The 57671-nt window shown below is 73.8% G+C and carries 47 protein-coding genes (1 of these 47 running past the window's edge); 29 read left to right on the forward strand and 18 right to left on the reverse strand.

The genetic code is table 11. The features are described from left to right. Positions 1-203: 203 nt before the first annotated feature. Positions 204-1571 carry an MFS transporter gene (locus AB0F11_RS03315; protein WP_362167801.1) on the reverse strand — a complete coding sequence of 456 codons (1368 nt, stop codon included), beginning with the start codon at positions 1569-1571 and terminating at the stop codon, positions 204-206. Between the two features lie 402 nt (positions 1572-1973). Between AB0F11_RS03315 and AB0F11_RS03320 the strand changes: the two genes are divergently transcribed. From AB0F11_RS03320 to thpR, 4 genes are all read left to right on the forward strand, one after another. Then, complete coding sequence (locus AB0F11_RS03320; RefSeq protein ID WP_362167803.1) at positions 1974-2882, forward strand: DUF3027 domain-containing protein; 909 nt, start codon at positions 1974-1976, stop codon at positions 2880-2882. Between the two features lie 59 nt (positions 2883-2941). Then, positions 2942-3166 (forward strand): hypothetical protein, encoded by a 225-nt coding sequence (locus AB0F11_RS03325; protein WP_362167805.1) that lies wholly within the window; start codon positions 2942-2944, stop codon positions 3164-3166. A 151-nt stretch (positions 3167-3317) separates the two neighbouring features. After that, positions 3318-4736 carry an SPFH domain-containing protein gene (locus tag AB0F11_RS03330; protein WP_362167807.1) on the forward strand — a complete coding sequence of 473 codons (1419 nt, stop codon included), beginning with the start codon at positions 3318-3320 and terminating at the stop codon, positions 4734-4736. A 265-nt stretch (positions 4737-5001) separates the two neighbouring features. Then, positions 5002-5562, forward strand: a complete 561-nt coding sequence (gene thpR, locus AB0F11_RS03335) for an RNA 2',3'-cyclic phosphodiesterase (protein WP_362167810.1) — start codon at positions 5002-5004, stop codon at positions 5560-5562. Between the two features lie 185 nt (positions 5563-5747). Here the strand turns inward: thpR and AB0F11_RS03340 are convergent, their stop codons facing one another. After that, entirely contained in the window at positions 5748-6737 is a 990-nt protein-coding gene (locus AB0F11_RS03340) for an aldo/keto reductase (RefSeq protein ID WP_362167813.1), read from the reverse strand. An 80-nt stretch (positions 6738-6817) separates the two neighbouring features. Continuing rightward, the gene (locus tag AB0F11_RS03345; RefSeq protein WP_362167816.1) at positions 6818-7513 is read right to left on the reverse strand and encodes a GDSL-type esterase/lipase family protein; all 696 of its coding nucleotides are present in this window, start codon (positions 7511-7513) and stop codon (positions 6818-6820) included. Between the two features lie 112 nt (positions 7514-7625). Here AB0F11_RS03345 and AB0F11_RS03350 point away from each other — a divergent pair, with 112 nt between their 5' ends. Continuing rightward, entirely contained in the window at positions 7626-8690 is a 1065-nt protein-coding gene (locus tag AB0F11_RS03350; RefSeq protein WP_362167818.1) for a WD40 repeat domain-containing protein, read from the forward strand. Positions 8691-9235: 545 nt separating this feature from the next. On the opposite strand, the gene AB0F11_RS03355 is transcribed toward AB0F11_RS03350, so the two are convergent. Both AB0F11_RS03355 and AB0F11_RS03360 read right to left on the reverse strand, forming a co-directional pair. Then, on the reverse strand, positions 9236-10591 hold the full coding sequence (locus tag AB0F11_RS03355) for an MFS transporter (RefSeq protein ID WP_362167821.1): 1356 nt from the start codon (positions 10589-10591) through the stop codon (positions 9236-9238). A 24-nt stretch (positions 10592-10615) separates the two neighbouring features. Beyond that, positions 10616-11053, reverse strand: a complete 438-nt coding sequence (locus tag AB0F11_RS03360) for a MarR family transcriptional regulator (RefSeq protein ID WP_361917628.1) — start codon at positions 11051-11053, stop codon at positions 10616-10618. Between the two features lie 117 nt (positions 11054-11170). Between AB0F11_RS03360 and AB0F11_RS03365 the strand changes: the two genes are divergently transcribed. Continuing rightward, positions 11171-11353 (forward strand): ribbon-helix-helix protein, CopG family, encoded by a 183-nt coding sequence (locus AB0F11_RS03365; protein ID WP_361917625.1) that lies wholly within the window; start codon positions 11171-11173, stop codon positions 11351-11353. Positions 11354-11376: 23 nt separating this feature from the next. Here the strand turns inward: AB0F11_RS03365 and AB0F11_RS03370 are convergent, their stop codons facing one another. Continuing rightward, positions 11377-12834: an NCS2 family permease gene (locus tag AB0F11_RS03370; protein ID WP_362167824.1), complete on the reverse strand. Its 1458-nt coding sequence runs from the start codon at positions 12832-12834 to the stop codon at positions 11377-11379. 140 nt (positions 12835-12974) lie between these two features. On the opposite strand from AB0F11_RS03370, the gene AB0F11_RS03375 reads away from it, so the two are divergent. From AB0F11_RS03375 to AB0F11_RS03390, 4 genes are all read left to right on the forward strand, one after another. Beyond that, positions 12975-13250, forward strand: coding sequence for a DUF2530 domain-containing protein (locus AB0F11_RS03375; protein ID WP_362167826.1), 276 nt, complete (start codon positions 12975-12977; stop codon positions 13248-13250). Between the two features lie 53 nt (positions 13251-13303). Next, positions 13304-15832: an HAD-IC family P-type ATPase gene (locus AB0F11_RS03380; RefSeq protein WP_362167828.1), complete on the forward strand. Its 2529-nt coding sequence runs from the start codon at positions 13304-13306 to the stop codon at positions 15830-15832. A gap of 83 nt (positions 15833-15915) precedes the next feature. Beyond that, positions 15916-16236: a hypothetical protein gene (locus AB0F11_RS03385; RefSeq protein WP_362167831.1), complete on the forward strand. Its 321-nt coding sequence runs from the start codon at positions 15916-15918 to the stop codon at positions 16234-16236. Next, a complete protein-coding gene (locus AB0F11_RS03390; protein WP_362167833.1) occupies positions 16233-16673 on the forward strand; it encodes a PIN domain-containing protein in 441 nt (146 codons plus the stop codon). Before AB0F11_RS03385 ends, AB0F11_RS03390 begins: the two co-directional genes overlap by 4 nt. A gap of 249 nt (positions 16674-16922) precedes the next feature. Here AB0F11_RS03390 and AB0F11_RS03395 read toward each other — a convergent pair whose 3' ends face one another. Beyond that, entirely contained in the window at positions 16923-20048 is a 3126-nt protein-coding gene (locus AB0F11_RS03395; RefSeq protein ID WP_362167834.1) for a molecular chaperone Hsp90, read from the reverse strand. A gap of 238 nt (positions 20049-20286) precedes the next feature. Beyond that, positions 20287-21405, reverse strand: coding sequence for a phosphoserine transaminase (gene serC / locus AB0F11_RS03400; protein WP_362167836.1), 1119 nt, complete (start codon positions 21403-21405; stop codon positions 20287-20289). Between the two features lie 211 nt (positions 21406-21616). Here serC and AB0F11_RS03405 point away from each other — a divergent pair, with 211 nt between their 5' ends. From AB0F11_RS03405 to AB0F11_RS03415, 3 genes are all read left to right on the forward strand, one after another. Next, positions 21617-24286, forward strand: coding sequence for an FAD-binding and (Fe-S)-binding domain-containing protein (locus AB0F11_RS03405; protein ID WP_362168186.1), 2670 nt, complete (start codon positions 21617-21619; stop codon positions 24284-24286). Between the two features lie 381 nt (positions 24287-24667). After that, positions 24668-25645 carry an EamA family transporter gene (locus AB0F11_RS03410; RefSeq protein ID WP_362167839.1) on the forward strand — a complete coding sequence of 326 codons (978 nt, stop codon included), beginning with the start codon at positions 24668-24670 and terminating at the stop codon, positions 25643-25645. A gap of 27 nt (positions 25646-25672) precedes the next feature. Continuing rightward, positions 25673-25975 carry a hypothetical protein gene (locus tag AB0F11_RS03415; protein ID WP_362167841.1) on the forward strand — a complete coding sequence of 101 codons (303 nt, stop codon included), beginning with the start codon at positions 25673-25675 and terminating at the stop codon, positions 25973-25975. A gap of 218 nt (positions 25976-26193) precedes the next feature. Here the strand turns inward: AB0F11_RS03415 and AB0F11_RS03420 are convergent, their stop codons facing one another. Continuing rightward, complete coding sequence (locus AB0F11_RS03420) at positions 26194-27870, reverse strand: alpha/beta fold hydrolase (protein ID WP_362167844.1); 1677 nt, start codon at positions 27868-27870, stop codon at positions 26194-26196. Positions 27871-28159: 289 nt separating this feature from the next. Here AB0F11_RS03420 and AB0F11_RS03425 point away from each other — a divergent pair, with 289 nt between their 5' ends. The 7 genes from AB0F11_RS03425 to AB0F11_RS03455 are packed head-to-tail and all read left to right on the forward strand — an operon-like array spanning position 28160 to position 37136. Beyond that, positions 28160-28963 carry a TIGR03084 family metal-binding protein gene (locus AB0F11_RS03425; protein ID WP_362167845.1) on the forward strand — a complete coding sequence of 268 codons (804 nt, stop codon included), beginning with the start codon at positions 28160-28162 and terminating at the stop codon, positions 28961-28963. Beyond that, the gene (locus tag AB0F11_RS03430; RefSeq protein WP_362167847.1) at positions 28960-30855 is read left to right on the forward strand and encodes an acyclic terpene utilization AtuA family protein; all 1896 of its coding nucleotides are present in this window, start codon (positions 28960-28962) and stop codon (positions 30853-30855) included. The genes AB0F11_RS03425 and AB0F11_RS03430 overlap by 4 nt, the downstream gene beginning before the upstream one ends. Continuing rightward, positions 30852-32450: a carboxyl transferase domain-containing protein gene (locus AB0F11_RS03435; protein WP_362167850.1), complete on the forward strand. Its 1599-nt coding sequence runs from the start codon at positions 30852-30854 to the stop codon at positions 32448-32450. The genes AB0F11_RS03430 and AB0F11_RS03435 overlap by 4 nt, the downstream gene beginning before the upstream one ends. Before the next feature lie 8 nt (positions 32451-32458). After that, positions 32459-34621, forward strand: coding sequence for a biotin carboxylase N-terminal domain-containing protein (locus AB0F11_RS03440; protein WP_362167852.1), 2163 nt, complete (start codon positions 32459-32461; stop codon positions 34619-34621). Continuing rightward, positions 34618-35799 carry an acyl-CoA dehydrogenase gene (locus tag AB0F11_RS03445; protein WP_362167855.1) on the forward strand — a complete coding sequence of 394 codons (1182 nt, stop codon included), beginning with the start codon at positions 34618-34620 and terminating at the stop codon, positions 35797-35799. The genes AB0F11_RS03440 and AB0F11_RS03445 overlap by 4 nt, the downstream gene beginning before the upstream one ends. Positions 35800-35817: 18 nt before the next feature. Further along, a complete protein-coding gene (locus AB0F11_RS03450) occupies positions 35818-36555 on the forward strand; it encodes an enoyl-CoA hydratase family protein (RefSeq protein WP_362167858.1) in 738 nt (245 codons plus the stop codon). Continuing rightward, positions 36543-37136 carry a TetR/AcrR family transcriptional regulator gene (locus AB0F11_RS03455; RefSeq protein ID WP_362167860.1) on the forward strand — a complete coding sequence of 198 codons (594 nt, stop codon included), beginning with the start codon at positions 36543-36545 and terminating at the stop codon, positions 37134-37136. Before AB0F11_RS03450 ends, AB0F11_RS03455 begins: the two co-directional genes overlap by 13 nt. 623 nt (positions 37137-37759) lie before the next feature. Here AB0F11_RS03455 and AB0F11_RS03460 read toward each other — a convergent pair. Further along, positions 37760-38866, reverse strand: coding sequence for a citrate synthase 2 (locus tag AB0F11_RS03460; RefSeq protein ID WP_362167863.1), 1107 nt, complete (start codon positions 38864-38866; stop codon positions 37760-37762). 200 nt (positions 38867-39066) lie between these two features. On the opposite strand from AB0F11_RS03460, the gene pdxH reads away from it, so the two are divergent. Then, on the forward strand, positions 39067-39729 hold the full coding sequence (gene pdxH, locus AB0F11_RS03465; protein WP_362167865.1) for a pyridoxamine 5'-phosphate oxidase: 663 nt from the start codon (positions 39067-39069) through the stop codon (positions 39727-39729). 405 nt (positions 39730-40134) lie between these two features. Then, on the forward strand, positions 40135-41448 hold the full coding sequence (locus AB0F11_RS03470) for a PAS domain-containing protein (RefSeq protein ID WP_362167867.1): 1314 nt from the start codon (positions 40135-40137) through the stop codon (positions 41446-41448). A gap of 16 nt (positions 41449-41464) precedes the next feature. Here AB0F11_RS03470 and AB0F11_RS03475 read toward each other — a convergent pair whose 3' ends face one another. Beyond that, positions 41465-41986, reverse strand: coding sequence for an RICIN domain-containing protein (locus AB0F11_RS03475; protein ID WP_362167870.1), 522 nt, complete (start codon positions 41984-41986; stop codon positions 41465-41467). Positions 41987-42112: 126 nt separating this feature from the next. Beyond that, on the reverse strand, positions 42113-42868 hold the full coding sequence (locus AB0F11_RS03480; protein ID WP_361919352.1) for an SIS domain-containing protein: 756 nt from the start codon (positions 42866-42868) through the stop codon (positions 42113-42115). Positions 42869-43075: 207 nt separating this feature from the next. Between AB0F11_RS03480 and AB0F11_RS03485 the strand changes: the two genes are divergently transcribed. Beyond that, the gene (locus AB0F11_RS03485) at positions 43076-43768 is read left to right on the forward strand and encodes a metal-dependent transcriptional regulator (RefSeq protein WP_362167873.1); all 693 of its coding nucleotides are present in this window, start codon (positions 43076-43078) and stop codon (positions 43766-43768) included. A 315-nt stretch (positions 43769-44083) separates the two neighbouring features. Next, positions 44084-44968, forward strand: coding sequence for an alpha/beta hydrolase (locus AB0F11_RS03490; RefSeq protein ID WP_362167875.1), 885 nt, complete (start codon positions 44084-44086; stop codon positions 44966-44968). Between the two features lie 518 nt (positions 44969-45486). Here AB0F11_RS03490 and AB0F11_RS03495 read toward each other — a convergent pair. The 3 genes from AB0F11_RS03495 to AB0F11_RS03505 all read right to left on the reverse strand — a co-directional run bounded on the left by AB0F11_RS03495 (position 45487) and on the right by AB0F11_RS03505 (position 48860). After that, positions 45487-47151: a transporter gene (locus AB0F11_RS03495; protein ID WP_362167877.1), complete on the reverse strand. Its 1665-nt coding sequence runs from the start codon at positions 47149-47151 to the stop codon at positions 45487-45489. Further along, positions 47148-47990, reverse strand: a complete 843-nt coding sequence (locus AB0F11_RS03500) for an ABC transporter ATP-binding protein (protein ID WP_362167880.1) — start codon at positions 47988-47990, stop codon at positions 47148-47150. Before AB0F11_RS03500 ends, AB0F11_RS03495 begins: the two co-directional genes overlap by 4 nt. 189 nt (positions 47991-48179) lie before the next feature. Continuing rightward, the gene (locus AB0F11_RS03505) at positions 48180-48860 is read right to left on the reverse strand and encodes a bifunctional DNA primase/polymerase (protein ID WP_362167883.1); all 681 of its coding nucleotides are present in this window, start codon (positions 48858-48860) and stop codon (positions 48180-48182) included. A 221-nt stretch (positions 48861-49081) separates the two neighbouring features. Between AB0F11_RS03505 and AB0F11_RS03510 the strand changes: the two genes are divergently transcribed. Beyond that, positions 49082-50461 (forward strand): transcriptional regulator, encoded by a 1380-nt coding sequence (locus tag AB0F11_RS03510; protein ID WP_362167886.1) that lies wholly within the window; start codon positions 49082-49084, stop codon positions 50459-50461. 121 nt (positions 50462-50582) lie between these two features. Continuing rightward, a complete protein-coding gene (locus tag AB0F11_RS03515; RefSeq protein ID WP_362167888.1) occupies positions 50583-52187 on the forward strand; it encodes a hypothetical protein in 1605 nt (534 codons plus the stop codon). Positions 52188-52202: 15 nt separating this feature from the next. On the opposite strand, the gene AB0F11_RS03520 is transcribed toward AB0F11_RS03515, so the two are convergent. Beyond that, entirely contained in the window at positions 52203-53477 is a 1275-nt protein-coding gene (locus AB0F11_RS03520) for an ABC transporter substrate-binding protein (RefSeq protein WP_362167891.1), read from the reverse strand. A gap of 196 nt (positions 53478-53673) precedes the next feature. Here AB0F11_RS03520 and AB0F11_RS03525 point away from each other — a divergent pair, with 196 nt between their 5' ends. Both AB0F11_RS03525 and purU read left to right on the forward strand, forming a co-directional pair. Continuing rightward, the gene (locus AB0F11_RS03525) at positions 53674-54120 is read left to right on the forward strand and encodes a hypothetical protein (RefSeq protein ID WP_362168189.1); all 447 of its coding nucleotides are present in this window, start codon (positions 53674-53676) and stop codon (positions 54118-54120) included. A 14-nt stretch (positions 54121-54134) separates the two neighbouring features. Then, positions 54135-55034: a formyltetrahydrofolate deformylase gene (gene purU / locus AB0F11_RS03530; RefSeq protein WP_362167894.1), complete on the forward strand. Its 900-nt coding sequence runs from the start codon at positions 54135-54137 to the stop codon at positions 55032-55034. Between the two features lie 186 nt (positions 55035-55220). On the opposite strand, the gene AB0F11_RS03535 is transcribed toward purU, so the two are convergent. Then, the gene (locus AB0F11_RS03535) at positions 55221-56480 is read right to left on the reverse strand and encodes a zf-HC2 domain-containing protein (RefSeq protein ID WP_362167897.1); all 1260 of its coding nucleotides are present in this window, start codon (positions 56478-56480) and stop codon (positions 55221-55223) included. Then, a complete protein-coding gene (locus tag AB0F11_RS03540; RefSeq protein ID WP_361910021.1) occupies positions 56477-57040 on the reverse strand; it encodes a sigma-70 family RNA polymerase sigma factor in 564 nt (187 codons plus the stop codon). Before AB0F11_RS03540 ends, AB0F11_RS03535 begins: the two co-directional genes overlap by 4 nt. Positions 57041-57351: 311 nt before the next feature. Here AB0F11_RS03540 and AB0F11_RS03545 point away from each other — a divergent pair, with 311 nt between their 5' ends. Then, positions 57352-57671 carry the 5' portion of an EF-hand domain-containing protein gene (locus tag AB0F11_RS03545; RefSeq protein WP_362167900.1) on the forward strand. Its footprint extends 199 nt past the window's final position, so only the first 320 of its 519 coding nucleotides appear in the window; it begins with the start codon at positions 57352-57354; its stop codon lies off the right edge, out of view.

Consider the following 57671-nt stretch of genomic DNA (forward strand, 5'->3'; position numbering starts at 1 on the left):
CTCGCCGCGGGGGCTGGATGGTGCCGCTGCGCGGCACCATCCAGCCTCGCCGGCGTTTGAGGCGCGGGGTCCGGGGCGGAGCCCCGATCTTTGAGCCCCGCCGGCGATTGAGGCGGGCGGGGCCGCAGGCCATGGTTCGGGAAGGGGCGGAGAGGGGAACGGCCTCGCGCAGCGGCGGTCCGGGCGGCTCCCGCCGGGCCGGGTTAGGCCACTCGGGCTCGGGTGGTGCCCCGGTGGTGCGGGGTGGAGAGGAGGCCGCGGAGGGCCATCGTGGTGCCCGCGGCCACGATCGCCGCGGCCACCGCCATCCCCAGCACGCCGTTCAGCGGCAGCGCGATGCCGATCGCACCCCCCAGCACCCACGCCACCTGCAGCAGCGTCTCCGACCGGGCGAACGCCGAGGTCCGCACCGCCTCCGGAACGTCCCGCTGGATCATCGCGTCCAGCGACAGCTTCGCCAGCGCCTGGCAGAACCCCGCGGTAGCGGTCAGCACGGCCATGAACAGCCCGCTGAAGAACGCGGCGGCGAGGATCGCCACCCCCAGCGTCACCGCGAGCACCGCCGCGATGATGCCCTCGGGGGCCCGGGCCCGCAGCCACGCGCCCACGGCCGTCCCGCCCGCGTTCCCGACGCCGGCCGCCACGCCCACGATGCCCAGCGACACCGCCGCGCTCTGCCCGGCCAGCGGGTGCTCGCGCAGCAGGAACGCCAGGAAGAAGATCAGGAACCCGGACAGCGCCCGCATCGCCGCATTGGCCAGCAGCCCGCACAGCACGGGCCGGCTGACGGTGCGCAGCCCCGGCTTCTTCGAGTGCGGCTCGTGCGTGGACAGCCGGGCCCGCCGCTCGCCCTTGGCCTCGTCCACCTTGTGCGGCAGCGTGAACGCCGCGACCGTACCCCCCAGGAAGATCGCGCAGGCTCCGTACAGCGGCCACCCGGGCCCGATGGCGTGCAGCCCGGCCGCGACCGGCGCCGCGGCCGCGGTCGCCAGCAGACCGGCCAGGGTCACCCGGGAGTTGGCCTTGACGAGGGAGAAGTTCGGCGGGAGCAGCCGCGGTACCACCGCGCTGCGCACCACCCCGTACGCCTTGGACGCCACCAGCACGCCCAGCGCCGCCGGGTACAGCTCGATCCCGCCGGTGGCCACCGCGCCCGACATCGCCACCGCGAGCAGCGCCCGGGCCAGCATCGAGCACGCCATCGCGGCCCGCCGCCCGTGCGGCAGCCGGTCCAGCAGCGGCCCGATCACGGGGGCCAGCACCGTGAAGGGAGCCATCGTGATGGCCAGGTACAGCGCGACCCGCCCGCGCGCCTCGTCCGTCGGCACCGAGAAGAACACCGTGGACGCCAGCGCCACGGTGATCATCACATCGCCGGCGCCGTTCACCGCGTGCAGCTCGATCAGCTTGCCGAGCCCGGACTCGCCGGCCCCGTGCGCGTGCGTGGCCCGCCGGATCCCGCGCGCCGCTCCCGTCACCGGGAGGCGCAGGGCACGCCCGACGGCCCGGCCGGCCCGCCTGGCCGGTCCCGAGCCGCCACGCGACGACCGTGCGGGTGCCACACTCGACATAGTGCCCCACGGACCCGCCGGGGTCCCGTCCCGGCGCGCTCCCGGGCACTGCGGATGGAGTGCGGACGGCCCTGCACGGGGTCTTCCGCACCGGGACCGGATCGCGGTCGGGTCACGGACGCGTCGCAGCCTTGTCCGCGAATCGGACCTTGCATGTGGGCCAGCGGCGTCGAAGGAGGTAGCGTGCGTAGCGCGCCACCGGCGGTTGCTCTTGGCCGCGCGCCTCTTCGCGATCCCGCAGAATGGATAGCAGGTGGGTGTGCCCGAGGCCGATCGGGCGCGGACGTCGACGCGGCCCTCAGGTCCGCTCCGCTCGCGCCACGTACGGACAGGACCGACGGGTCGTTGTGAACGACAGTACGGACGGCGCACTCGTGAGACGGCGTAGGAGAGAACGAGACAGTGAGTGCTGCGACGACGCGAAGCCGTACCCCCGACCGCCTGTGCGCCGAGGCGGTGGACCTCGCCCGCGAGGCCGCCGAGGAAGCCGCCGCGCCCGGAGTAGTGGGCGAGCACGTCTCGGCGATCGCGGAGGGCGACCGCGTCGTCACCCACTTCTTCGAGTGCAAGGACCCCGCCTACCGCGGCTGGCGGTGGGCCGTCACCGTGACCCGCGCCTCCCGCGCGAAGAACGTCACCCTCGACGAAACGGTGCTCCTGCCCGGCTCCGACGCCCTCCTGGCCCCCGAATGGGTGCCGTGGAGCGAGCGCCTGCGCCCCGGCGACCTCGGCCCCGGCGACCTGCTGCCCACCGACGCCGAGGACCTGCGCCTGGAACCCGGCTACTCCGGCGAGGACGCCCCGCCGCCGAACTCGGCCGTCTCCGCCGAGATGGCCGAGCTCGTCGAGGCCGAGGACGCCGACGTCACGGACCGCACCGTGGTCCCCGCCCGCGGCTCCATTGCCGACGTCGCCGAGGAACTCGGCATGCGGCGCGCCCGCATCCTGTCCCGCTACGGGCTGCACACCGCCGCCGACCGGTGGGACGAGGCCTTCGGGGCGAAGACCCCGATGGCGCAGTCGGCGCCCGCCTCCTGCGTCTCCTGCGGCTTCCTCGTGAAGATCGGGGGCTCGCTCGGCCAGGCCTTCGGTGTCTGCGCCAACGAGTTCGGCCCCGCCGACGGCCGCCTGGTCTCCCTCTCGTACGGCTGCGGCGGCCACTCCGAGGCCGCGGTCATGCCGAAGCCGCTGCGGCCCGCGCCGCCGGTCCTCGACTCGATGGCGGCGGACGAGTTCCCGCTGCGGCCCGCCGCGGACACCGGCTCGGTGCCGACGGCGGACCTGCCGGCCGCGGACCTCGGGCACTCCTAGCCCGCGCGGGTCGGCAGCTGCCCGTCCCGCCGCGCCGGCCGGCGGCGTACCCTCGGCGCATGGGGGACGCCGGGCAACACATGGTGGGACTGGACGGGCGCGTCACCGGAACGGTCGGGCCCGGCCTCGTCGGCGAGGTCATCGTCCGCATCCGGGGCGGCGCCGAGCACTTCCTCGCGTACCCGGCGCCCGGGACGGGACGACTGCCCGTGGGGACGGTGGTGACGGTGGTCGAGCACCAGCCGCCGCGCACGGTGTACGTGATGGCCGCGTACGGCGACTGAGTGGTGCGGTGCGCGGGGCTGCGCCCGCACCGGCGCGGCGCCTCCTCCGTATCAAGATGGCGACAAGCGGCCCCCGAGCCCTACTGAACGGGCCGCGCCGCGCGCACACTCGCCTTCCGTCAGTGCCGAACGGCACTGCGCTAAGGGGGCGTTGCCGATGGCTTTCGGCGTCGTTGCGGGAGTCGTTCTCGCTGCAATCCTTGTCCTGGTCGGCCTCTTCAAGCTCATGTGGCGGGTGGCCGAACCCAACGAAGCACTCGTCATCTCCGGTTCGGCGCACAAGACCGAAGGTCTCGGCGACGGCATGGGGTTCCGGATCGTCACCGGCCGCGGGACGCTGGTGATTCCGGGCGTGCAGGCGGTGCGCAAACTGTCCCTGGACCTCAACGAGACGCAGCTCGTGGTCGATTGCGTCACCCACCAGGGCATCCCGCTGCGGGTGAAGGGCGTCGTCATCTTCAAGATCGGCGACGACATGGTGTCCATCGCCAACGCCGCGCGCCGGTTCCTGGACCAGCAGAAGATGATGCCCGAGCGGGTGCACATCGTCTTCGCCGGCCACCTGCGGTCCATCGTCGGCGGTCTGACGGTCGAGGACATGATCCGCGACCGCGAGAAGCTGATCGGGCAGACCCGGGCGGCCTGCGGTACGGAGATGGAGAAGCTGGGCCTGATCGTCGACTCGCTGCAGATCCACGAGATCGAGGACCCGACCGGCTACATCAAGAACCTGACCATGCCGCACGCCGCGGCCGTGCAGCGGGACGCGCGCATCGCCCAGGCCGAGGCGAACCGGCTGGCGACGGAGGCCGAGCAGACGGCGTTCGCGCGGATGGCGGAGGCCACGCGGGACAGCGAGATCCTCCAGGCCGGCTACCAGGCCGAACGGGACCGGGCCGCGGCCGCCGCCCGGCAGGCGGGGCCGCTGTCGGAGGCGGCGGCCCGGCAGGAGGTCGTCGTCCAGGAGACGCGGGTCGCCGAGCTGGAGTCGCTGCGGCGCGAGCAGCAGCTCCAGGCCGACGTCCGCAAGCCGGCGGACGCGGCGGCTTACGAGATCCGCACCCGGGCGGAGGCGGAACGCGACGCGCAGATCTCCGCCGCCCAGGCGCGGGCGCGGGAGACGGAGCTCGAGGCGGCCGCGGAGGCGGCGGCCATGGAGGCGCGGGGTGCGGCCGAGGCGAAGGCGACCCGGGCCACCGGCGAGGCGGAGGCGGCCGCCGCCGAGGCCAAGGGGCTGGCGGAGGCGGCGTCCGCGCGGGCGCGGGGGCTCGCGGAGGCCGAGGCCATCCAGGCGCGGGCCGCCGCGCTGGCGGAGAACCAGGAGGCGGTGGTCGCGCAGCAGCTTGCCGAGAACTGGCCGGCCATCGTCCAGGCCGGGGCCGGAGCCTTCGGGAACGTGGACCAGATGATCCTGCTGAACGGTGCCGAGGGCATGTCGGACCTCTTCACGAAGGCCCTGACCATGGGCGGTACCGGTCTGGGCCTGGCCCGCCGCCTCCTGACCACCATGTCCGAACCCCCCACGGCGGCCCCACCGGAGCCGCACTCCGTCCCCGTCACGGACGCATAGCCCCGGGAATCCCGGCTCCGCCGGGCACCGGGCTCCGCCCGGAGCCGCGCCTCAATCGCCGGCGGGGCTTTATTTGCCGGGCCCCCGTCCCAGGGTTCGGCGGAGCCGTGATTGCCCTTCGGTGGCCCTTGGCCCTTCGCAGCCGAGGGTCGGCAGGATCCAGCCTCGCCGGCGGGGCTGGACATGCCGGACCGCGTCACGGGCGTCGGCGCCCGTCGGCGGTTGGGGCGTGAGGCGGGGCCGGGTGGGCCGTTAGGCTCGGGGTATGAGGCTGTTTGCTGCCGTGGTGCCCCCGGAGGGGGCCGTGGCCGAGTTGCGGCAGGCCGTACAGGCGGTACGGGACGAGCGGCTCCGCTGGACCGCGGAAGCGGGCTGGCACTTCACCCTCGCCTTCATGGGCGAGGTGCAGGAAGGCGTCCTGCCGGAGCTGTCCACCCGCCTGGCCCGCGCAGCCCACCGCACCGCCCCCTTCCCCCTCCGCTTCCACGGCTGCGGCCACTTCGGCGACCGCGCCCTGTGGACCGGCGCCGCCGGCGGCATCGACGAGATGCGGATGCTGGCCGAGCGCGCCGACGCTGCGGCCCGCCGGGCCGGGGTCCCGATGGAGCAGCACCGCCGCTACAAGGCCCACCTCACCCTGGCCCGCAGCCACGGCGGCACCGCGCTGCGCCCGTACCTCGACGCCCTGGCCCACTTCGAGGGCACGCCCTGGCAGGTCCGCGAGCTCAGCCTGATCCGCAGCAACCTCCCGACCAGCGGCATCCCGGGCGACCGGCCCCGCTACGAGGTCCTGGAGGCCTGGCCGCTCGAGGCCGACGCCCCCTGACCGCCGCGCACCGCCCGCGCCCCTCCGTTCGGGGGACGCGGGCGGTCGCGTTACGCTCGACGGGTGGATCCCAAGACCCGTAACCGTGTGATGGCCGGTGTGCTCGTGCTGATGTTCGTCGTCGTGGCCGTGGCGGCCGCCGTCGGGCAGTAGCAGGAGCAGTGGCACTGCCCCAACCAGGGCCCTTACCAGGCGAACGCCTCCGGCGCCGGGCCCGGCCCCGGGAAGACCTCGTCCAGGCCGTCCAGGACCTCCTGCGAGAGCTCCAGCTCCACCGCCCGTAGCGCGGACGCGAGCTGCTCCGCCGTACGCGGACCCACGATCGGCCCGGTGACCCCCGGCCGGGTCAGCAGCCAGGCCAGCGCGACCTCGCCCGGCTCCAGGCCGTGCTTGTCCAGCAGGTCCTCGTACGCCTGCACCTGCGCCCGGACCGAGCTGTTGGCCAGCGCATCGGCAGAGCGGCCGCTCGCGGTGCGCCCGGAGTCGGCGGCCTTGCGGATGGCCCCGCCGAGCAGGCCGCCGTGCAGCGGGGACCACGGGATGACCCCGAGTCCGTACTCCTGCGCGGCCGGGACGATCTCCAGCTCGGCGCGCCGCTCGGCGAGGTTGTACAGGCACTGCTCGCTGACGAGGCCGAGCCGGCCGGTCCGGGCCGCGGTCTCGTTGGCCTGGGCGATCTTCCAGCCGGGGAAGTTCGAGGAGCCGGCGTAGAGGATCTTGCCCTGCTGGACCAGGACCTCGACGGCCTGCCAGATCTCCTCGAACGGCGTCAGCCGGTCCACGTGGTGGAACTGGTAGAGGTCGATGTAGTCGGTGTTCAGCCGCTTGAGGCTGGCGTCGACGGCCCGCCGGATGTTCAGCGCCGACAGCCGGTCGTAGTTGGGCCACGGCTGCCCCTCGGGGGCCATGCTCGCGTAGACCTTGGTGGCGAGGACGGTCTTCTCGCGGCGGCGCCCGCCCTGCGCGAACCAGGTGCCGATGATTTCCTCGGTGCGGCCCTTGTTCTCGCCCCACCCGTACACGTTCGCGGTGTCGAAGAAGTTGATGCCCGCGTCGAGGGCGGCGTCCATGATGGCGTGGCTCTCCGGCTCCCCGGTCTGGGGGCCGAAGTTCATCGTGCCGAGTACAAGTCGGCTGACCTTGAGGCCGGTGCGTCCGAGCTGTGTGTACTTCATGGGGCCCTAGCCAACTGCTTGGAGTGCGCTCGAGGCAAGTGCCGCGGATGAAGGGCGTGTTACGCGTTACGCCTTACGTGTCAGGCGGGGTCGGCGGCGGCGCGGTAGGGCCCGCCGATGTCCCACGCCTGGTGCAGGACGGCGGCGAACTCGCCGGCCAGCCGGTGCTCGCCGGAGGCGTTGGGGTGGGTGCCGTCGTAGGTGTCGCGGTGGATGTCGTACGCCTCCGGGCGCGCCCCCAGCAGGATCGGCGAGGCGGGGGTCGACAGGTCGGCGGCGGCCTTGGCGAGGAGCTCGTTGAAGCGGGCGACCTCGGCGGCGAAGGGCGCGTCGGACTCGGCCCGTACGTTCGGTATGACCGGCAGCAGGACCATCCGGACGGACGGGCGGGCGGCGCGGGCCTCGGCGATGAACCGGCGGGCGTTGGCGGCGGTCTCGTCGGCCTTGGTGTAGAAGCCGAGGTCGATCAGGCCGAGGGAGACGAGCAGGACGTCGGCCTTGCCGGCGGCGACGGCCGGGCCTATGACGGGGGCCATGTGCTGCCAGCCCTCGCCCCAGCCGGCCAGGTGGCGGCGGGCGCGCTCGGGGAAGGCGGGGTCGGCGTAGGCGTGGCTGGTGGGGGCGTCGGCGTGGATGTCGTACAGCTCGCTGCGCGGGCCGACGATGCGGTAGGGGCCGCCGAAGCTCGCGTTGAGGTGCTGCCACATCCGGTAGCGCCAGGTGTAGTCGCCGGCGCGTCCGATGGTCATGGAATCGCCGACGAACATGAAACGCATCCGGTCATCATCGCGGATCACGCGGCGGAAGCCCCTGTGATGCCGGACACGGTGGCCGCCGGCCCCGGATGGCGGGCCGTCGGGGCGTGCGGGGCCCTGGCAGGCTGGGGGTATGCGCCTGCTGCCGCCGTCACCGTTGCCGTCGTCGGCCGTGTCCCGGAGTTCCGCCGCTGCGGGCGGGCTTGCCGCATGCGCCGCGCTCGTACTGCTCCTGCCGGGCCCGGCGGCGGCCGCGACCCCGGCGCCGGCGCCCGCGCCGACGGGCTTCACCATCAGCGATCCGCGGATCAAGGAGTCGAGCGGTCTGGCGGCGAGCCGGATCCATCCGGGCGTGTACTGGACGCACAACGACAGCGACGACGGCCCGTACGTGTACGCGGTGGACTCGGCGACCGGGAAGACCGTCGCCCGGATCACCCTGTCGGGGATCGGGACGCCCCGCGACGTCGAGGCGATCTCGCTGGGTCCCGACGGGCAGCTGTACGTCGGCGACATCGGCGACAACCGGAACGGGACCTGGGACCACGTCTGGATCTACCGCTTCCCGGAGCCGAAGGTGCTGGCGGACGCCACGGTCACGGCGGAGCAGTTCACGGTGAAGTACGCCGACGGGCCGCGCAATGCCGAGGCGCTGATGGTGCATCCGGTGACGGGGCGGGTGTACATCGCGAGCAAGAGCGAGGAGAAGGGCGGGCTGTACGAGGGACCGGAGCAGCTGTCGGCGTCGGGGACGAACGTGTTCCGGCGGGTGGCGGACCTGCCGTGGGTGACGGACGGGGCGTTCTCGCCGGACGGCGGCCGGCTCACGCTGCGCGGGTACTTCTTCGCGCGGACCTGGCCGTGGAAGGACGGCCGGCCGGAGGGTGCGGGCGAGCGGGTGGACGCGCCGTGGCAGGGGCAGGCGGAGTCGGTGACGTACTCGGCGGACGGGTCGACGCTGATGTTCGGGTCGGAGGGGGAGAACAGCCGGGTGGTGGCCGTGCCGGTGGGTGCGGCGGCGGGGGCGGGGGGCGCCTCCGCGTCGCCGCCGGCGCCGTCCGGGGGGCCGGGGACCCCGCCGGCCGGCGCGGGGGCGGACGGCGGCGGCTCGTTCACCAAGGGGGCGGCGGTCCTGGCCGTGGGCACGGCCCTGGTCATGGCCGCCAAACGCCTCCTGCGCCGCCGCCCCCGCCCCTGATCCCCGCGGCGCGGCCCGCCGCCGGCCGGGCCGCGCCGGCCCGCCCGACGCCGGGGCCGGTGCCGCGCCCGAAGCCGGAGCCGGTGCCGCGCCCGAAGCCGCGGCTGGAGCCGGAGCCGGAGCCGGAGCCGGGCGAGGGCCGGAGCCGCCGCTGCGCGGAGTCGTTCCCCTCCCCGCCCCTTCTCCCCCAGCTACCGCTGGGAGGTGCCCCCAGAAACCGGGGCCTGCGGCCCCGGCCCCCGCCGGGTGCCCGGGCTCCGCCCGGCCCCCGTCCGGGCGCTCCGCGCCGGTGCGCTCAAATGCCGCGCGGGCTGGATGTGCCAGCCTGCGCGGCGCTCGAAGCCGGGGTCCGGCAATTTCAGCCCCGCCGGCGTTTGAGGCGCGGGGTCTGGGGCGGAGCCCCAGGGGGCCCGGTGCCGCCGTCCCTTTCGGAGCCGGGAGTCGGCAGCAGCCGGGCCTGCCTCCGTTTCGGAGCGGAAGTCGGGCAAAATCCAGCCCCGCCGGCGTTTGAGGCGCGGGGGGCGGGGTGGAGGCCCCGGCGGGGGCTACGCGGCCTTGACCAGGCGGCCCTCGGCGGTCGGGACGAAGGCCACGCCCTGCCGGCTGACGCTCAGGCGGAGGTTGCCGACGCGGGAGAGGACCAGCGCGATCGCGGCGGCAGCGACCAGCGAGGCGGCGCCGCCCGCGGCCATGCCGATCCGCGGCCCGTACGTGTCGGTGATCCAGCCGACCAGCGGCGCGCCGATCGGCGTGCCCCCGGTGAAGACCATCATGAACAGGGCCATGACCCGGCCCCGCATCTCGGGGTCCGCGGCCGTCTGGACGATGGTGTTCGCGGTGACGTTGACCGTCAGCCCGAACATCCCGATCGGCACCAGCAGCACCGCGAACAGCCAGAACCCGGGCGCGAAGGCGGTGGCCGCCAGCAGCGCGGAGAACACCAGCGCGGCCGCGACCAGCAGCCGCAGCCGGGCGAGGCCCCGCCGGGCCGCCAGCAGCGCGCCGGCGAGGGAGCCGGCCGCGAGCAGGGTGTTCAGCAGCCCGTACGTACCGGCGTCCTCGTGGAAGACGTCGCTGACGAACGCCGAGAGCCAGATCGGGAAGTTGAACCCGAAGGTCCCGATGCACCCGACGAGCACGATCGGCCAGACCAGCTCGGGCCGCCCGGCGACGTGCCGCAGGCCTTCGCGCAGCTGGCCCTTGGCCCGCGGCTGAGGCTCGACGCGGTGCAGTTCGGCGGCGCGCATCAGCAGCAGGCCGGCGACGGGGGCGGCGAAGGACAGCCCGTTCAGCAGGAAGGCCCAGCCGGAGCCGACGGCGGTGATGAGCACACCGGCGACGGCCGGGCCGACCAGCCGCGCGGACTGGAAGTTCGCCGAGTTCAGGCTGACGGCGTTGGCGAGCTGGTACGGGCCGACCATCTCCGAGACGAAGGTCTGCCGGGCCGGGTTGTCCACGACGGTGATCAGGCCGAGGAGCAGGGCGGCGACGTACACGTGCCAGACCCGGACGTCTCCGGCCAGGGTCAGCACGGCGAGGGCGACGCCGGTCAGCCCCATCAGGCTCTGGGTGGCGATCAGCAGCGGCCGCTTGGGGAGCCGGTCGGCGAGGACGCCGCCGTACAGGCCGAGGACCAGCATGGGCAGGAACTGCAGCGCGATGGTGATGCCGACGGCCGAGGCCGAGCCGGTCAGGGACAGGACCAGCCAGTCCTGGGCGATGCGCTGCATCCAGGTGCCGGTGTTGGAGACGGCCTGTCCGAGGGCGAAGAGCCGGTAGTTCCGGATCCGCAGCGAGGCGAACATCGACTTCGGGTTCGACGTCGACCTCGCGCTGCGGGTGGCGGTGGTAGGGGTGGGTAGGTGGCCGGGTGCGGAACTGGGTCCGTTTCCCGTACTCAAGAGGTCAGCCTCCTTGCGTCGGTCCTATAGGTGCGCGAGCTTCTCCAGGACGGGCGCGGCCTCGCGGAGCTTGGCCCATTCGTCCTCGGTGAGCTCTGCCGCGAGCCCGGCCAGGAAGGCGTTGCGCTTGCGGCGGCTCTCTTCGAGCATCGCCTCGGCCTCCTCCGTCTGGCTGACCACCTTCTGGCGGCGGTCCTCGGGGTGCGGTTCCAGCTTGACCAGTCCCTTGGCCTCCAGCAGCGCGACGATGCGCGTCATGGACGGCGGCTGCACGTGCTCGCGCCGGGCCAGCTCGCCGGGGGTGGCGCGGCCGCAGCGGGCGAGGGTGCCGAGGACCGACATCTCGGTCGGGCTCAGCGATTCGTCGACGCGCTGGTGCTTGAGGCGTCGGCCCAGCCGCATGACGGCGGAGCGGAGGTCGTTCACGGCGGCAGCGTCGCCGCCATGGGAAAGGTCGGGCATGTCCTTAGGGTAACTCATTACTCTCTCTAAAGAACAACGGGATACCCGTCACTCATACGAGTGAGCGGGCGGCGAAAAACGACGCGCATCCACGCCCTGTGCCCCGACCCTTGCGCCATGGGGACACACGTGCTGAGCATGCGCATAGACGGGGAGCTGCTCGACCGCCTCCGGGTACACGCCGCCAAACGCGGAATGAGCGTCCAGGACTACGTGGTCCGGACGCTCATTCGCGATGACTTCGACGAGCGCTTCAAGGCAGCGGTCGACGAGACGGAGAAGTTCTACGGGCTGACCTGAGCCGCCCGCGGCCGGGTCCTTGCCTACGTGAGGCCGAGCGCCGGCATGGCGTAGTAGAAGACGAACACCGCGGACACGACGTACATGGCCACCGGGACCTCGCGGCCCCGGCCGGTTGCCAGCCGCAGCACGCTGAAGCTGATGAAGCCGAGCCCGATGCCGTTGGTGATCGAGTACGTGAAGGGCATCATCACCATCGCCAGGAAGGCGGGGACGGCGATGGTGAAGTCGCTCCAGTCGATGTCCTTGACCGAGCCCGCGAGGATCAGGAAGCCGACCGCGACCAGCGCGGGCGTGGCCGCCTGGGACGGCACCATCGTGGCGAGCGGGGTCAGGAACAGGGCCACCGTGAACAGGCCGCCCGTGACGACGTTCGCCAGGCCCGTACGGGCGCCCTCGCCGACACCGGCGGTGGACTCCACGAAGCAGGTGGTGGCCGAGGAGGACGAGGCGCCGCCGGAGGCCACGGCCAGGCCGTCGATGAACAGGACCCGGTTGATGCCGGGGAAGTTGCCGTCCTTGTCGATCAGCTTGGCCTCGTCGCCGACGCCGAGGATCGTTCCCATCGCGTCGAAGAAGCAGGACAGCAGCACGGTGAAGACGAACAGGCAGCCGGTCAGCACGCCGACCTTGCCGAAGCCGCCGAACAGGCTGACCTCACCGACGAGCCCGAAGTCGGGCGCTGCCACCGGGTTGCCGGGCCACTTCGGCACGGTCAGGCCCCAGCCGGAGTCCGGCAGGTCGGCGACCAGTTGCACCACGAGGGCGGCGACGGTCATCGCGATGATGGAGATCAGGATCGCGCCGGGCGTCTTGCGGATCAGCAGGGTGAACGTCAGCAGCACGCCGACGATGAAGATCAGCACGGGCCAGCCGTGCAGGTGGCCGTTCAGCCCGAGCTGGAGCGGAACGGTGGTGTGCGCGGCGTCCGGGATTCGGGTGACGAAGCCGGAGTCGACCAGGCCGATCAGCATGATGAACAGGCCGATGCCGATGGCGATGCCCTTGCGCAGGCCCAGCGGCACGGCGTTCATGACCCGCTCGCGCAGGCCGGTGGCGACGAGCAGCATCACCACGAAGCCGGCGAGCACCACCATGCCCATGGCGTCGGGCCAGCTCATGCGCGGGGCGAGCTGGAGGGCGACGACGGTGTTGACGCCGAGGCCGGCGGCGAGGGCGATCGGGACGTTGCCGATGACCCCCATGAGGAGCGTGGTGAAGGCCGCCGTCACCACGGTGGCGGTCACCAGCTGGCCGCTGTCGAGCTGGTGGCCGTACATGTCCTTCGCGCTGCCGAGGATGATCGGGTTCAGCACGATGATGTAGGCCATCGCGAAGAAGGTGGCGAAGCCGCCGCGGATCTCGCGGGCCACGGTGGAGCCGCGCTCGGAGATCTTGAAGAAGCGGTCCAGGCCGGACGTCCCGGGAGTCTGGGGCTGCGCGGCGGGCGCAGGGGCCGGGGCAGGGGCCGACGTGCTCATGCGGTCCTCATTGCGTGGGCATTGGGGGTTCATACGGAGAAAATGGGCCGAGCCCACAACCGTTTCAGTATGAACACATGAACGAAAGCCCGTCCATCTCCGCGCGTAGACCCTGAATTCTCCCGCCTAGACTTGTGGGCATGGCGAAATGGACACCGAAACACGAGGCGCCGGAGCCCCTGGAAGGCCCGGTCGTCGCGACCGTCACCGGCGGCACGATCCTCTGGTTCGCCCTGTTCCTCGTCCAGCTGCCCTTCTACGGCTGGTTCGCCGACCGGGACCTGCTGTGGTGGGTCTGGTGCTGCGCGGCCGGCGGCGGGCTCGGCCTCATCGGCATCTGGTACGTCCGCGGCCGCGACGCCGCGCTCAAGCGGCACGCCGCGGCGGCGCAGCCCGAGACCGACGCCGAAATCTGATCTTCGCTCTTCTCGGCGGGTGAAGCGGCAGAACCCGCTTTACCGTCGAAAGCATGACGCAGCGGGCAGGGATCGAATCCGACGGGCCCGAGCCGGGCGCTGCCGGCGGCACCGGCGGCTCGGGCAGGGCCGCCTCCGGCGCGGCCGGCTCCGGCGCGGCCGACTCCGACAGGGGATCCCGCATCGACGCGGGCGCCGAGCTGGACCCCGTCCACCCCGTGGCCCCGCCCGCCCCCCGTTTCGAGCCCCGCGGTCTGAGCACCGCCGAGGTCGCCGAGCGCGTCGCGCGCGGAGCCGTCAACGACGTGCCCGTCCGCTCGTCCCGATCCACCGCCGACATCGTCCGCGCCAACGTCTTCACCCGCTTCAACGCCATCATCGGCGTGCTGTGGGTCGTCATGCTGTGCGTCGCGCCGCTCCAGGACAGCCTCTTCGGCTACGTCATCCTCGCCAACACCGGCATCGGCATCATCCAGGAGCTGCGCGCCAAGAAGACCCTCGACAGCCTGGCCGTCATCGGCGAGGCCAGACCGAGCGTCCGCCGCGACGGACGCACCGCCGAGATATCCACCTCCGAGATCGTCCTCGACGACGTCATCGAGCTGGGTCCGGGCGACAAGGTCGTCGTCGACGGCGTCGTCGGCGAGGCCGACGGCCTGGAGATCGACGAGTCCCTGCTCACCGGCGAGGCCGACCCCGTCCTCAAGCGGCCCGGCGACCCGGTGATGTCCGGTTCCTTCGTCGCCGCCGGCGGCGGCGCGTTCACCGCCACCAAGGTCGGCCGCGAGGCCTACGCCGCCCAGCTCGCCGAGGAGGCCACCCGCTTCACCCTCGTCCACTCCGAGCTGCGCTCCGGGATCTCCACCATCCTCAAGTACGTCACCTGGATGATGATCCCGACCTCGATCGGCCTGATCATCAGCCAGCTCGTCGTCAAGGACACCGGCCTGAAGGACTCGATCGCCCGCACCGTCGGCGGCATCGTCCCGATGATCCCCGAGGGCCTCGTCCTGCTGACCTCCGTCGCCTTCGCCATCGGCGTCGTCCGGCTCGGCCGCAAACAGTGCCTGGTGCAGGAGCTGCCCGCCATCGAGGGCCTCGCCCGCGTCGACGTGGTCTGCCTCGACAAGACCGGCACCCTGACCGAGGGCGGCATGGACGTCACCGAGCTCCGCCCGCTCGCCGGCGCGGAGCCCGCCCACCTCAAGAAGGTCCTCGGGGCGCTCGGCGAGTCCGACCCGCGCCCCAACGCCAGCCTCCAGGCCATCATCGACGCCTACCCGGACAGCGCGGACTGGCGCTGCACCGAGTCCCTGCCCTTCTCCTCCGCCCGCAAGTACAGCGGGGCCAGCTTCAGCGAGGGCGACGGCGAGAACTCCACCTGGCTGCTCGGCGCCCCCGACGTCCTGCTCCCGGCCGGCGACCCGGCCCTGGAGGAGATCGACGAGCTGAACGAGCAGGGCCTGCGCGTCCTGCTGCTGGCCCGCGCCGCCCGCGAGCTCGACGACGAGGCCGTCGCCTCCGGGGCCCGGCCGACCGCCCTGATCGTGCTGGAGCAGCGGCTGCGGCCCGACGCAGGCGACACCCTGCGCTACTTCGCGGACCAGAAGGTCCACGCGAAGGTCATCTCCGGCGACAACGCGGTCTCCGTCGGCGCCGTCGCCGGCAAGCTCGGCCTGCCCGGTGCCGAGAACACCGTCGACGCGCGCAAGATGCCGGCCGAGCGGGCGGGCATGGCCGAGGTGCTCGACGGCAACTCGGTCTTCGGCCGGGTCAGCCCGCAGCAGAAGCGGGACATGGTGGGCGCCCTGCAGTCGCGCGGCCACACGGTCGCGATGACCGGCGACGGCGTCAACGACGTCCTCGCCCTCAAGGACGCCGACATCGGCGTCTCGATGGGCTCGGGCTCGGAGGCCACCCGGGCCGTCGCGCAGATCGTCCTGCTCGACAACAGCTTCGCCACCCTCCCCTCGGTGGTCGCCGAGGGCCGCCGCGTCATCGGCAACATCACCCGCGTCGCCACCCTCTTCCTGACCAAGACCGTCTACTCGGTGCTGCTGGCGGTGCTGGTGGTCTGCTGGCAGGTGGAGTACCCCTTCCTGCCGCGCCACCTGACCCTGCTGTCCACCCTCACCATCGGCGTCCCGGCGTTCTTCCTGGCCCTGGCCCCGAACAAGGAGCGGGCGCGGCCGCACTTCGTGAGGCGGGTGATGCGGTACGCGGTTCCGGGCGGTGTGATCGCCGCGGTCGCCACGTTCGTCTCGTACCTGCTGGCCCGCCACCACTACGTCGGCCCCGGCTCCCTCCAGGCCGAGACGAGCGCGGCGACGCTGACCCTGTTCCTGACGTCGATGTGGGTGCTGGCGATCATCGCCCGCCCGTACACGTGGTGGCGGCTGGTGCTGGTCGGTGCGATGGCGGGGGCCTTCCTCGTCGTCCTGGCCGTCCCGTGGCTGCAGGACTTCTTCCAGCTGAGGCTGGTGGGCACCCTGATGCCGTGGACGGCGGTCGCCATCGCCGCGGCCGCCTCCGCCCTGATCGAAGGCACGTTCCGCTGGGTGGACCACCGCTTCCCGGCGTAGGGCCGGGCGGCCGGGTACCCGGCTTTGGTGGTCCACCCTTCCGGGTGGTGACAGGACCGCCCCCGGGTGGCCATACTCGCTATATGGCAACAAAGAAGGTGACCATCACCTTGCCCGAAGAAACGCTTGAGTACATCAAGGAGCAGGTGGACGCCCGCGGCGTCTCCGCCTTTGTGACCGAGGCGGTCGAGCGCCGGATCGCGGCGCACAAGCTCACCGAGCTGGCCGGCATGCTGGAGGAGGAGTTCGGCCCCTACTCCGAAGAGGCATATGACGCGGTGCTCGACCGCATCGCCGAGATGGACGCATGGCATGACGCAATGCGCGTCGGGGAGTACGCCAGATCCGAAGCGAGAGAGGAGGTCGTGTCGGAACCGGAAACCCCGCAGGAGCGTGCCGCATGACCCGACCCTCGCGGACGCTCCCTCCGCGCCCTCGCGTCTTCGTGTTGGACTGCGAGGCCCTCTCCAAGGCATCGCGCGGCGACGAGACGGTCGCCCTGTTTGTGAAGGCCGCGTCCCTGAACGGCATCCAGGTCGTCACCTCGGCACTCACCGTCCTGGAGGCCTGGGACCCGCGCGCGGGCAAGCAAGGCAAGGCCTGGGAATGGCTCTTGTCGCGTGTCGAGGTCGTACACACCGACGACCGCATCCTCACCGACGCCCGTGACCTCCTGACCCACGCCGGTCTTCACGGACACAAGCACGCCCTTGACGCAGTCCTCGCAGCAGTCGCACTCCGCTTCGCGGATCCCAGGACGGACGTCGCCGTACTCACCTCCGACACCGACGACCTGCGCAAGCTCCTCGCCGACCACCGGATTCGGGTGGACCAGGTCTGACGGAGCCGGCCCAGACCCGGGCCGCGGCCAGGGCCGCGTCTGCGGGGTGGGCCAAGGGGCTGCTCGCGTGGGCGGCGGGCACGGTGCAGGACCTGAGCCAGGCGTGGAGCAGGGCGCGGAGACGGGTTCTGGCCGGGCTGCGGCGTGGAGTGCTGTTCACGCATCTCATGCTGCGGCCCGGCCTGTCATCACGTCCAACGATGAATCATGCAGGGGTCATTAGCGGCACTGATGGGGCTCGGGGCTCTCCTAGTCGAACCAGCGGTCGCGGGCCAGTTCCGCCGTACGGGAGGGGTCCTCCAGGAGGGCGGCCACCTCGAAGCGGCGGGGCCACTGGCCCGCCGCCCAGGCGAGGCCGGCGGCCACACCCTCAAGGGTGGAGGCGTGCAGGGTGCCGTCCGGGGTGCGGCGCCAGTCGAGTTCGACGCCGCCCGCGACCAGTTCCTCGTGCTCGATGTACGTGCGCGGGGTCGCCGGGCCCAGGAGCAGCAGGACCGGCTCCGGGACCTCGTGCTCCTCGCCGGGCGTGCTGACCTGCGCCGGGACCGTCTCCGACAGCCGCCGGACCTGGAGCAGGTCCGCCAGGTCCGCGGCCCGCGCCGGGGCCACCGGCAGCAGGGGCAGCCCGGCGGTCAGCGGCAGCAGGTCCGGGGCGTCCGCGATCACCGCGTCGGCCGCGTCCACGACCCGGATCCGGCCGTCGACCACCGCGCGCAGCTCGTCGGGAAGGGTGACCTGCTCCGGGTCCAGGTCGGCCAGGGCCCCGTACAGGGCGTGGAGTTGGCGGTCGGTGACCTCGCGGTCGGGGTCGGCGAGGCGGCCCAGGAGTTCGGCCGCGCCGCCGGGCTCGTCAAGGAGGGCGGCGACCGTGGTGCGTACGCCGAGGGCGCGCAGGACCTGCTCGTCCTCGAAGCCGGTGGCGTCCGCCGAGGTGTAGAGGCCGGCCAGCAGCGGGTCGCCGCCCGCCGCGCGCAGACCGGCCGGGCGGCGGCCGTCGAGCACGGGGTGGTCGCGCAGCCACCAGGCGGTGTACGGGCGCACGGACTGCGTGGTGCCGTCCGGCAGCAGGACCCGTACGGGCTGGATCAGGGCGTCGCGCAGCGGCGGCTGCGCGAGCATCGCGAGGGCCTGGGGCCAGCAGTCGTCGTCGACGAGGTCCAGGTCGCGCACGGCGGTGATCTCGGTGGCGACCGGCGGCAGCGGGCTGTCCGGGAGCTGGTCCAGGACGTCCTCGCACCACACGTCGACGGCGTCGAGCAGGCCGACGTCGTCGGGCTCGGCGAAGTCGGTGTCGCGGGGCTCCAGTTCGTCCGGGTCGAGGACCACGTCGGTGGCGCGGACCAGCTGGAAGGTGGCGAGCACGCCGCAGGCGGTCAGCGGCTGGGCGCCCCAGCGGGCGGCCAGTTCGGCGTCCACGTACGGGACCTCGTCCTCGCGGATCACCGAGGCGAGGGGGGAGCCGGGCAGCAGCAGCTCGCCGGCCGGGGCGAGTTCGCCGTCCTCGTCGGGCAGGGCGAGCGCGCCGAGCCACGGCTCGTCGCCGGGGGAGAGGTCGGCGTCGCGGACCAGGCCGAGGACGATCTCGGCCAGCTCGTCGGCGTCGGGGGCGTCCTCGTCCCACACCTCGCCGGCGTCGAGGGAGCCGGCCACGGCGGCCCGCACCTGCGGGGTCGTCAGCACGGCGCGGGGCGTGGCGGGCAGGGCGCCGAGCCGCTCCAGCAGCGGGTGCGCGGCGTCGGGGTGGGCCACCTTCAGGCCGAGCCGGGCCAGGTCCTTGGGGGTGTCCGCGCCGGGCAGCAGGACGTGCCGGGGGCCGATGGTGGTGCGCCCGTCGGCCAGCGGCACGGGCAGCCCGGACAGCCGGTCCGGGTCGACCCCGGCCAGGGTGTCGTACAGGCGGTGCCACCACTCGGGGGTGCGCTCGATGCCGGCGATCCGCTCGATGGCGTCGCCGAGCGGGAGCCGGCCCACGCCCAGGGTGCGCAGCTCGGGGCGGCGCTCCAGCCCGGCGGGCAGCAGGGTCGGCAGCACCTCGGCCAGCACCCGTACGGTGTCGGCGCCGGCGCCCTCGACGACCTCGGCCTCGAAGGGGCGCAGGGCGGCGCGCTCCTGCTCGTCCTCGGCCGGGGCGACGGCCGGGGCGAGGAAGGCCGTACGGGGCAGCCGCTGCAGGACGGCGGTGCGCAGGGCCCCGTCGAGCAGGCCCTTGCCGAGCGGCCCGGGTACGAGGTCCACCAGTGCGGTGCTCACCGGCTCCCAGGAGCCCAGCAGTTCGGCGTACGCGTCGGCGGCGCGCTCGACGAGGAAGTCGGTCAGCGGCCCGGGCGCGGGGTGGCGGCGGGCGGTGTCCAGCGGGAGCGTCGCGATGAGCAGCGCGGGGATGCCCAGCGGCTCGTCGGTCGGGGTCGGGGCGTGCACGACAGGGGCGGTGTCGGGCCGTACGGGCGCGCCCTCGGCGTCGACGGGCACGGCCCAGGACACCGTCCAGGTGGGCCGCAGCCGCTCCTCCACCGGCCGGTCGGCGAGGAGGGCGGGCTCGATGGGGCCGCTGTGGCGGACGGTGGCCCAGCGGCGGGTCTGCCCCCGGGAGTCCTCGATGACGGTGTGGGGGCCGTCGGCGCCGCGGCGCAGGGTCCGGGTGCCCTCGGCCGGGGTGTCGATGACGATCTCGTGCAGCCCGGGCAGGGTCAGCAGCAGCGCGTCGTCGATGCCGGCCAGCAGCCGCGCGGCCAGGTCCTCGGCGGCGGCGTCGCGCAGCGGGAGGACGACGACGGTGTCGTAGCCCTCGGGCGCGGTGCCCTCGGCGGGCAGCGGGAGGCGCAGCAGCGGGACGTGGCCGTCGCGGCGGCGCAGTTCGTCGCCGAGGCCGGGGCTGTGCCGGGCGGCCTCGGCGGCCAGCTCGCGGGCCTCGGCCAGGGACCAGCGCACGCCGCCGTGCCGGCCGAGGACGGCGGGCTCGTCGGAGACGGCCAGGACGGCGGCGAAGCCGACGCCGAAGCGGCCGACGGTGTCGCCGGAGGCGGTGGACTCCCGCTTGGCGGAGGCGCGCAGGGTGCTCAGGGACTCCACGCCGGTGGCGTCGAGCGGGGCGCCGGTGTTGGCGGCGGCGAGCACGGCCCGCCCGTCGCCGTCGGTGTGCAGGGTCAGCCGCAGCCGGCCGGGCGCCTGGGCGCGGGCCGCGGCGTCGGCGGCGTTCTGCGCCAGTTCGACCACGAGGCGGTCGCGGTAGCCGCCGAGGGCCAGGTCCTCCTCGGCGTTGGCGTCCTCGCGGAAGCGGGCGGGGCCCGCGCCCCACGAGTCGAGCACCCCGCGCCGCAGCCGGGCCGTGCCGAAGGGGTCCGCGCCGCCCTGGGCAGCCGTCACTCGCACGCTCACGCCGCTTCCTCCAAGAATTGCCGAGGCCTCGACGGTATCGCGTGCCGTGCCCCGGCCGTGAGGTGGGCGAATACCACGGCGGGGGCCTGTCGCTGGGGAAACGGTCCTTCTTGTGTGTGTCGTCCTCGTACGTGCCGTCCTCGTACGTGTCGAACGCGCACGCGTCGTCCTCGTACGTGCCGAGCCCCCGGCGACGCGAGGGTCGCCGGGGGCTCGGGGAGGAAAGGGGAAGCTGCGGTCAGAGCTTCTCGATCACGTAGTCGATGCACGCCGTCAGCGCCTGCACGTCCGCCGGGTCGATCGCCGGGAACATCGCGATGCGCAGCTGGTTGCGGCCGAGCTTGCGGTACGGCTCGGTGTCCACGATGCCGTTGGCGCGCAGCACCTTGGCGACGGCCGCCGCGTCGACGTCGTCCGAGAAGTCGATCGTGCCGATGACGGACGAGCGCTTGTCGGCGTCCACGACGAACGGGGTGGCGTACTTCGAGGCCTCCGCCCAGCCGTACAGGGTGCGCGCGCTGGTCGCGGTACGGGCGGTCGCCCAGTCCAGGCCGCCCTGGCCGTTGATCCACTCCAGCTGCTGGTTCAGCAGGAAGAGGGTGGACAGCGACGGGGTGTTGTACGTCTGGTTCTTCAGGGAGTTGTCGATCGCCGTCGGCAGCGAGAAGAACTCCGGGATGTGCCGGCCGGACGCGTGGACGCGCGCCGCGCGCTCCAGGGCCGCCGGGGAGAACGCCGCGAGCCACAGGCCGCCTTCGGAGGCGAAGGACTTCTGCGGGGCGAAGTAGTAGACGTCGGTCTCGGTGATGTCCACCGGCAGGCCGCCGGCGCCCGAGGTCGCGTCCACCAGGACGAGCGAACCGGCGTCGGCGCCCGTGACGCGCTTGATCGGCGCCGCGACACCCGTCGAGGTCTCGTTGTGGGTGTACGCGTACACGTCCACGCCCGCCTCGGCCACCGGCTCGGGGTGCGTGCCCGGCTCGGAGGAGATCACGGACGGCTCGTCCAGCCACGGCGCGAGCTTCGCGGCCTTGGCGAACTTCGACGAGAACTCGCCGAAGGTCAGGTGCTGGGACTTGCGCTCGATCAGGCCTGCGGTCGCGACGTCCCAGAAGGCGGTGGAGCCGCCGTTGCCCAGGATCACCTCGTAGCCCTCGGGCAGGGAGAACAGGTCCCGGATGCCCTGGCGCACCGAGCCGACCAGGTTCTTGACCGGGGCCTGGCGGTGCGAGGTTCCGAGCAGGGAGGTACCGGTGGCGGCGAGGGCGTCCAGCGCCTCGGTCCGCACCTTGGAGGGGCCCGCGCCGAAGCGTCCGTCGGCGGGCTTGATGTCAGCGGGAATCTGGATCTCAGCCACGAGCGGAGCGTATCCGGTCGGGGACCGGGTGCCGGAGGCGCGTCCACCCGGTGAGACGAACGCCGCTGGTGGGAAGGTGGGGCGCGTGAGTGCATCCGGGGAGCCCGAACGGGCACGGCAGCGGACATTGCGGGACGGACTGCAGCGGACATTGCGGGAGGGGCTGCGCGGAGAGGTGGACTTCGGGGCCGCGGCCCGGGCCCTGGTGACCATGGACGCCTCCAACTACCGGCGCGTGCCGGTCGGGGTGGTCGCCCCGCGCGACGCCGAGGACGTCGCGGCCGCCCTGGGGATCTGCGCCGCCGCCGGGGTGCCGGTCGTCCCGCGCGGCGGGGGCACCTCCATCGCGGGGCAGGCCACCGGCACGGGCGTGGTGCTGGACCTCACCCGTCACATGAACGCCCTGGTGTCCCTGGACCCTGGGGCCCGCACCGCCGTCGTCCAGCCGGGCCTGGTGCTCGACCGGCTGCGGGAGGCGGCGCGCCGCCACGGGCTCACCTTCGGGCCGGACCCCTCCACCCACTCGCGCTGCACCCTCGGCGGGATGATCGGCAACAACGCGTGCGGCGCCCACTCGGTGGCCTGGGGCACCACCGCCGACAACGTCGCCGAGCTGGAGGTGGTCGCGTACGGGGGCGGGGTGCACCGGATCGGGACCGGGTGGGACGGGGCGCCGTCCGGGCTGCGGGAGCTGGTGGCCGGGAACCTGGAGGTGCTGCGCACGGGCATGGGGGCGGGCGGGGGCTTCTCGCGGCGGATCTCCGGGTACGGCGGCCTGGACGCGCTGCTGCCCGAGCGGGGCGTGCAGCTCGCCCGCGCCTTCTGCGGCAGCGAGGGCACCCTCGGCGTCGTCACCGAGGCGGTGGTCCGGCTGGTCGAGGCGCCGCGCGCGCCGGCCCTCGCGGTCCTCGGGTACGCCGACGAGAGCGCGGCGGCGGACGCGGCCGCGGGCCTGCTCCCGCTGCAGCCGCTGACGGTGGAGGGCATGGCCGAGGACCTGGTCCGGGGCGCGGCGGCGGACCTGCCGCGGGGCCGGGCCTGGCTGTTCGCGGAGATGCGGGACGAGGGCGCGGCGCGCGAGCTGGTACGGGTCGCGGACGCGCTGGACGCGGTGGTGGTCACCGACCCGGCGGCGCAGCGGGCGCTGTGGCGGATCCGGGAGGACGCGGCCGGCACCGCGACCCGGACCCCGGACGGGGGCATGGCCTGGCCCGGATGGGAGGACTGCGCGGTGCCGCCCGCGCGGCTGGGGGCGTACCTGCGGGAGTTCCGCGCCCTGCTGGCGGCGCACGGGCTGCGCGGCACCCCGTACGGGCACTTCGGCGAGGGCTGCGTGCACGTACGGATCGACTTCGACCTGGTCACGGCGCCCGGCGTGGCCCGCTTCCGGGCCTTCTCGCAGGAGCTGGCCGACCTGGTCGCGGCGCACGGGGGCTCGCTGTCCGGGGAGCACGGCGACGGGCAGGCGCGGGCGGAGCTGCTGCCGCGGATGTACGGGCCCAGGGTGATCGCGCTGTTCGAGGCGTACAAGGACGTGTGGGACCCGCGGGGCGGGATGAACCCCGGGATGCTGGTGCGGCCGGCGCGGCTGGACGAGAACCTGCGCTTCGAGGTGCTGCCGAGGGGGGAGGCGCTGGCGGGGGAGGTGGCCCGCTGCGTGGGCGTGGCGAAATGCCGCTCGGGTCTCTCGTCAGTGTCGTCCGGGCCGGGGGTGATGTGCCCGTCGTACCGGGTCACGGGGGAGGAGCGGCACTCCACGCGGGGGCGTGCCCGGCTGCTGCACGAGATGCTGGCCGGGGAGGTCCTGCGGGACGGCTGGCGCTCGGCGGAGGTCGCCGAGGCGCTGGACCTGTGCCTGGGCTGCAAGGGGTGCCGCAGCGACTGCCCGGTCGGGGTGGACATGGCGGCGTACAAGGCGGAGTTCCTGCACCGCCACTGGGCGGGCCGCATCCGGCCGCTGGCCCACTACACCCTGGGCGGCCTGCCGGACTGGCTCCACCTGCTCGCGAGGCTGCGGCTGACCCGCGCGGCCGACGCCCTGGCCCGGCTGCCGTTCGCGGCGCGCGCAGCGGGCCTGGACCCCCACCGCAGCCTCCCGCGGCTGCCGGCCGAACGCTTCACCGCCTGGTGGCGCGACCGCGGGCCGGCGGCGCCGGCTGGGGGTGGGCGGGAGGTCCTCCTGTGGCCCGACACCTTCACGGAGTTCCTGGCTCCACGGGTGGGGCGGGCGGCCGTGGAGGTGCTGGAGGACGCCGGACTGCGGGTCGGGCTGCCGGGCGGGCGGGTGTGCTGCGGGCTGACGTACCTCTCCACCGGGCGGCTCGACCGGGCCCGCGCCACCCTGCGCCGAACCCTGGACGCCCTGGGCGAGGCGGAGGCCCCCGTGATCGTCCTCGAACCCAGCTGCGCCGCGGCCCTGCGCGCCGACCTGCCGGCGCTGCTGCCCGGCGATCCGCGCGCCGCCCGGCTCGCGGCCGCCGTCCGCACCTTCGCCGAGGCGCTGGAGGAGTACGCCCCGCACTGGCAGCCGCCCCGCGTGGACCGGCCGGTGGCCGGCCAGACCCACTGCCACCAGCACGCGGTCCTCGGCGACGCCGCGGACCGCCGGCTGCGCGAGCGGGCCGGGCTGACGGGCGGGCTCAGCGGCGGCTGCTGCGGCCTGGCCGGCAACTTCGGCTTCGAGCCGGGGCACCATGCGGTGTCGGTTGCCTGCGCGGAGGAACAACTGCTGCCGTCCCTGCGCGCCGCCCCGGCGGAGACGGTCGTCCTGGCGGACGGCTTCTCCTGCCGCACGCAGATCGCCGAGCTGTCGGACACCCGCCCCCGCCACCTGGCCGAACTCCTGTCCGAAGGGGTCCGCCTCAACCGCCGGCGGGGCTGAATTTGCCGGCCGCCCCCGGCTGCGAAGGAGGCGGGCCGAATATGCCGACCCGGCTGCGAAGGTGGCGGGCGGGTGGTGGGAACCCCGGCTCCGCCGGGCGCCGGGCGCTGCCCGGACCCGCGCCTCAATCGCCGGCGGGGCTGAATTTGCCGGCCCCCGGCTGCGAAGGGTGGCGGGCTGACGTCGGCGGGGCTGCGATTGCCGACCCGCGGCTGCGAAAGGGGGCTGTGCAGCCCCCCGACGCCTGAGGCGGGGGTCCGGCCATTCCAGCCTCGCCGGCGTTTGAGGCGCGGTCCGGGCCGCCCCCGGGGATCCGGTTCCCGCGGAGATGTAAGGCAGGGCGCGGTGCGGTGGTCCTTACGTACGGCTTAGTCTGGACAAATGCCCGTACCACCCGCCGGCGCCCCCGCGCAGTCCCCCGCCCCCGCCCCCGCCGTTGCCCCCGGGCCGGATCCCGAGGCCGCCGTTGCCGCCGCCGCGGGATCGGTCGCCGGTCGGGGCGGGCGGCTCGGCCCCGTCGCCCTCGTCATCACGGCCGGGATCTCGGTGCAGTTCGGGGCCGCCCTGGCGGTCATGATCATGCCGCGGGCAGGCGCAGCCGGCGTGGTCACGCTCCGCCTGGCGGCCGCCGCCCTGGTGCTGCTGCTCCTCTGCCGCCCCCGCATCCGCGGCTACTCCCGCGCCGACTGGGGCACCGTCATCGCCTTCGGCGTGGCGATGGCCGGCATGAACGGCCTCTTCTACCAGGCCATCGACCGCATCCCGCTCGGTCCCGCCGTCACCCTGGAGGTGCTCGGCCCGCTCGTCCTGTCGGTCGCCGTCTCGCGCCGCCTGGTGAACCTGCTGTGGGCGGCCCTGGCCCTGGCCGGCGTGGCCCTCCTCGCCGGCCACGGCGGGGAGGGCGGAGGCTTCGGCGGCCTCGACCCCGCCGGCGCGGCCTTCGCGCTCGGAGCGGGCGCGATGTGGGCTGCGTACATCGTCTTCAGCGCCCGCACGGGCCGCCGCTTCCCGCAGGCGGACGGCCTGGCCCTGGCCATGGCCGTCGCGGCGGTGATCTCCCTCCCCCTCGGCATCGCCGAGGCCGGCTCCGCCCTCCTGGTCCCCGGCACGCTGGCACTCGGCGTGGGCGTCGCCGTCCTGTCCTCCGTCCTGCCGTACACCCTGGAACTGCTGGCGCTGCGCCGCCTCCCGGCCCCGACGTTCGCGATCCTGATGAGCCTGGAGCCGGCGATCGCGGCCACCGCCGGCTTCCTGGTCCTCGGCCAGGCCCTGTCGGCCCTGGACGCCCTGGCCATCGCCCTGGTCATCGCGGCGAGCATGGGCGCCGTCCGCTCCCAGACCCGGCGGCAGCCCGCCTGACGGCCGGCCGGGCCGGCAGGCGGTCCGGTGGGCCCGGCCTACGGGGCGAGCACGGTGCAGGCCGCGGCGGCTCCCGCCGACGACCGCACCGTCCACTGCCCGAAAGCCTCGTACGACGACGATTACACGCCCTGCGCGAATGCGGACTTCCTCCTGGAGCCCGGGGCGACCCTTCTGGTGCACACCACGCCCAGCTCCGACGACATCACCGTTGCCGACTTCGCGGTGTTCGAGCCGGGCGGCGGTCCCAAGTTCCCGATCCGCGAGGTCGAGTATGTGGAGTTGTCCCCCTTTAAGCCTCTGCTGACGAACCAGGAGAAGAGCACTTGAGGGTCGGCAAGCTGGGCGAGGCGAAGCACGGCTAGCTGTCCACCGAGCAGGGTCGCAGGCAGCTGGTCTACAAGCCCTTCAAGAACTTCAAGGGCGTCGAGAAGTTCCAGTACAGCGTGAACCAGTACAACCCGAAGAACCGCAGCGACAAGCAAACGGTCCTCGGCGTGATCACCTTCGCCGTGGTGAAGTGAGCCGGAGCCGGGGCCGGCTCCGACCTACCCGAGCGGGAGGTCCACGTACGACGGGGTGGCCTCCGGAGAGGTGAAGGCCAGCGTCGCGCGCGGGAGGTTCGCGTCCGCGTAGAAGGGGTCGCGGGCGTCGATGACCAGCATCAGGCGGTGCCCGCGCGGGACGTCGTACGCGGTCGCCTGGAGCTCGATGTCCGCGGCGACCAGGCTGTCCGGCGGCGACTCGAGGTCGGAGTACGGGGCGTGCGTGACCAGGTGGCCCGTGCCGTCGGGGGCCACGTCCAGCAGGTACGCCACGAACGTGGACCCGGGGTTCGCCGCCCGGTAGGTGACCCGCAGCCGGGGCGTGCCGCGCAGGCGGGCGGTCTCCGGCTCGGGGTCCGCGGTCCACACCGCGGCGACGGTGCGGTCGATGTCGCCGGTCGGGTAGGGCTTCGGGCGGCCCGCCAGCTCGTCGTACCCGGACCGCACGATCTCGTCGGCGACGACCGCCGGCGTGTCCACCCCGCACAGCACGCTCGTGCTCCAGCCGGCCTCGGGCCCGTCCGCGAGCTCGCCGCCGTCCACCAGGTGCAGCCGGCGCACGTGCTCGGTGACGGAAGGCCAGGTCGGTCGGGGTTCGAGGGTCCGGCCCCACATCACCTCGCCGAGCACCTGCCCCTCGTCGGCGATGCCGTTGTCGGCGCCCTTGAGGTGGTGGTCGAGCCAGCGGTGCGCGGTGGTCCAGATCCGGTTGGGCAGGCCGGCCATGCCCGTCATCTCCGGCCCGGCGTGGTCGCCGACGGACAGGTCGATCCGCTTGGGCCCGGTGAGCTCGTTGAACATCCTCAGCGTCTGGTTGACCGGGAACAGCGTCTCGTGCCAGGCGTGCGAGAAGTACACCGGCACCTGGCGCCGGTTGAGCTCCTTGACGTGCCCGAGCGGCGAGCGCTGCCCCGCCCAGCGCAGGGCCCCCTCGACGTCCCGGCCCGCGAGCACGTTCTCGAACACGGACTGCGTCTGCGGGCTCAGCCGCGCCCGCCCCGCCGCCCGCAGCAGCGTCTCGACGGCGGCCACGCGCCGGGTCCGGTTCTCCCGGAAGGCCTCGCCGAGGTCGCCCCAGGTGCTGAGCGCGACGACCGCGTCGACGCGGGTGTCGTGCGCGGCGACCAGCTGGCTGATCCCCGAGCCGTACGAGGCGCCCAGGAACCCGATCCGGGTCACCGGGCCGGCGGTCCGCTCGATGAGGTGGTCCAGGACGCGGCTGCCGTCGGCGACGTCGAGCGGGCCCGCCACCTCCACCTCGCCCTCGGAACCGGCGAACCCGCGGGCGCTGTAGGCGAGCACGTTGTAGCCGCGGGCCGCGCACACGGTGGCCTGGACGGCGTACGGGAGCCAGCCGAGGTCCGTCCACGGCGAGGGCATCACGATCACCGGGCGGGGCCGGCTTCCGGTGTGCCGCCACAGCGCGCCGTCGAGCAGGTCCCCGTCGGCGCCGGCGACCTTGACCCGGCCGAAGACGGCGACGGCCCGGGACTCGGCGACCTGTGCGGCCCGGGCGGGGGCCAGGCCCGTGACGTCGCCGCTCTCCAGGGCGGAGACGAAGGCGGCGAGGGCGGTCGCGTCGAGCTCGGGATAGAGGGAGAAGGCCTTCGAGGCGTTCCAGGCGTTCCAGGCGTTCGAGGGGTACGAGGGGTACGAGGCGTTCGAGGCGTTCGAGACCACGGCAGTTCGTCCTCTTCGTCGGCGGCCCGTGCGAAGCGTTCAGTATCGGGGCGGCTTCCGGTGCCGTTTCGCGGCTTCGAGACGTACGGCCGAAACCGCCCCCCGCGGCGCGGCGGCCGGGGTGGCACCGCACCTGCCCGTCGACTCGGCTGCCCCAAATCCCGCCGCCCATACGTCGGTTGGAGGGTGTGGCGAGAAGGAAGCGCCTCGCAACAAAATCATGCAAGCATGCTTGATTGTTTCGGGTCCGGGTGCCAGTCTTCCCCTCACGCCGAGAGGAGAGCACGCCGTGCCCGATCCGTCCGCAGCCACCGCCGTCTTCGCCGATCTGCGCGAGGAGAGCCTCGAACTCGACTCCCTCGTACGGGACCTGCCCGACGCCGGCTGGGCGAAGCCGACCCCCGCGCCCCGCTGGACCATCGCCCACCAGATCGCCCACCTGCACTGGACCGACCGGGCCGCGCTGGTCTCCCTGACCGACGCCCCCGGCTTCGCCCGCATGGCGGAGGCGGCCGCCAAGGCCCCCGAGGGCTTCGTGGACGAAGGGGCCGAAGAGGGTGCGGCGCTCCCGCCCGCCGAGCTGCTGGCCCGCTGGCGCGACACCCGCGCCGAGCTCGACGCGGCCCTGTCGGCGGCCTCGCCCGACGTCCGCTTCCCCTGGTACGGGCCGCCGATGAAGGCCGCCTCCATGGCGAGCGCCCGGCTGATGGAGACCTGGGCGCACGGCCAGGACGTCGCGGACGCGCTGGGCGTACGCCGCACCCCGACCGCGCGGCTGCGGCACGTGGCCCGGATCGGGGTCCGGGCCCGCGACTACGCGTTCGCGGTACGGGGACTGCCCGCGCCGGCCGCGGAGTTCCGCGTGGAGCTCGTACCGCCGGGCGGCGGGGAGCCGTGGGCGTACGGGCCGACGCAGGCCGAGCAGCGGATCACCGGGCCGGCCCTCGACTTCTGCCTGCTGGTCACGCAGCGCGCGCACCGTGCCGACCTTGCCCTGGCGGCGGTCGGGCCCGACGCCGACCGCTGGCTGGACATCGCCCAGGCCTTCGCCGGCCCGGCGGGCCGGGGCCGTGCACCCGGGACCGTACGGTGACGCGCCCGCCGGAGCGCCGCCCGCTGCGGATCGGCAACGCGTCCGGGTTCTACGGGGACCGCTTCGACGCCGTACGGGAGATGCTGACCGGCGGCCCGCTGGACGTGCTGACCGGCGACTACCTGGCCGAACTGACCATGCTGATCCTCGGCCGCGACCGGCTGAAGGACCCGCACGCCGGCTACGCGAAGACCTTCCTGCGCCAGCTGGAGGAGGGCCTCGGGCTCGCCCACGAGCGGGGCGTCCGCATCGTCGCGAACGCCGGCGGGCTGAACCCGGCGGGGCTGGCCGCCGCGACCCGCGAACTGGCGGCCAAAACGGGCGTGCCGGTCGCGGTCGCCCACGTGGAGGGCGACGACCTGATGCCGTACGGCGACGGCGCGCTCACTGCCAACGCCTACCTCGGCGGCGCCGGCATCGCGGCCTGCCTGCGGGCGGGCGCGGACGTGGTCGTCACCGGCCGGGTCACCGATGCGGCCCTGGTCAGCGGGCCGGCGGCCTGGTGGTTCGACTGGGCGGCCGACGACTGGGACCGGCTGGCCGGGGCCGTGGTCGCGGGGCACGTCCTGGAGTGCGGGACGCAGGCCACCGGCGGCAACTACTCCTTCTTCACCGCCCACGACGTCCGGCGCCCCGGCTTCCCTGTGGCCGAGGTCTCCCAGGACGGATCGGCCGTCATCACCAAGCACCCGGGGACGGGCGGGGTGGTGTCGGTGGGCACGGTCACCGCCCAGCTCCTCTACGAGACGCAGGGGCCCCGCTACCTCGGCCCCGACGTGACCGCCCGCCTGGACACCGTCCGCCTGGCCGGCGCCGGGCCGGACCGGGTCGCCGTCACCGGCGTCGTGGGCGAGCCGCCGCCCGACACCCTCAAGGTGGGCGTCACCCGGATCGGCGGCTGGCGCAACGAGGTGGTCTTCGTCCTGACGGGCCTGGACATCGAGGCCAAGGCGGCCCTGCTGAAGGGCCAACTGACGGACTCCCTCGGTGAGGTGGCGGCGGCGGAATGGACCCTGTCCCGCACGGACCACCCCGACGCCGACACCCAGGAGACGGCGAGCGCCCTGCTGCGCCTGGTGGTCCGCGACCCCTCCGCCGACCGCATCGGCCGCGCCCTCACTTCTCAGGCCATCGAACTGGCCCTGGCCAGCTACCCAGGCTTCCACGTGACGTCCCCGCCGGGGGCGGCCCAGCCGTACGGGGTGTTCGACTCGGCGCCGGTCCCGGCCGCGGAGGTGCGGCACACGGCGGTGCTCCCGGACGGCACCCGCCTGCCGATCCCGGCAGCGCCACATCCAGCCCGCGCGGCGCATGAGCGCACCGGGCGCGAAGCGTCCGGAACGGGGTCCGGGCGGAGCCACGCCACGCGGCGGAGCCGCATATCCGGCACAGCGGGAAGGGGCGGGGTGGGGGAGGGCCCCGCAGGGGCGACCCGCCGGGCTCCGCTCGGCCTCGTGGCCGGGGCGCGCAGCGGCGACAAGGGCGGCGACGCCAACGTCGGCCTCTGGGTCGGGACCCAGGCCGCCTGGGAGTGGCTGGAGGCGACCCTCACCGTCGAGCGGTTCCAGGAGCTGCTGCCCGAGACCCGCGGTCTTCCCGTCACCCGGCACGCCCTGCCGAACCTCCGCGCCCTGAACTTCACCGTCACCGGCATCCTCGGAGCCGGCGTCGCCTCCGCCCACCGCTTCGATCCCCAGGCCAAGGCCCTCGGCGAATGGCTCCGCGCCCGCCACCTGGAGATCCCCGTACACCTGCTGCCCGACCAGCCGGCCCAGCCCGCCCAGCCGGAGCAGCCCACCACGTCGGCCCAGCCGGCCCAGCCGGAGCAGCCCACCACGTCGGCCCAGCCGGCCCAGCCCACCCAGCCCGCCCCGGAGGGGACCGCCCCATGACCCGCCTCGGCACCACCGTGGACCCCCGCGCCCCCGAGTACGCGGCGGCCCGCACCGCCGCCCTCGAACGCCTCGCCGCCCTGGACGCCGAGCACGCCAAGGCCCTGCTCGGCGGCGGCGAGAAGTACACCGCCCGCCACCGCGCCCGCGGCAAGCTCCTCGCCCGCGAGCGCATCGAGCTGCTGCTCGACCCGGACACCCCGTTCCTGGAGCTGTCCCCGCTCGCGGCCTGGGGCAGCGACTACCCGGTCGGCGCGTCCATGGTCACCGGCATCGGGACCGTCGAGGGCGTCGAATGCCTGGTCACGGCCAACGACCCGACCGTCCGCGGCGGCGCCTCCAACCCCTGGACGCTGAAGAAGGCCCTGCGGGCCCACGAGATCGCCCTGCACAACCGGCTGCCCGTCGTCAGCCTCGTCGAGTCCGGCGGCGCCGACCTGCCCTCCCAGAAGGAGATCTTCATCCCGGGCGGCGCGATCTTCCGGGACCTCACTCGGCTCTCGGCCGCCGGGATCCCGACCGTCGCCGTCGTCTTCGGCAACTCCACCGCCGGAGGCGCGTACATCCCGGGGATGTCCGACCACACCGTCATGATCAAGGACCGCTCGAAGGTGTTCCTCGGCGGGCCGCCGCTCGTGAAGATGGCCACCGGCGAGGAGAGCGACGACGAGTCCCTCGGCGGCGCCGACATGCACGCCCGGACCTCCGGCCTCGCCGACCACCACGCCCTCGACGAGCACGACGCGATCCGCCAGGCCCGCCGCATCGTGGCCCGCCTGAACCACCGCCGCGCCCACCCGGCCCCGCCCCGCGCCGAGGAGCCGGTCCACGACCCGGAGGAGCTCCTCGGCATCGTCCCGGAGGACCTCAAGACCCCCTTCGACCCCCGCGAGGTCATCGCCCGCATCGTCGACGGCTCCGACTTCGACGAGTTCAAGCCTCTGTACGGCCCCAGCCTCGTCACCGGCTGGGCGTCCCTCCACGGCTATCCGGTCGGCATCCTGGCCAACGCCCAGGGCGTGCTGTTCAGCGCCGAGTCGCAGAAGGCCGCCCAGTTCATCCAGCTCGCCAACCAGCGCGACATCCCGCTGCTCTTCCTCCACAACACCACCGGCTACATGGTCGGCCGGGAGTACGAGCAGGGCGGCATCGTCAAACACGGCTCGATGATGATCAACGCGGTCTCCAACTCCCGCGTCCCGCACCTGTCCGTCCTCATCGGCGCCAGCTACGGGGCCGGCCACTACGGCATGTGCGGCCGCGCGTACGAGCCCCGCTTCCTGTTCGCCTGGCCCAGCGCCAAGTCCGCGGTCATGGGCCCGCAGCAACTGGCGGGCGTGCTGTCCATCGTGGCCCGGCAGTCCGCGGCGGCGAAGGGGCAGCCGTACGACGAGGAAGCCGACGCCGGCATGCGCGCGTTCGTCGAGGCGCAGATCGAGTCCGAGTCCCTCCCGATGTTCCTGTCCGGGCGGCTGTACGACGACGGGGTCATCGACCCCCGCGACACCCGCACCGTCCTCGGCCTGTGCCTTTCGGCCGTCCACAACGCCCCCGTCGAGGGCGCCCGCGGCGGCTTCGGCGTCTTCCGGATGTGAGCCCGCCCATGACCCAGACGAAGCCGAACCCGGCCTTGGCCCAGAGCACCCCTGCCGAGGCGCCCCCGACCCGCCCCGTCACCTCGCTCCTCGTCGCCAACCGCGGCGAGATCGCCGTACGCGTCTTCCGCACCGCCCGCGCCCTCGGCCTGGCCACCGTCGCCGTCCACTCCGACCCGGACGCCGACGCGCTGCACGTCCGCGAGGCCGACACGGCCGTCCGCCTGCCCGGTGCGGCCCCCGCCGACACCTACCTGCGCGGCGACCTCGTCATCGAGGCCGCGCTGGCCGCCGGCGCGGACGCCGTCCACCCCGGCTACGGATTCCTCTCCGAGAACGCCGGCTTCGCCCGGGCCGTCCTCGCCGCCGGCCTGGTCTGGATCGGGCCGCCGCCCGAGGCCATCGAGGCCATGGCCTCCAAGACCCGCGCCAAGGAGCTGATGCGCGCCGCCGGGGTCCCGCTGCTGGAGCCCGTCGACCCGGCGACCGCCACCGCGGCCGACCTGCCGCTGCTGCTCAAGGCCGCAGCGGGCGGCGGCGGCCGCGGCATGCGCGTGGTGCGCGACCTGGGCGGGCTGAAGGCCGAGCTGGACGCCGCCGCGGCCGAGGCGCGCTCCGCCTTCGGCGACGGCGAGGTCTTCGCCGAGCCGTACGTCGAGCGCGGCCGGCACGTCGAGGTGCAGGTCCTCGCCGACGCCCACGGCACCGTCTGGGCCCTCGGCACCCGCGACTGCTCCCTCCAGCGCCGCCACCAGAAGGTCGTCGAGGAGGCGCCGGCCCCCGGTCTGCCCGACGCCCTGCGCGCCGCCCTCCACGAGGCCGCGGCGGCTGCGGCCCGGGCCGTCGCGTACCGGGGCGCCGGCACCGTCGAGTTCCTCGTCACCGCCGACGGCCGGCCCTGCTTCCTGGAGATGAACACCCGCCTCCAGGTGGAACACCCCGTCACCGAGGCGGTCTTCGGCCTCGACCTCGTCGCCCTGCAGATCCGCATCGCCGAGGGCGCCGCGCTGCCGCCTCAGCCGCCGCAGCCGTACGGGCACGCCGTCGAGGCCCGTCTGTACGCCGAGGACCCGGCCCGCGACTGGCGCCCGCAGACCGGCACCCTGGCCACCCTCCACGTCCCGGCCTCGCCGCACGCCGCACCCGGCGGGCCCGGCGCGCCCGGCCACGGCGGCGCCGGCGGCGGTAGCGGCAGTGGCAGTGGCGCTACGCCCCACCCCGCCGCCACCGTCCGCGTCGACGCCGGATACGCCGACGGCGACCGGGTCGGCATCCATTACGACCCGATGCTCGCCAAGGTCATCGCCCACGCCCCGACCCGCGCCGAGGCCGTCCGCGTCCTGGCCCGGGCGCTGGCCGAGGCCCGGATCCACGGCGTCACCACCAACCGCGAACTCCTCGTACGGACCCTCCGCCACGAGGAGTTCACCGCGGCACGGCTCGACACCGGGTTCTACGAGCGCCACCTCGCGCACCTCACCGCACCCGCCCCGGACGCCGACCGGGCCGCCGCCCTGGCCGCGGCGGCCGCCGCGCTGGCCGCCGCGGCCCCGCCCCCCGGCCCGGACGCCCCGCTCACCGCCCGTATCGGCGGCTGGCGCAACGTCCGCTCCCAGCCGCAGACCCGCCGCTACACCACGGGCGGAGCCGAGTACGAGGTCGGCTACCTGCCCGCCCGCAGCGGCCCGCCGCAGCTCGTGGACCTTCCCGGAGTCCGCGTCCTGGCCACCGCACCGGACCGCGTCGACCTCGAAGTCGACGGCGTCCGCCGCGTGTTCCACGTGAAACACAATTCGAACAGCCAAGGTGCGGGCGCCGCGGGCGGAGCCGCCGCGGAGGTCCACGTGGACACCGCGCCCCTGCCCGCGAGCGCCGCCCCGGCCGCCCACACCCTCACCCCCGTCCCGCGGTTCACCGACCCGCAGGACCGCACCCTGCCCGGTTCCCTGCTCGCCCCCATGCCCGGCACCGTCGTCCGTGTCGCCGAGGGCCTCGCCCCCGGCGACCCGGTCACCGCCGGGCAGCCCCTGCTCTGGCTGGAGGCCATGAAGATGGAGCACCGCATCGTCTCGCCCGCCTCCGGCACGCTCACCGCGCTCCACGCCGGTCTCGGCCACCAGGTCGAGTTCGGCGCCCTGCTCGCCGTAGTCCAGGAGGAACCGCCCGCATGAGCCCCGCATCCCCCCAGACCGCAGCCGTCGTCGAGACCGAGGAGCACCAGGCCCTGCGCGCCGCCGTCGCCGCCCTCGGGCAGCGCTACGGGCGCGACTACCTCACCCGCGTCATCCGTGAAGGCCGCCACCCCGTCGAGCTGTGGGCCGACGCCGCCAAGCTCGGCTACCTCGGGGTCAACCTGCCCGAGGAGTACGGCGGCGGGGGCGGCGGCATCGCCGAGCTCTCGATCGTCCTGGAGGAGCTCGGCGCGGCGGGCTGCCCGCTGCTGATGATGGTCGTCTCGCCCGCCATCTGCGGCACCGTCATCGCCCGCTTCGGCACCGACGCCCAGAAGCAGGCCTGGCTCCCCGGCCTCGCGGACGGCAGCCGCACCATGGCCTTCGGCATCACCGAACCCGACGCCGGCTCCAACTCCCACCGCATCACCACCACCGCACGCCGCGACGGCGACGACTGGATCCTCACCGGCCGCAAGGTGTTCATCTCGGGCGTGGACATCGCCGACGCCACCCTGATCGTCGGCCGCACCGAGGACGCTCGTACCGGCCGGCTCAAGCCGTGCCTGTTCATCGTGGACCGCGACGCCCCCGGCTTCACCCGCTCGGTCATCGACATGGAACTGCAGGCGGCGGAGAAGCAGTTCGAACTCGTCCTGGACGAGGTGCGGCTGCCCGCCGACGCGCTCGTCGGCGACGAGGACGCCGGCCTGCTCCAGCTCTTCGCCGGCCTCAACCCCGAGCGCATCATGACCGCCGCCTTCGCCATCGGCATGGGCCGCCACGCCCTGGCCAAGGCCGTCGACTACGCCCGCACCCGCCAGGTGTGGAAGGAGCCGATCGGCGCCCACCAGGCCATCGCCCACCCCCTCGCGGCCGCCCACATCGACCTGGAGCTCGCCCGCCTGATGATGCAGAAGGCCGCCCGGCTCTACGACGCCGGCGACGACGCGGGCGCCGGAGAGGCCGCGAACATGGCCAAGTACGCTGCCGGCGAGGCCTGCGTGAAGGCGGTGGACCAGGCGGTCCACACCCTGGGCGGCAACGGCCTCACCCGCGAGTACGGCCTGGCCTCCCTCGTCACCGCCTCCCGGGTGTCCAGGATCGCCCCCGTCAGCCGCGAGATGATCCTGAACTTCGTCTCGCACCAGACACTGGGCCTCCCCAAGTCCTACTAGTCCTACCGAGGAACGGAAGTGACGAAGATCGTCGGATCCGCGCACGACCGCGGTGTCACCACCCTCACGCTCGACTCCCCGGCCAACCGCAACGCGCTCTCCGCGGAGCTGGTCGCAGAGCTGCGCGCGGCCCTCGCCGCGGCGGGCGCGGACCCGGCGGTCCGGGCCGTCCTCCTCACCCACACCGGCGGCACCTTCTGCGCGGGCGCGGACCTGAAGTCGCCGTGCGATCCGGCCGACTTCCTCGCCCTGCTGCGGGAGATCGCCGAGCTGGCGAAGCCGGTCGTGGCGCGGGTCACCGGGCACGTCCGGGCCGGCGGGCTCGGGCTGCTCGGGGTCTGCGACATCGCCGCCGGCGGGCCGCAGTCCTCGTACGCCTTCACCGAAACCCACCTCGGGGTGGTCCCGGCGGTGATCTCCGCGCCGCTGCTGCCGAGGCTGGAGCCGCGGGCGGCTGCCCGCTACCTCCTGACCGCCGAGGTGTTCGGCGCCGCCGAGGCCGCCCGGATCGGGCTGCTCACGCTGCACGGCGAGGACGCGGACGACGCCCTCGCCCCCGTCCTCGCGGGCCTGCGGGGCGCGGGTCCCACGGCCCTGGCGGAGACGAAGCGGCTGCTCACCGCGCCCGTACGGGAGGCGCTCGCGCGGGACGGGGAGGAGCTGGCGGCGCTGTCCGCGCGGGTCTTCGGCTCCGCCGAAGCGCGCGAGGGCATCGCAGCCCGGTTCGAGCGGCGGAGGCCGACGTGGGCGCCGTGACCCAGCCGAAGCAGGACCGCAGCCGGGCGACGCGGCAGCGGCTGCTCGAAGCCGCGGTCGCCTGCCTTGCCGAGCACGGGTGGAGCGGCTCCACGGTGGCGGTGGTGGCCGAGCGGGCCGGCGTCTCCCGCGGGGCGGCCCAGCACCACTTCCCGACGCGGGAGGACCTGTTCACGGCCGCCGTCGAATACGTGGCGGAGGAGCGCTCGGCGGCCCTGCGCAACCTCTTCACCGACGGCCCGCCGGTCCGCTCCGCGGTGGTCTCGGCCCTGGTGGACCTCTACACGGGCACGCTGTTCCGTGCGGCCCTCCACCTCTGGGTGGCCGCCTCCAACGAGCCGCAGCTGCGGCCCCGGGTCACCGAACTCGAAGCGAGGGTGGGCCGCGAGACCCACCGCATCGCGATCGATCTCCTGGACGCGGACGAGACGGTTCCCGGCGTCCGCGAAACGGTCCAGGGCCTCCTGGACATGGCCCGGGGCCTGGGCCTGGCCAACGTCCTCACGGACGACACCTCCCGCCGGGCCCGCGTGGTGGCCCAATGGACCACCCTCCTGGACACAGCCCTCCGCCCCATGTAGCCCGGGTGCGCCTCAATCGCCGGCGGGGCTGGTTTTGCCGAGCCCTCGTCTCGGGCGTCGGCTGGTTGCCCTGGCCTTGGCGCCGGCTGTTGCGGGTCGGGCGCGCGTGGCGTTCCTGGGGCTCCGCCCCAGACCCCGCGCCTCAATCGCCGGCGGGGCTGGATCTGCCGGACCCCCGTCTCCGGCGTCGGCCGGGGCTGGATCTGCCGGACCCCCGTCTCCGGCGTCGGCCGGGGCTGGATGTGGGGGCCCCTGTCTCGGGTGTCGGTCGGGGCTGGATTGGTCGGGCCTTCGCCTCAGGCGGTGGTGAGTACGGACGCGGGCCGATGATTCCAGCCCGCGCGGCGTTTGAGCGCACCGGGTGCGGAGCGCCCGGAACGGGGGCCGGGGCGGGGCCCGCCACGCGGCGGAGCCGCACATCCGGCACAGCGGGAAGGGGCGGGGTGGGGAATCGGCTCCGCGCAGCGGACGGCATACCCCCGGCCTGTCCCGGCCCCAGCCCGACGATCCCCGTCAGGCGGGGAGCCGGTAGCGGCAGAGGAGGCCGCGGCTTCGGGCGGCCTGCCGAGACGGCGGAGCGCGCCGGCCCGGCGAGGGGCGGCGCGCTCCGGCGGGGCGGGCGGTCAGGCCGTGGCGGCGATGTCCGCGTAGCCCTCGATCTCCTGCGGGTTGCGCCGGCCGGGCCCGGTGTAGCGGGCCGACGGCCGAACCAGGCGCCCCGTCCGCTTCTGCTCCAGGATGTGCGCCGACCACCCCGCGGTACGGGCACACGTGAACATCGACGTGAACATGTGCGCCGGGACCTCGGCGAAGTCCAGCATGATCGCCGCCCAGAACTCGACGTTCGTCGCGAGGACACGGTCGGGACGACGCGCGTGGAGCTCCTCCAGGGCGGCCTTCTCCAGGGCGGCAGCGACCTCGTACCGCGGCGCGTCCAGCTCCTTGGCGGTGCGCCGCAGCACCCGGGCACGCGGATCCTCGGCCCGGTACACGCGGTGCCCGAAGCCCATCAGCCGCTCGCCCTTGTCCAGGGCCTTCTTCACGTACGCCACGGCGTCCCCGGTGCGCTCGATCTCCTCGATCATGCCGAGGACGCGCGACGGCGCCCCGCCGTGCAGCGGGCCGGACATGGCGCCCACCGCGCCGGACAGGGCCGCGGCCACGTCCGCACCGGTCGAGGCGATGACCCGCGCCGTGAAGGTCGAGGCGTTCATGCCGTGTTCGGCCGCCGAGGTCCAGTACGCGTCCACGGCCTTGACGTGCTTGGGGTCCGGCTCGCCGCGCCAGCGGATCATGAACCGCTCGACGACGGACTCGGCCTTGTCGATCTCCCGCTGCGGAACCATCGGCAGGCCCTGCCCGCGCGCGGACTGCGCGACGTACGACAGCGCCATGACGGCCGCGCGCGCCAGGTCGTCCCGCGCGGTCCGCTCGTCGATGTCGAGCAGCGGCTTCAGCCCCCAGACGGGGGCGAGCATGGCCAGCGCGGACTGCACGTCGACGCGGATGTCGCCGGAGTGCACGGGGATGGGGAAGGGCTCGGCGGCGGGAAGGCCGGGGTTGAACGCCCCGTCGACCAGCAGGCCCCACACGTTCCCGAAGGAGACGTGCCCCACCAGGTCCTCGATGTCGACCCCGCGGTAGCGGAGCGATCCGCCTTCCTTGTCGGGTTCGGCGATCTCCGTTTCGAACGCGACGACTCCTTCGAGCCCGGGAACGAAGTCGGACATCAGGCGGCTCCTCAGATAGTGCGAACACGCGCGGCTCCCGGCGTGACTCGCGGTCCGGCGCGGTCATCCCCGTTGATGCCCGGTACGGCCTTCGGCCACCCCGTACGGGGACCTCCGACCGGCCACAAGATTTTGGCGGCTCGGGATCCCAGGCGGAAGCGTGACATACGGCACACTCGCACGAGCACTCCTGCGGCAGGATGGCACGCGTGACCGACATGGACCTTGATCCCGCCACCATGCGCAAGCAGTACCGCTCGGAGATCGTCTTCGAGGACAGCCTCGACGAGGACCCCATGCAGCAGTTCGCGCTGTGGTTCCAGCAGGCGGCCGACTCGCACCTCTTCGAGCCGAACGCGATGGTCGTCTCGACCGCGACCCCCGAGGGCCGGCCCAGCTCCCGCACGGTGCTGCTGAAGCAGTTCGACGGGCGGGGCTTCGTCTTCTTCACCAACTACGCCTCGCGCAAGGGCCGCGAGATCGCCGCGAACCCGCAGGTCGCGCTGCTCTTCCCGTGGCATCCCATCGCCCGCCAGGTCATCGTCACGGGCACGGCCTCGCGCATCGGCCGCGACGAGACGGCCGCGTACTTCCGCTCGCGCCCGCACGGCTCGCAGCTGGGCGCCTGGGCGAGCGAGCAGTCCAGCGTGATCGCCTCGCGCGGCGAGCTCGACCGCCGCTACGCGGAGCTGGCGCAGCGCTATCCGGAGGGCGAGCAGGTCCCGGTGCCGCCGGAGTGGGGCGGCATCCGGGTCGTCCCGCAGGAGGTGGAGTTCTGGCAGGGCCACGAGAACCGGCTCCACGACCGGCTGCACTACGTCCTCGACGGGGAGAAGTGGCGGATCGAGCGGCTCTGCCCGTAGCGCCGAGCGGCTCTGCCCGGAGCGCCGCAGGGGCGCAGAAACGCAGACGACCCGCGGGCTCGGGTCCTCTCCTGCAGTGAGAGGAGCCGGCCGGACGAACCGGCGAGCCCGCGGGTCGGGTGACTGCCTGGGATTGGCGCCGGGCGGTATCCGCCGGGCACCGCACTGGGTGCGTTGCTGACGACGGGCCCTTAGCCCGCAGTCACCTCACGCGTCCGGTATCCGTACATTTCCGGAACCACCTCCCTTCTCGTGTACCGCAGACACTAGAACCCCTCGCCGGGGTCCTCAAGTGATTTATTTCGGGGCGATTCGGGGAATGCGGTGTGGGCTGCGTCACGTTCCAGTTCAATGATCTGGCGTGCCGCACACGCGAAACGCGCGAACACCTGCAGGGGGTGCCAGGTGAGTGCTTCCGGACGTGGTCAACCCACCGACGACCTGCTCGCAGCGCTGCTGGACGGGATGGACGCCGCCCTGTGCGCGTTCGACGCCGACGGGGTGGTCACCCACTGGAACCGCGAGGCCGAGCGGATCCTCGGCTGGACCGCCGCCGAGGCGGTGGGCCGCAAGGGGTTCGCCGGCTGGGCGGCGCGCGCCGCCGACGCCCAGGACGTCGAGGACCGGCTGATGGCCGCGCAGGACATCCCCGGCCGCCAGGTGCACGAGTTCGCCCTCCTCACCAAGGACGGCGGGCGGGTGCTGGTGCGCACCCAGTCCGCCGGGGTGCCCGGCGCCGACGGCAAGCCCGCCGGGGTCTACTGCGCCTTCAGCGAGGTCCACGCCCAGATCGACCTGGAGCGGTCCATCGCCCTGAGCGAGGCGCTGATGGACGACGCCTCCTGGGGCGTGGTCCTCGTCGACGTGGACCTGCGCCCGGCCGTGGTCAACGCGCACGCCGCCCGCGCCTTCGGGTCGGCGCGCACCGCGCTGCTCGGCCGGCCGCTGGGGGACCTGCTGGAGCAGGGCGCCGAGGACGTGGAGGGGGCCCTGCAGCACGTGCTGGCCGAGGGCTCGCCGCCCGCGCCGGTCGAGCTGTGGGTGGCGGTGCGCACGCCGGAGGGGGTGCGGCGGCGCTGCTGGCGGTGCGGGTTCCTGCGGCTGGGCTCGCCGCTGGCCGAGGAGCCGGTGCCGCTCGGGGTCGGCTGGCTGTTCCAGGACATCACCGAGGCCCGGCAGACCGCGCTGGACACGGCGCAGGCCCGGTTCCGGGCCGGGCAGCTGCACCGCGCGGGGCGGGCCGCCGCGGAGTACGAGGACCCGGCGGAGGCGGCCGCCGTACGGCTGGACTTCGCCCTCGCCGGCTTCGCCGACCACGCGCTGCTCGACGTACTGGAGCCCTCGCCCGACCCGGAGCGGCCGCGGCTGGTCCGCTCGGCCGTCTCGCCGCCGGGGCTGGCGGGGCCGGCGGGACAGGGTTCGCTGCCCGTGCCGTACGAGCCGGGGCACCCCGTGCTCCAGGCGCTGGACCGGATCGGCTCGGTCAGGGCGAGCGTCCCGCGGGGCGAGGCGGCCGAGGGGTGGGCGCGGTCCCGGCAGTGGCCCGAGGCCGCGGCGCACGTGCTGTGCACGGTGCTGCGCAGCCGGGGTCGGACCCTGGGTGCGCTGACCTTCGTACGGAGTGCCTCGCGGACGGCGTTCGACCGGGCGGACGCGGCGTACGCGGAGGAGGTGGCGGCCCGGGTGGCGGCCGACCTGGACCTGGCCACCCGGGCGTGATCCCGCCGCTGTGCGGTCAGAGCTTCCAGCGCTGGTCGGCGAAGCGGCTGTCACAGGTGGCCTGGATGGCCCCGTTGCCGTCCTGGAGCCCCTGGACGACCAGGCACTTCTGGCTGTGGATGTTCCTGATCTGGAAGCCGCCCTCCGACGTGGAGTCCAGCTCCCAGATCTGGTCCGCGAACGGACCGCACTGGTACTGGAACGCCCGGGCCCCGTCGCTGTAGCCCTGGACCGTCAGGCACTTGCCGCTGTTGGAGTTCTTGATCATCGCCTTGCCCTGGCCGTCGTCGTACGACCAGTCGAGCCACCACTTCTGGTCCTCGAACTGCCAGGAGCACCCGTACTGGAACGCACGCCCTCCGTCGGAGGTGCCCTGGGCCACCAGACACTTGCCGCTGTTGATGTTCTGGATGGTTTTCACGAAGTCGTCGGCCGACGCCGGCGAGGCGGGGCCGGCGACCACGGCCGTGCCCGCGAGCGCGACGGCTGCCGCGACCGTGCTGATCCTCCGCGCCGACTTGCGCATGAACCCGATCATGTCGAAATCCCCCTTGTTGTCGTCGGAAAAGCCCGACAGTGCGAAGGGCGCGCGTCGCGCCCTTCCGCCGCCGGAGTTTAAAGATCAACAACTAGGCATACAAGGCGACTTGCCGATCATCGGATCTCAGTGCCGGAAGAAGATCCGGTCGCCGTACTGCTGCATGACCCGGCCGTTCCACTCGTGGCCGCCGTCCACGTTGCCCGAGCGCAGCAGCGGCGGCTCGATCCCGCGGGCGGCGAGCTCGCCGGCGGCGGCGGCCATCACGGCCTGCATGATCGCGCTGGTCACGACGGTGGAGGCGGGCGCGAACGGCGCGTCGATGCCGTCCAGGCTCAGCTCGGCGTCGCCGACGGCGATCTTGCTGTCGAGGACGATGTCGCAGTGGTCCTTGAGGAAGGTGCCGGAGGCGTGCCGCGAGCGGGTCTCGCGCGCGTACGCCACGGAGGTCACGCCGATGACCGTGATGCCGAGGGCCCGGGCGTTCATGGCCATCTCGACCGGCAGGGCGTTGCGCCCGGACAGGGAGATGATCACCAGGACGTCGCCGGCGGTGGCGGGGCTGCTGTCCAGTACGGCCCCGGCCAGCCCGTCGACCCGCTCCAGGGCGCTGCCGAGGGTGGCCGGCATGACGTCGACGCCGGCGGTGCCGGGGACGGCGAGGAAGTTCATCAGAGCGAGCCCGCCGGCCCGGTAGACCACGTCCTGGGCGGGGAGCGAGGAGTGCCCGGCGCCGAAGGCGAAGAGCCGGTTCCCGGCGGCGACGGCGTCGGCGACGGCGGCGGCGGCCGCGGCGATCGCCCCGCCCTCCTCCTCCCGCACCCGCTGGAGCAGGCCGATCGCGGCGTCGAAGAACTGACCGGCCAGCTTGCTCTCGCTCATACGCCGATGGCCCTTCCGGGGGTGGGGTGCGTCCGTGTCCGCCGCTCACCGTGCGGTCTGTACCAAGGGCGTGTCAATACGGGCGTCAACCCGGGGTCGAACGTCGCTCGGGTCGTGCCGGGGCTCGTTGCCGGACACGGGACGGTTGTCGGTCCGATGCGTCAGAATTGGGGGCAGGGCCAGCGCACGATAATCCGAGGGGCACGAATGTCCGGACTGATCGACACCACGGAGATGTATCTCCGCACCATCCTCGAGCTGGAAGAGGAAGGCGTGGTCCCCATGCGCGCCCGGATCGCCGAACGGCTCGACCAGAGCGGCCCCACGGTGAGCCAGACGGTGGCGCGGATGGAGCGCGACGGCCTGGTGGCCGTGGCGACTGACCGACACCTGGAGCTCACCGAGGAGGGGCGGCGGCTGGCGACGCGCGTCATGCGCAAGCACCGGCTCGCGGAGTGCCTGCTCGTTGATGTCATCGGCCTGGAGTGGGAGCAGGTGCACGCCGAGGCCTGCCGCTGGGAGCACGTGATGAGCGAGGCGGTGGAGCGGCGCGTGCTGGAGCTGCTGCGTCACCCGACCGAGTCGCCGTACGGGAACCCGATCCCGGGTCTGGAGGAGCTCGGCGAGAAGGCCGAGGCCGACCCGTTCATCGAGGACGGCATGGTCGCCCTGTCGGAGCTGGACCCGGGCACCGAGGGCAAGACGGTGGTCGTGCGGCGGATCGGCGAGCCGATCCAGACGGACGCCCAGCTGATGTACACGCTGCGGCGGGCGGGCGTGCAGCCCGGTTCTGTGGTCAGCGTGACGGAGTCGCCGGGCGGTGTGCTGGTCGGCAGCGGGGGTGAGGCGGCCGAGCTGGAGGCGGAGATCGCCTCGCACGTGTTCGTCGCGAAGCGCTGACGGGTGTTGACGGCGCGCGCTGATCGGTGGGCCGGCCGACCGGCCGCGCCGCGGTGATGCGGAGGGTGGTGGTCCCGGCGCCTCGCGGCGCCGGGACCTTCCTCCCCTGTGCTGACCTGGAGCCCCGAGCTCTCAAGGTCATCCCCTTCGGACCGTCTTCCCCGAGCGGCCCGCCTCCCTGCTGAAAGGATCTCCGTCGGCAGGGGCGGCCAATCCTTGAGCAAGGTCACTCGAAAGAGCGGTGTTGGGCGCGAGAAAGCCGTTTTCGAATGCGGGTTCGATAGTCTGGCCGGGAGCGAAGGGGGTGCATCCGCCATGGTGGAGCGCATCGAAGTGACAGGGGCCGACGGCGTGCGCCTGGCCGCCTGGGAGTTCCGGGATCCGACCTCCGCCACGCCCCCGGACCCCGAGGCGCCGCGGGTGCTGTTACTCCACGGGCTGATGGGCCGCGCCTTCCACTGGGCGGGCACCGCCCGCTGGCTCGCTGCGGGCCGCCGCGTCGTCGCCCTCGACCAGCGGGGGCACGGCCAGAGCGACCACCCGGCCGCCGGGCCGGGTGCGGCGTCGGCCCCGCTGGGGCGGGAGGCGTTCGTGGCCGATGCCGAGGCCGTGATCGAGCAGCTCGGCCTGGGGCCCGTGACCGTGGTCGGGCACTCCATGGGCGCGCTCACCGGCTGGCAGCTGGCCGCCCGGCGGCCCGACCTGGTCGAGGCACTGGTGATCTGCGACATGCGCGCCTCCGCGCTGGGCGAGGCCTCCCAGCGCGAATGGGCCGAATGGTTCCACCGCTGGCCCCTGCCGTTCCCCTCGCAGGACGCGGCCCGCCGCTGGTTCGGGGAGGACGATCCGCGCGTCGAGCGGCCCGATCCCGGGCGGGGCGCCTTCTTCGCCGAGGTGATGCACCAGGCGCCCGACGGGTGGCGGCCGCTGTTCTCCCGGAGCCAGATGCTGACCGTCCGGGAGACGTGGGTGCACGATGCGCACTGGGAGGAGCTGGCCCAGGTCCGGTGCCCGACGCTGGTGGTGCGCGGGCTGGACGGCGAGCTCGGCCGCGCCGAGGCCCAGGAGATGGTCCGGGTCCTCCCGGCCGGCCAGTACGCCGAGATCCCGGACGCCGGCCACTACCTCCACTACGACCAGCCGGCCGCCTGGCGCGCAGTCCTGGAACCCTTCCTGGACGGCATCCGCGCCACCCTCTGACCCCACCGGGCCGGCAAAACCAGCCCCGCCGCCCGCCTTCGAGGCCGGGCTTCGGCAATTCCAGCCTCGCCGGCGTTTGAGGCGCGGGTTCCCTGGGGCGGAGCCCCAGGGAACCCGGCTCCGCCGGGCACCGGGCTCTGCCCGGACCCTCCCCCAGACTTCGTCCGGGGGGACCCCCACTCAATCGCCGGCGAGGCTGAAATAGCCGGACCCCGTCCCAGACGTGGGCGGGGCTGGAAGGGCCGGCCGGCCCTCCGTTGCGGGCGTCGGCGGGGCGCTGAACTGGCCGAGCCACCGGCTTTGAAGGACGCGTGCTGCGGCAGGCGGCAGTCCGGGTGGCCACCCGCCTTGGCGGGATGCCCGTTGGCTGTCGAAGCCGAGGGTCGGCACATTCCAGCCTCGCCGGCGTTTGAGGCGCGGGGTCTGGGGCGGAGCCCCAAGGGAACCGGGGCAGCCTCGAAACGCCGGCCAGGCGAAGGGCCCGGGGAGACCCCCGTCCACCCCGGGCCGCATGAGGGTCAGCCCTTGCTGACGGCCTGGAGGATTTCCGGGAGGGTTTTCGCCACCGTCGGGGCGGCCAGGCGGATGCCGGCCCAGGCGGCCAGCCCGCCCCACACCACGCCCAGCGGCAGCAGGATCCACGACAGGGACTGGTCGCCGCCGAAGGAGAACCACGCCGCCAGGGCGATCACCGGCGAGCAGATCACGGCCGACGTCAGCATGCCGCCGAAGATGCCCGCCCAGGCCAGGCCCACCTGCCCCGGGACGACGTTCTTGAACGCGCCCTCGGTCGGGATGGAGTACGGGAAGCGGGCCGAGGCCAGCGCACCCGTGCACAGCATCGAGCCGAGCAGCGCCAGCGCCACGCCCAGACCGGCGGGGAAGCCCGCCCAGTCGTGCACCAGCGCCGCGGTGACCGCCGTGACCAGCACCGTGTACGGCACCGTCACCAGCGCCAGGGCGAACGCCCGCGCCCGCAGCTCCACGAACGCGTCCCGCGTCCCGGAGATGGTCTGCGCGACCATCCAGAAGGCCGAGGTGTCCTGCCCGAACTGGTTGTACATCTGCACACCCAGCATGCCCGCACCGAAGCAGGCGAAGTACACCGAGCCCGTGCCCTGCAGGGCGTTGAACACCGGGATGATCAGGCCGATCGCCAGGGCCGACACCCAGGCGGCCTTGGTCTTCGGATCCCGCGCCACGTAGCGCAGCGTGCGCTGCATCACCGCGCCCGTGCGCCCCGCCGGCAGCAGCGACCAGACGCCGGCGCCCGCGGCCCCCTTCTCCTTTGCCGGCTGCGCCGCCGCGATCGTCGAGCCGTCCGGGGTGACCATCAGCTTGGTCAGGGTCCGGCCCCAGAACCACAGCAGTCCGAGCACCGCGAGGACGGTGACCGCCAGCTGGGCGGCCGCCTCCGCATACGCGCCCCGGCTCGCCGAGTCCACCATGCCGACGGCGCTCGCGGGTGGCAGCCACCGCACCACCGCCTCGGCGGGCTCCAGCTTGGCCAGGCCGCCGGCCTGCATCAGCCGCTGGCCGGCGAAGTTCGCCAGCTGCATCCCGATCGCGATGACGAGACCGCTGAGCAGCGCGAGGTCGCGCCCCTTGCGGCTGGTCAGCAGCCGGACGTTCGCCGTGGCGACCGCGCGGGCCAGCGTGACGCAGCCCAGCAGGAGCAGCGGTACGGCCACCACACCGGCCGCGATGCCCGCCGCGCCCCGGGCCACGGCCACCACCGAGCCGACCGCCAGGCAGAGCGTGAACAGCGGGCCGATGCCGACCAGCGAGGACGCCAGCAGCGCCCGGACGAGCGGCTGCGGGCGCAGCGGCAGCATGGCCAGCCGGCTCGGGTCGAGCGTCTCGTCCCCGCTCGGGAAGAACAGCGGCATGAACGACCAGCCGAGCGCGAGGATCCCGGCCAGCAGGACGACGACCGTGCCGGCGTGCGGGTTGCCGTGCAGCACGGTCAGGCCGAGGGTCGCGAAGAAGGCCACCACCAGCGCGAACGCCAGCGAGGTGAAGTAGGCGGCCTTGCGCTTGGAGGAGCCCTTGAGGCCGTTGCGCAGCAGCGACAGCTTCAGGCGCACGAAGACCTGGGTCAGGTTCACGGAAGGAACGGAAGGAACGGAAGGAACGGTAGGAACGGAAGGAACGGAAGGAACGGAAGGAGAGGAGGCGCTCATCGGGTGGCCTGCCCGCCCAGCCAGTCCAGGGAGTCGCCCGCGTCGCGGCCGCCCGCACCGACCAGCTCCAGGAACGCGGCCTGGAGGGAGGGCGCGTCGCCCCGTACGGCAGCGGTCGGGCCCGCGGCCCGGATCCGACCGCCGGCCATGACGGCGACCCAGTCGCACAGCGACTCGACCAGCTCCATCACGTGGGAGGAGAAGACGACCGTGGCACCGGAGGCGGTGTAACGTTCCAGCACCCCGCGGATGGTCTGCGCCGACACCGGGTCCACACCCTCGAACGGCTCGTCCAGGAACAGCACTTCGGGGTTGTGCAGCAGGGCGGCCGCCAGGCCGATCTTCTTCCGCATGCCCGTCGAGTAGTCCACGACCAGCTTGTGCTGCGAGCCCGTGAGGTCGAGGACGTCCAGCAGCTGCGTCGCCCGCTTGTCGGTCTCCTCACCCGGCAGCCCCCGCAACCGGCCCATGTAGCCGAGCAGTTCACGCCCCGACAGGCGCTCGAACATGCGCAGCCCCTCGGGCAGCACGCCGATGCGGGACTTCACCTCGACCGGGTCCGCCCACACGTCGTGGCCGGCGACGACCACCCGGCCCATGTCCGGGCGCAGCAGGCCGGTCACCATTGACAGCGTTGTCGTCTTGCCCGCCCCGTTCGGGCCGACCAGGCCGATGAACCTGCCCGCGGGCAGCTCCAGGTCGATCCCGGCCACCGCGACCTGCTCGCCGAAGCGCTTCCACAGCCCCTCGACCCGTACCGCCGCGCGTCCGGCGGACGGCGCGGATCGCGCGCCGTCCGTCCCCTCGGCCGCGCCCGTCGCATAACCCTGGTCCGGCATGCGTCTGCCTCTCGTTCTGTCCCCGTGGTCTACGTCCTCACCCTAGGGCCGCTTCGGCGGCCGGAGCAGTTACGTATGTCATGACTTCGGTACGACGAACAACCCGGGCTGACTTGGGACGTTGCGGCTCCGGCGCCGGACGTGGGCCGGACTCGGGGGCGGACTCGGGGGCGGACTGGGCGCCCGGACTCAGGAGGAGCGCCGGGCCCGCTCCGCCGCCGCCTCCCGGCCGCACGCGTACGCCAGCGCGTCGATCAACTCCTCGGTGTCCGGCAGCCACCGGTTCGCCGGGGTGGGCCGACGCGCCCACTGGACCGCGCCCCGGCCGCCGAACCGGGTCGGCGGGGCCGCCACGAACTGGCCCTCGCCGCGCACCACCAGGTCGATCGCGGCCGGCGACCACCCGTACCGGCGCACCATGTCCGGCACCTTCGCCGCGGCGCCCGGCAGTACGAAGAACAGCATCCGGTGGTCGGGCGTGAGCGTGACCGGGCCGAGGGTGCGCTGCATCCGCTCCAGGCGGGCCAGCGCCAGGAACCCGGCCGACTCCGGGACGTCCAGCGCATCGAAGCTCCGGCCCGTCGGCAGCAGGATCGACGCATCGGGCCGCTTGCCCCACACGCGCCGCACCTGCACCGCGCTGCCCGTCGCCAGCGCCGCCCAGTCCTTCACCGTGGGGTGCGCGCCCGGAGCCGGGCAGTCCTCCGCCCCGCAGGAGCACAACTCCCGCCCCTCGACGGGCTCCAGCCAGGTGCCCGCGAAGACGTCCCAGTGCCGTTCTTCCGCGTACCGCACGGCATGGTCCAGCAGCTGCTCGCCACGCTGCTTGGGGATGGCTGCGGTCTCCGTGACTCCGATGGTCTCTTCCACGCCCATCACAACTTCCGGGGTCAGCTCGGGTTACGGGGGTAAACCGCCCGGTGGGCGCTGCATCGATCCTGCATACGGGGCGCACTGATGCACGAGTGGGGGCGCGTGGGAGGTCGGGGCGCCGGAGTTGGGTAGCGACACGACGCAGAGCGGATGATTCTCCGCACATCAGGCGGGAAGTGATCAATACCAACGATCACCCGCGGCCTCTGGGGGTTTCCATGTCAGCCAGGCCTCTCCTCGCCCGCCAGCCGAACGAACGGCTGCAGGCACTTATTCAGGAAGCCGGGTGCTCGAACGCCGGGCTCGCCCGGCGCGTCAACATGTGCGGGGCCGAGCACGGCCTCGATCTGCGCTACGACAAGACGTCGGTGGCGCGCTGGTTGCGAGGCCAGCAGCCGCGCGGCCGGGCGCCCGGCATCATCGCCGAGGCGCTCGGGCGAAAACTCGGCCGGACCGTCACGATCGACGAGATCGGCATGGCCAACGGCAAGAACCTCGCCTCCGGTATCGGCCTGCAGTTCTCCCCGACCGTCGTCGGCGCCATCGAGCAGGTCAGCGAGCTGTGGCGCAGCGACGTCGGGCGGCGCGACTTCCTGTCCGGGTCGAGCGTGGCCGCGTCCGCGCTGGTCGAGCCGAGCCGGGACTGGCTGATCACCGGAGCCGACGCGCAGGTCGCCCGCAGCGGCGGCTCGCGCGTCGGGATGTCGGACGTGGAGGCGGTACGGGCCACCACCGACGCGCTCAAGGAGCTCGACCACCGCTTCGGCAGCGGGCACGTGCGGCCCGTCGTCGTGCACTACCTCAACTCGGTGGTCTCCGGACTGATCGGGGGCTCGTACCGGGAGCCGGTGGGGCGGGCGCTCTTCGCGGCGGTGGCCCGGCTGACCGAGCTCGCCGGGTACATGGCGGTCGACACCGGGCAGCCGGGGCTGGCCCAGCGGTACTACATCCAGGCGCTGCGCCTCGCGCAGGCCGCCGGGGACCGCGCGTACGGCGGCTACGTGCTCGCGGCCTCGATGAGCCACCTCGCAGCCGAGCTCGGCAACCCGCGGGAGATCTCCCAGCTGGCGCGGGCCGCGCAGGAGGGCACCCGCGGGCAGGTCACCCCGCGGGTGGAGGCGATGTTCTACGCGGCCGAGGCGCGCGGGCACGCGCTGATGGGCGATGCCCGGGCGACGGCGGTGCTGACCTCGCGGGCGGTCACCGCGCTGGAGCGGGCGGAGCCGGAGTCGGGGGACGACCCGGTGTGGATCCGGCATTTCGACCAGGCCTACCTCGCCGATGAGCTGGCCCACTGCCACCGGGACCTGGGGCAGGCGGACCAGGCGGCCCGGCAGGCGCAGGAGGTCCTGAACGGCCTGCCGGCCGGGAAGGAGCGGCGCCGGGCGATCGGGCTGCTGCTGCTGGCGGCGGCGCAGGTGCAGCAGCGGGAGGTGGAGCAGGCCTGCCAGACCGCGGCGAAGGCGGCGGAACTGCTGGCCGGGCTCCGCTCCAGCCGGGGTGCGGAGTACCTGGAGGACTTCCGTGCGCGGGTGGAGCCGTACCGCGACGAGGCGGCCGTACGGGAGTTCGCGGCCCGCCTGGAGGTGGTTGCCTAGCGGGGGTTCTGTCCGGGTATGTCGAGGTTCCGGTCGAGGGTGGGACTGACGGGACGGCCGGGGTGCGGGTAGCGTGAGTCGGCGGTTCCGTAGGTTCGGAGTAGTCGGCGAAGGAGTCCCGGTGACGGAGAGCGGACAGGGGAGCGGCCAGCAGGCGGCCCCGCAGGCCGGTGCGCCGTGGGGCCCGGACCCGTCGTACCCGCAGGCCCCGGCCCACCCGCCGGCCGGCCCCGGACCCGTGCCGGACCCCGCGCCGGGACAGGCGCCGGCCGACGGCCCCGGGCACGTCCTGGGCCCCGGCTACGAGGGCCCCGGCCAGCCGCACGGGTGGGGGCACCGCCCAGCGGTAGCTGGGGGAGGCTACCCGCCCCTCCCGGACGCCGCGACCCAGTACATCCCCCCGGTCCCGCCCGCCCCGGCGGCGCCGGGCGCCCAGCCCTTCCCGGCCGCGCCGGGCCACCACGACGCGGCGACGCAGTACGTCCCGCCCGTGCCGGCGGGTCCGGCCGCGGGCGGGCCCGGGGCCCAGCCCTTCCCGGCCGCGCCGGGCCACCACGACGCGGCGACGCAGTACATCGCGCCGGTCCCGGCGGGGCCGGGCGGCGGTGGGGCCGGTGGGCCGGGAGCCCACGGTTTCCCGGCCGCGCCGGGGCACGACGAGGCGGCGACGCAGTACATCCCGCCGGTGCCCGCCGGGCCCGCGGCGCCCGCGTACGACGAGGCAGCCACGCAGTACATCCCGCCCGTTCCGGCCGGCCCCGCGGCGCCCGGGCACGACGAGGCCGCCACCCAGTACATCCCGCCCGTGACCGACGGGCTCGACGGGTTCGACGGGCTGTTCCGCGGTGATGCCGGCAGCGACGGGCACACCCAGCAGCTGCCTCCGGTCCAGGAGCCGGTGCTGCGGCAGCAGCAGCCCCGGCCGTACCCGCCGCGCGGGCGCGGGCAGGGCCCCGTACCGGCACCGGCACCGGCAGCGGCCCAGCAGCCGTTCCGGCAGCAGCCGCCCCCGCAGGGCCACCCGCAGCAGCAGTTCGCGCCGCCGCCCCCGCCCGAGGCGGCCCGGCGGGTGCCGCCGGGGGTCATCGCGGCGGTGGTGATCGGCCTGGCCGTGGTCGGGCTCGGCGTGGGCGCGCTGCTCAGTGACGGCAAGAAGCAGAACAACGACCCCGCCGCCGCGGCCGCCACCCCCTCGGCCGGCAGCTCGGCCGCGGCCGCCGGCGAGGCGCCCGTGGACCCGGCGAAGTCCCAGGCGGTCCAGCTGGACAAGCTCCTCGCGGACAGCAACGACAGCCGGGCCGCCGTGATCAAGGCCGTCGACGACATCAAGTCCTGCCGCAACCTGGACTCGGCGGCCGACGACCTGCGCGACGCGGCCCGCCAGCGCGAGGAACTCGTCACCCGCCTCCAGGACGTCACGATGGACCGGCTCCCGGACAACCAGAAGCTGGCCGCCGCCCTGACCAAGGGCTGGAAGGCCTCAGCGGACGCCGACAACAGCTACGCGGCCTGGGCGGACGACATCGGCGGTGGCGGCGACGGCAAGGGCGACAAGGGCGACAAGAAGGGCGGCTGCAAGGACGGCCACGCCAGGAACACCGGCAACTCGGCCGCGGGCGACAAGTCCAGCGCCGAGGCGACCCGGGCGAAGGAGTCGGCCGCGACCATGTGGAACACGATCGCGGCCAAGTACGCCCTCACCAAGCGAGACAAGTCACAGCTGTAGCTCCCGTGAGGCGCGTCACGCCGTGCGGGGGGTCTGCTCCAGGGTCGGGGTCATGTCCATCGTCGCCTCGCCCTGCTGGGCGACGAGCCGGCCGGCCTGGACGACCTGGAAGGTGACCCGGGCGTTCACGACGCGCGGGAAGTCGGCGAGGGCCCGCATGTCCTGGTAGCGCCAGCTCAGGTCCGGGGTCAGTCCGCCGGTCCGGACCGGTTCCCCCTGGTTCAGCATGCGCGCCAGCTTGCGCGGGGTGACGGCCTCGCCGGACTTGAACCGCTTGAGGGTCTCGCTCAGCACGGTGTACGCGATCCAGGTGGTCTGGGTCCCGCTGTCGGCGGGGTCCACGGCGTTGTCGCCGAAGGCGTGGTCGGCGATCACCTTCCGCATCGGATCCCACAGCGGGTCGGTGGCCACCGGGTACCAGCCGGTGACGTACGCGCCCTCGAAGGGGCTCTCCCGGCCGCCGGTGCGGTCGACGAGGGCCTGGCTGACGCTGCCCAGGACCGAGGAGATCTGCGGGTTCTTGTGCTTGTCGTCGACGCGGCGGAACGCGTCGAAGAAGGTCTCGGTGTGCTGGCCGAGCACCGCCGTGACGCAGCCGCGGTCCTTGCCGCCGGAGGAGCTGGCCAGGGCGGCGCGGGCCTCCGAGGTGTAGTCGGAGGAGTCCTCGGCGGCGCGGATGTCGTCGGCGTCGCCCATCTTGTTGGCCCGCAGTCCGGCATTGAGCAGGACCGGCATGGAGTCGGCGGCGAGGGTGTCGGGCCGGATCAGGGCGACCTTGCTGCAGGAGCGGCCGAGCTGGTGGCCGGCGCCCGCGAGGAGCGTCGGCTGGCCGCCGTTGACGGGGTAGGAGAGGCTGCTCTGGAACTCCTCCGACGAGACCCCGTACCCGCCGATGAAGGGGATGCCCTCGGCTTCCAGGGGGGCCATGAAGGCGCGCCCGTGCTGGCTGTAGGAGCCGACGACGGCGACGGCCTTCTCGGCCACGGCCTTGCGGGCGCAGTCGGCGGCGCCGGTCGTCGTGTTCTTCTCGTTGCAGGTGATGACGCGGAGTTTGTGCCCGTTGATCCCGCCGCGGGAGTTGACCCAGCCCTCGTACGCCTTGGCCATACCCGGCATTCCGGGCATATTGGTGGCCTTGGTGTCCTGCGGGGCGAAGGTCATGACCGTGAGGGTGTCCTCGGAGCCACCCGAGCCCCCGGGGAGCACTCCGCATCCGGCGATGAGACACGCCCCCGCCAACGCTGCAATCGCCGTACGGGTCAAGGGTGTTGCGTGTCGCCATTTGGTCATGTCCCAGCACCATTCCGCCCCGCGGGTAACTGAGGAGTGAGATGGACACAACAAAGGGTGACGTGCAGGTGAACTGCAGGGGCGCGCTCCTGCCCAGGTGCTTCAAGATCCCGCCAGACCGGAACGTACGATCGAAAGCGTGACATTCGCCCAAGGTTCGAAGAACTCTTCCCGACGCGGCGGCCGCTCCTCCACCATGGGCGGCATGCCCCTGAACGACATGCCGTGGTGGCGCTGGCGCACGAACGTGCGCTCGGCGCTGCACATGCTCTCCGACCCGGCCTTCCACGAGGAGGTCTGGCTCGCCGGCGTCGAGGGATACGGGGACGTCACCGACGCCGTGTACCGGCTCGTCGAGGACACCTGGCTCGACAGCTGGTCCGCCGAGAAGTACGTCGGCACGATCTTCCGGGACTCCCAGGAGGCCACCCTCGTCGACGTCGCCGTCCTGCGGGTGCTGCGGATCCTGCACCAGGTCGGGCCCGACGCCCCCGTCTCCGCCTACCTCGAGCACCACGCCTGGCCCGAGGCGGTGCGCGCCGCGCGCGAGGCGCACGTACGGCTGGCGCAGGCGGACGGGGACGATCCGGACGCGGCGCCCCGGTCGCTGGAACTGCTGAGGATCCTCACCCGCGCGGTGTGAAAGGCTGTGGGGTCATGAGCGACGACCCGCACACCCAGGCCCAGGCCCAGGCCCAGGCCGAGGCCCCCCAGCAGTACGTACTGACCCTGTCCTGCCCCGACAAGCAGGGCATCGTGCACGCCGTGTCCAGTTACCTGTTCATGACCGGGTGCAACATCGAGGACAGCCGGCAGTTCGGCGACCACGACACCGGCCTGTTCTTCATGCGGGTCCACTTCTCGGCCGCGGCGCCGGTGACCCTGGAGAAGCTGCGGGCCAGCTTCGCCGCCATCGGGGACTCGTTCCGGATGGACTGGCAGATCCACCGCTCCGACGACCGGATGCGGATCGTGCTGATGGTGTCGAAGTTCGGGCACTGCCTGAACGACCTGCTGTTCCGGACGCGGATCGGGGCGCTGCCGGTGGAGATCGCGGCCGTGGTCTCGAACCACACCGATTTCGCGGAGCTGGTGAAGTCGTACGACATCCCCTTCCACCACATCCCGGTGACGAAGGACACGAAGGCGGAGGCGGAGCAGCAGCTGCTGGACCTGGTCCGGGCGGAGGACGTGGAGCTGGTGGTCCTGGCCCGGTACATGCAGGTCCTGTCGGACACGCTGTGCAAGGAGCTGAGCGGGCGGATCATCAACATCCACCACTCCTTCCTGCCGAGCTTCAAGGGTGCGAAGCCCTACCACCAGGCCCATGCGCGGGGTGTGAAGCTGATCGGTGCCACCGCCCACTACGTGACGGCCGACCTGGACGAGGGGCCGATCATCGAGCAGGAGGTCGAGCGGGTCGGGCACGAGGTCACCCCCGACCAGCTGGTGGCGATCGGGCGCGACGTGGAGTGCCAGGCGCTGGCGCGGGCCGTGAAGTGGCACAGCGAACACCGGGTCCTCCTGAACGGCACCCGCACGGTCGTCTTCGCCTGACCCCACCGGGACCCCACCCCAGCCCCCGCGCCTCAATCGCCGGCGAGGCTGAAATGGCCGGCCCCTCGGCAGGACGACGGGGGTCGGCAAAACCAGCCCCGCCGGCGATTGAGTGGGGGTCCCCCCGGACGAAGTCTGGGGGAGGGTCCGGGCGGAGCCCGGGTCCGGTCCGGCGCCGCCCGGTGGCTAGAGGCGGCTCAGGGAGGCGGCCGCGAAGAGGACGTCCCTGATGGCTTCGCGGTCACCGTGTTGTCCCACGGCGGCCTCCTCCGGCGAGATGTGGCCCGCGGCCAACTGGCAGAACTCGGCCCCGTCCAACGCGATCTGCGCCACCGTGCGCTCCGCCGACGGCCTCGCGGCCGGCGAGTCCAACGCGATGTCCCAGCTCCCGCCACCCGCGCCCTCGATCTCCAGGTGCAGGGTCCGGCCGGGCGCCCCGGCGGCGACCAGGCTCCGCGCCGGGGCGGCCAGCCCGGCCCGCCTCCGGTGCGCGAGCGCACTCGGCAGGAGCCGCGCCGCCAGGTCGATCATCCGGTTCAGGTGCGGCCCCGACGGCGGGTCGTACGGGTAGTCCACCGCCTCCGCGATGTCCCACGCGTGCACCCAGCACTCGAAGGCCCGCTCGAGGAACGCGTCCCCGAGCGGCAGCGCGAACACCCCGTAGTCCACCGACAGCTCCGCCACGCCCCGCCCGGCGAACGACACCGTCCGCACCAGGGTGTGCCCCTGCTCCCGCCACGGTTCGCGGACCTGCCGGGTCAGCGGGCCGGCGGCGGAGTTCCAGTAGTGCTCCGTGCGGGCCGTCGTACCGCCCGACTCCGGCGCCTGCGGCCCCAGCGGGTCGTCCAGGCCGAGGGCGGTGGCCACCATCCCGTCGACCGTGAGCAGATGCCCGATCACCCCGGCGACCGTCGTCCGGCGCGTCTGGCGCCGCTCCTCCTCGAACCACTTCAGCCGTACGGGCGTTTCCCACTCGGAGTCGCCGAAGTCCCGCAGCAGCGCGTCGAGCCGCGCGGTCTCGGTGTCGTACGGGCTCGCCCACACCGGGACCGGGATGCGGGCGGGCCGCTTGCCGAGGCAGTCCTCCAGCACCCGCGACCGCAGCAGCGGCTTCAGGTCGAGGCTCTCCTCCGGGTGCAGCAGCCCCACCGCGTCCCGCAGCCGCAGCGCCTCCTCCGCGCAGGGCGCGCACTCGGTGAGGTGCTCCTCCACCGCCTGGGTCTCCTCGGCGGAGCAGGCGGCCAGCGCCCACGCGCCGAGGAGGGACTTCAGGACGGCGTGCGAGCGCGGCTGGGCCGGCGGGGCCACCGCTTCGACCGGCTTCCGTACCGGCGGCGCGAACCGTGCGTCGAGGTCGTCGGCGGCCCACCGGGGACCCGGTATGCGCGGCGGTCCGCCGGGCTGCTGCTCGTCGTGGCCGTCGGGCGACTCGGCGGGGCCGTTCATCGGGGACTTCCGTATCCGGGCGGGGCGGCGTCCTCCTGCGGGAGGGCGTTGGCGGTCGACAGCAGCTGGAGCCCCAGGCGCAGCCGGCGCCGGGCCTCGTCCTCGCTGATCTGCAGGTCGGCGGCGGCCTGCCGGTAGTCGCGGCGCTTGAAGTAGGCCAGTTCCAGGGCGGCCCGCAGCGGCGCCGGCATGGAGGTGACGATGTAGTCGGCGCGGGCGGCGGCGTTGGCGCTGCGCACCTTCTGCTCCAGCTCCTCGCGCGAGCCGCGGCCCAGTTCGGCCTGGCGGAGCCGGGCGACGGCCTGGCCCTGGGTGATGCGGGCGACCCAGGAACGCATGGAGCCCTGCTTGGGGTCGTACGCGTCCGGGTTCTCCCAGATGTAGCCGAACACCTCGCGGGTGATCCGGTCCGCGGCCTTCTCGTCGCCCAGCACCCTGTGCGCCAGGCTGTGCACGAGCGAGGCGAAGCGGTCGTACAGCTCCCCGAGTGCGGCGGCCTCGCCGCGGGCGAGGCGCTGCTGCATGCGGCGGTCCCACCGCGGTGGTACGTCCTTCGGCATAGTGCCCCCAGCCGTGTGTCGACGCATCGAATGTAATGGGCACCAGCCGGTGCGCACCCGTTTTGGGAGAAGCTCCCCCTGGAAGAGTGCCCAGCGTGCTAGCACCGGCGCAGCGCGTGAACGGCGCGCCGGACCGCGGCACATGGGGCGGCGGTGCGCACGGGTGTACGCGCCCCGCCGCGCTTCCCGTGCGCGGGTTCGATGCAGCCGTCTCCTTGCCGGCTCGGCTTAACGCTCAGGCCGGAAAGGGCTTACGCTCCTGGCTTGTCTTGAACTGCCCCCCACCGCACATGTGAAGGCGGACCCCGAACATGGACAGCGCAGAATACGAGCGCAAGATCGCCGCCCGATTCGCCACCTTCGACCAGGACGGCAACGGATATATCGACCGCGAGGACTTCAGTGCGGCCGCCCGGGCGGTGCTGGCCGAATTCGGCGTCACCGCGCGGTCGGACAAGGGCCAGGACCTCTTCGCGGGCGCCGAGGCGTTCTGGCAGGGTATGGCCGGGATCGCGGACGTCGACGGGGACCAGCGGGTGACCCGCGAGGAGTACATCACCGGGGCGGCGAAGCGGCTGCGGGACAACCCGCAGCGGTTCGCGGAGATCGCACGGCCGTTCCTGCACGCGGT

Source organism: Streptomyces sp. NPDC032472 (assembly GCF_040636955.1).
Taxonomy (GTDB): domain Bacteria; phylum Actinomycetota; class Actinomycetes; order Streptomycetales; family Streptomycetaceae; genus Streptomyces.

Bases quoted from the DNA above. Each gene is read 5' to 3' on its own strand.
- AB0F11_RS03385 (WP_362167831.1), top strand. From the start codon at position 15,916: ATGGCAACAAAGAAGGTGACCATCACCTTGCCCGAAGAAACGCTTGAG.
- AB0F11_RS03490 (WP_362167875.1), top strand. From the start codon at position 44,084: ATGGTGGAGCGCATCGAAGTGACAGGGGCCGACGGCGTGCGCCTGGCC.
- AB0F11_RS03390 (WP_362167833.1), top strand. From the start codon at position 16,233: ATGACCCGACCCTCGCGGACGCTCCCTCCGCGCCCTCGCGTCTTCGTG.
- AB0F11_RS03440 (WP_362167852.1), top strand. From the start codon at position 32,459: ATGACCCAGACGAAGCCGAACCCGGCCTTGGCCCAGAGCACCCCTGCC.
- AB0F11_RS03485 (WP_362167873.1), top strand. From the start codon at position 43,076: ATGTCCGGACTGATCGACACCACGGAGATGTATCTCCGCACCATCCTC.
- AB0F11_RS03375 (WP_362167826.1), top strand. From the start codon at position 12,975: ATGGCGAAATGGACACCGAAACACGAGGCGCCGGAGCCCCTGGAAGGC.
- AB0F11_RS03365 (WP_361917625.1), top strand. From the start codon at position 11,171: ATGGGGACACACGTGCTGAGCATGCGCATAGACGGGGAGCTGCTCGAC.
- AB0F11_RS03525 (WP_362168189.1), top strand. From the start codon at position 53,674: ATGGGCGGCATGCCCCTGAACGACATGCCGTGGTGGCGCTGGCGCACG.
- AB0F11_RS03445 (WP_362167855.1), top strand. From the start codon at position 34,618: ATGAGCCCCGCATCCCCCCAGACCGCAGCCGTCGTCGAGACCGAGGAG.
- AB0F11_RS03315 (WP_362167801.1), bottom strand. From the start codon at position 1,571: ATGTCGAGTGTGGCACCCGCACGGTCGTCGCGTGGCGGCTCGGGACCG.
- AB0F11_RS03410 (WP_362167839.1), top strand. From the start codon at position 24,668: ATGCCCGTACCACCCGCCGGCGCCCCCGCGCAGTCCCCCGCCCCCGCC.
- AB0F11_RS03435 (WP_362167850.1), top strand. From the start codon at position 30,852: ATGACCCGCCTCGGCACCACCGTGGACCCCCGCGCCCCCGAGTACGCG.
- AB0F11_RS03535 (WP_362167897.1), bottom strand. From the start codon at position 56,480: ATGAACGGCCCCGCCGAGTCGCCCGACGGCCACGACGAGCAGCAGCCC.
- AB0F11_RS03480 (WP_361919352.1), bottom strand. From the start codon at position 42,868: ATGAGCGAGAGCAAGCTGGCCGGTCAGTTCTTCGACGCCGCGATCGGC.
- AB0F11_RS03325 (WP_362167805.1), top strand. From the start codon at position 2,942: ATGGGGGACGCCGGGCAACACATGGTGGGACTGGACGGGCGCGTCACC.
- AB0F11_RS03405 (WP_362168186.1), top strand. From the start codon at position 21,617: ATGGACGCCTCCAACTACCGGCGCGTGCCGGTCGGGGTGGTCGCCCCG.
- AB0F11_RS03510 (WP_362167886.1), top strand. From the start codon at position 49,082: ATGTCAGCCAGGCCTCTCCTCGCCCGCCAGCCGAACGAACGGCTGCAG.
- AB0F11_RS03345 (WP_362167816.1), bottom strand. From the start codon at position 7,513: ATGCGTTTCATGTTCGTCGGCGATTCCATGACCATCGGACGCGCCGGC.
- AB0F11_RS03370 (WP_362167824.1), bottom strand. From the start codon at position 12,834: ATGAGCACGTCGGCCCCTGCCCCGGCCCCTGCGCCCGCCGCGCAGCCC.
- AB0F11_RS03520 (WP_362167891.1), bottom strand. From the start codon at position 53,477: ATGACCAAATGGCGACACGCAACACCCTTGACCCGTACGGCGATTGCA.
- AB0F11_RS03380 (WP_362167828.1), top strand. From the start codon at position 13,304: ATGACGCAGCGGGCAGGGATCGAATCCGACGGGCCCGAGCCGGGCGCT.
- AB0F11_RS03340 (WP_362167813.1), bottom strand. From the start codon at position 6,737: ATGAAGTACACACAGCTCGGACGCACCGGCCTCAAGGTCAGCCGACTT.
- AB0F11_RS03500 (WP_362167880.1), bottom strand. From the start codon at position 47,990: ATGCCGGACCAGGGTTATGCGACGGGCGCGGCCGAGGGGACGGACGGC.
- AB0F11_RS03350 (WP_362167818.1), top strand. From the start codon at position 7,626: ATGCGCCTGCTGCCGCCGTCACCGTTGCCGTCGTCGGCCGTGTCCCGG.
- AB0F11_RS03540 (WP_361910021.1), bottom strand. From the start codon at position 57,040: ATGCCGAAGGACGTACCACCGCGGTGGGACCGCCGCATGCAGCAGCGC.
- AB0F11_RS03360 (WP_361917628.1), bottom strand. From the start codon at position 11,053: ATGCCCGACCTTTCCCATGGCGGCGACGCTGCCGCCGTGAACGACCTC.
- AB0F11_RS03495 (WP_362167877.1), bottom strand. From the start codon at position 47,151: ATGAGCGCCTCCTCTCCTTCCGTTCCTTCCGTTCCTTCCGTTCCTACC.
- AB0F11_RS03460 (WP_362167863.1), bottom strand. From the start codon at position 38,866: ATGTCCGACTTCGTTCCCGGGCTCGAAGGAGTCGTCGCGTTCGAAACG.
- purU (WP_362167894.1), top strand. From the start codon at position 54,135: ATGAGCGACGACCCGCACACCCAGGCCCAGGCCCAGGCCCAGGCCGAG.
- thpR (WP_362167810.1), top strand. From the start codon at position 5,002: ATGAGGCTGTTTGCTGCCGTGGTGCCCCCGGAGGGGGCCGTGGCCGAG.
- AB0F11_RS03475 (WP_362167870.1), bottom strand. From the start codon at position 41,986: ATGATCGGGTTCATGCGCAAGTCGGCGCGGAGGATCAGCACGGTCGCG.
- pdxH (WP_362167865.1), top strand. From the start codon at position 39,067: ATGGCACGCGTGACCGACATGGACCTTGATCCCGCCACCATGCGCAAG.